Here is a 50,454-nt window from a genome sequence, read left to right as displayed (position 1 = left end):
TAGCAGGCATTCACTTTGTCTGAATATCATTATGTTATATTATACCACTATGCGTTTTAAATGCACAACAGCTTACCCTTTTTTTTTAGTACCCGTCTTAGTCGGTCGGGACTTAATTTAATAGAGCGCTCTTTTTCTAATTTATCAGCTAATTGAAAACTGTTATATGTACGTGGTTCTTTTTTTAAGCATTCTGACAAAAACTCTATATCTTCTTCTTTCCATTTGGCTTTTACCCCTCTACCTGGTTTTTCCCAAAGGCTTTCTATACCAAATTCTTCCCATTTATGTAAGACTGCTCTCACTGTTTGTGAAGCCCAGTTAAAGTGAGTAGCTATTTTCTCAACATACCAGTCATTTGCGTTTAACCTGATTACTTCTGCTCGATCTTTGACTTTCTGTGGTACTTTCGCCGTTCTCAGATTAAATAGGGTTTTGTCTTGCTTTTGAGTCAGAAATACTCTTAATCGAGCGCCCATATATTAATTATCTCACTAAAGCTATACCTTTCTTTATGTATCTTAACATAGTTTTGTTTTTTTTCGCCGACCTACTTACTTATTAATTACTTCCGCCACGGCGATTGCGTAACTTTCGTCCAGCAGCCAGCATAGCGCCTCCCGCCATCAAACCCCCCACAGTCATCGGTTCGGGAACCGGTTCAGGTTGAACCGTCCCCACAGAACCGCCTTGAATAAATACAGCAGAATCTAACTTGCCATCGCCCACATCTTTAATGCGGATACTGAGAACATTCGTCTGATTTTGCTTGAGCAAACCCTCAAAACCTAAAACTTTAGTAAAACCGTCCAGCTTAACGATGTTAGCAGCAATACCTGTCAAACTTGGGTTGTTAATATAGTCGGGGTGATCTTTAGAGCGATTATATGGATCTGGAACAAGATTATTAATCGTAACTCTTTTTCCGTCGCTCAATTTTGCCAAATTAGTGCCGTTCAACAGCAGTTCAAAATCGTCATTATATTTAGAACCGCCGAACTCAGGAAACTCCTCAGAAGCAAATACATATTGAAAGAACAATTTTTCAACCGTACTATTAGCAAAAAAGCTGAGGTTTAGCTGAGTCAGATCCCCTTGTTCACCCTTAGCACCAAAATCCGTGCTTAAATCGCTGTCCTGTGTCGTGAAGTTATCTTTCCGATTCTGACCCGGTATATCGGTGACTTTACCAGTGCTCAGAACAACACCTGATGTCAAACCGAAGGGGTCATTAGTGAAAGTACCAAAAGCAGCCGAATTACCCGTAATTGAAACAGAGAAATTACTCAACCCGGCTGTATTAGTCCCCAATAAATTATTTTTTAAAGTCTCAGTGTTATTAGTTGCCCCTACCGAAAATGCCATTGCTGGCGCTGCCAACAAACTCATAGCAGTAGTTAATGTAGCTGTTAAGCCAGCAATTTTGTGAGTAATTATCATAAATTTTTCCTGGAAGATACAAACCTGATCCAATGCCCAACTTCATTTTTACATTATATAAGTATCAATGTCTAGGGCCTTTACAATAACTTTACACATAAGTGTATATACGTTTTTTGGGGCTAATTTTTTGGGTAGTTCTTGGCAATTATTCAGCCTCTAAACTTCAGCGCAAAAATACGGATGCAAAAATACACTTACACAGACTAATAATTTCAGGAGTTACGCACTGGAGACCCAAAAAACCGGGTTTTGATACCGTTGGCGCTCTCCAAAATGACTAATGGCTAATAGCTAATGACTAATAGCTAATGACTAATAGCTAATGACTTATGAAAGATGACTTCGCCCAAAAAAACCATAGGAGCCCCCGATTCCTGTCGTAGAGAGATCAAAATTTTTGATCCGAGTTCAACATTCCAGATTCATCTGTGGAGTAAATCTAAAATCGTCGAGTCGCCAAAGTCTCGCCCCGCTCTAAAATCTCTAATCGACTGACTGTTGACTAAAACCCCCTTGCTTCTCCTTCGCCACGCCGATCGGCAGCCCCTTCCAACCAACCGTCTGCAGTCCGGACGATCGCATTGGCATTGCCCCAGCCGTCACCTTCAACAATCTGGTGTCCCCGCCGCCGCAACTCCGAAAGCGTTGCAGCCTCAAAACCTCCCCGTTCCACCCTCAGCCGATCGGGTTGCCACTGGTGGTGTATCCGAGGTGCAGACACAGCATCGCCGACATTCATGTCGTGAACCAATACGTTCAGTACAATTTGCAACACCGTGGTAATAATCGTGCTGCCTCCGGGAGCCCCTGCAGCGAGGCGAAATTTGCCATTTTCTGTCACGATGACCGGCGTCATGCTCGATAAAGGAGTTTTGCCCGGGGCGATCGAATTTGCCTCCCCGCCCACCAAACCAAACAAATTCGGCACTCCCGGCGCCGCTGCAAAATCATCCATCTCGTTGTTGAGCAAAATTCCCGTACCCGCGGCCACGACTCCAGCCCCAAAACCGCCATTCACCGTAAATGTCAAGCTTACTACATTGCGCTCTTTGTCAACTACCGTAAGGTGCGTAGTTTCCGGAGACTCCCACAGGAGACGGTTCAAAGTTTCAGTGTCAACAGCCTTTACCTCGCTGGAGGGTCGGGCTTTTGACATTTGGATTTGCGATCGTCTCAATTTGGCATAATTCCTGCTAGTCAGAGCTTTGACCGGTACACTCACAAAATCCGGGTCGCCCAAATACTCAGCCCGATCGGCATAAGCAATCCTCATGCTCTCCGCCAGTAAGTGCAAAGTATCTGGACTTTGCCTTCCCAAACTCTTGAGCTCCGTATCTCCCAGAATATTTAAGATTTGCAACAAATGAACGCCGCCGGAAGAAGGAGGCGACATCGCGCAAATTTCATAAGTGCGAAAGTTGCCACAAACCGGATTCCGCCAAATCGGCGTATAGTTTTTCAAATCTTCCAGAGTGATAATACCGCCGTTTTTAGCCATGTCGGCGGCGATCGCCCGCGCAATGTCCCCGGTATAAAAACTCTGCGGATTTTGCGCAATCTGCCGCAAAGTCCGCGCCAAATCCCGCTGTACCAAAAGCTCACCCGGCTGGTATAAAATGCCACCGCGAGTAAAAACCTCCAGCGCCGCCCGGTTTTTTTTGAGCACATCCTGTCGTCGCCCGGTAGCCGTCGTAAACCGCGAACTTACCGGAAAGCCTTTTTCAGCCAGGGCGATCGCTGGCGCCACCACCTGGGCCCAAGGCAACTTACCATACTCGCGGTGCACCGTATAAAGTCCAGCAACAGTACCCGGAATACCCGCCGCCAAATGCCCGTCCAGACTTGCCCTTTGGCGCACCTTGCCTTGCTTGTCGAGGTACATATCCCGCGCCGCCCGTTTCGGAGCTCGTTCCCGGAAATCCAGCGCTTGCGCAGTCCCCGTTTCCGCCCGCCGCAGCAGTAAAAAACCCCCGCCACCGATACCCGCCGAAAAAGGCTCCACCACCGAAATCGCCAAAGCCGCAGCAGCCGCCGCATCCACTGCATTGCCGCCCTGTTGCAGCAGGGCCAGCCCTGCAGCGCTCGCCAGAGGGTGAGCCGAAACTGCCATCCCCTGTTGGCTGCGCTGCTGCTGCAAGGTTGGCTGTAGCTGTTGCTGGCAGCTACCCAACACCAAGACAGTTAGGCAAGAAGTATAAATTCGCACTTTGCTCAAGAAATTTGGCAACATTTTTTACGCGTGAGGCGAGGATTTTTTATAGTATACTTTTAGGAGCATCTTCCCTAAAACCTAGCGGTACTAAGTTCAATCGCAGATAAATTACCTGTTATGGCAGACGGGAAAACGATTTGACCCTGGGAGGCGATCGGGGTACAAGAGGAAGAGACAAATCAGGGACAGACGGTGGCAATTTAATAATTAAACAAGTTTGCAAAAGCAGTTTTTTTGATAGAATACCGATTTCAAAAAAGCTGATAAACTCAGAAAAAGGGTGTGGCTGATTTAAGGTAGGAAAAACTAAAGATGCCAATCATATAAACCCTGGTTCACAAAGCTTCTGAATTTTCCAATTATTTTTGTTCCCTAGGCTGATTAAGCAACAGCAAAACAATCAGTATTTTAGGTGATGGCTAGGGTAAGGCAACACATAGAGTAATTCCAAATGAGTCGTATTTTTTTACCCCACCCCAACTTTACCAAGGGAGGCAGTAAGAAATTCACAAATGATTTACGATTGCTGGAACAGACTTAGTTATAGCTTTTTTTGGGAATTTTTTCGACTTTCGGTTAATCAGTAAACCATGTTTTACTGACTCTTGATATAGAAATTTATCAAATAATTGTAATTAGGTTTGGAGGAAAATTTCAAATTCCTCATTCCCAGTTTTGGCGCAATAAAAAAATTATGATTAGCGATTAACCGGAATCGAACTGAGTCATAACTGCAATTTTTTAGTAGCTATATAGTTATCAAACCAATAATTTTGGGTGAGGTCGGGTTTTTCTTGGTAAGTCCTATTAAAGCAAAAAAATGCGATCGAATTTAGGACAGCTCCAGTCCCCGGACAAAACCCTCAATCCATCGCAGCCGTCGCCTTTGTGTCTGAAAAATTGCCCGCCAATTAATAGTCTGCACTCCGCCTGCTAAGGGCTGTCCCCTCCTTATGGTAGATAACACTCACGTTGGTAAACCTGTTATATTGGCAGTATGTAGGCAAGTTTTCTGACTACAGGTACTTGCACGTAAATGAGTCAGAGTGTAGGCTTCGATACTATACTTCGGTGAACAACTACCAAACCACACCTTAATGCAAGTTATGAATAGCCAAAAAATAAGTGTAATCATTCCTGCATTCAATGCTGCCGACACTCTGGCCGAGACAGTTGCCTCCGTACTCAATGGTACCCACAAAAATTTAGAAGTTTTAATTGTTGATGACTGCTCTACTGACACTACTGACAAAGTTGCTGCTAAGCTGGTCGAGCAAGATTCGAGAATTCAATACTTCAGGAATCCTCAAAATTACGGGGTTTCTAAGTCGAGAAATTTAATGATATATCGCGCCACAGGCGAGTATGTAGCGTTTATCGACAGCGACGATACCTGGGAACCCAATAAGTTAGAAGTTTGTTTAAAGATGCTCGCAGACAATCCCGAAGTCAAAGCTGTGGCTCACGCTTTGCGATATTTAGACAAGCGCGGCAACAAGTTGAGTTACATTCCCACCTATCCTACAACTAAAGCAGAAATGCAGGCGATTAAGGAGACAGGCGAAAGTCCGTGGGTTTTCCCGTCTTCTGTTGTAGTCTATCGCTCTATTCTACTCCAAGAAGGCGGCTTTGCAGAAGATTGGCAGGTAGGAGAAGATACAGAGTTATTTACTAAACTTGCTCAAAAGTATGGCTTGCTAGCGGCGACAGAACCTTTGGGAAATTATCGAATTAGAGGGAACTCTCTCACAGATAAACACTGGCTGAAGAAGCGCATAGCTTCTGATTGTGTCAAGGAAAACCAACTGCGGCGCTTGCGGGGAGAAAAAGAGTTATCACTCCAGGAGTACGAAGAGTTATGTTTTAAGAATTTGCCGCTTTTGCAAAGGCTTAACAAATTTCGAGAAGTTTTGGCACTGCACTACATGAGAAAGGTGGGACAAAGTTGGTTAAATCGGGAGGTTTTGCCGACTATTGTTTACGGCGTGGCTACCACAGTGCTCAATCCTCAAGCTACTGTGCACAAGTGGAAATGGATGAAAACTCACGAAAAGTTGAGTCATCAAACGGCAGAAGGTATTGGTCATTGTGCAGAATTAAACTCCCAGCGATCGTCTGAAATCGGGGGTTGATCCTAAAGGATGTTATAGTTGTATAGCCTTTCTCAGTAACATGAGGTGCACGCTTGATAAGGGGGCATAGAGCATAGAGCATAAAGCATAGGGTATACCTCACCAAGATTGAGAACTGCTATATGCGGGTTTAGTCAAGAAATTAGGTGCTGCCAATAAAGCCAAATCAAAGCCGATCGCCTAGGGGCTGATTAATACGCGATGTTGGGGTCTTGATCCGTATTTGACTGCGAATATTCTGTCGGGTCAATTACCCGCAATACCAGCTACAGCGGCTTGCAGCCGTGCAGTGGCAGACAATATAAAAATTTTTGCGAGATCGGATGTCAGTCTTGATTTATTCTGCCACTAGCTTCAAGCCTATACAAGGCACTAATAGCAGCGATCGCCAGCCGTGCTATTTGCCATCACAACAGTTAGAATAAATAATGTATAAGTAAAAAGGAAAGTTTTTGGAATTAAAAAATGGGTAGCAAACCCCTTTTTGATGCAAAAAATAAAAGCAAAAATTTATAAAACATTCTGCCTTTTACCTTCAGAGGACGATCGCCTTTTTATTTGGAATTAGATTGAATTTATGGACTGGCAAGAAATTTCTGGCAACTGGGTATTAATTCCGTCAAGACCGATCGCGATCGTACATTTTCTCGGTGGTGCATTTGTGGCGACAGCACCGCAACTCACCTATCGCTGGCTGTTAGAGGCTTTGGGGAATCAAGGATATGTTGTAGTAGCAACGCCGTTTGTCAATACTTTGGATCATATTGCGATCGCCCGCGATGTCCTCAACAAATTTGAAAATGCCCTCGATCGCCTGCGCGCCACTAAATTGCTCAAATCTTCCTATCTCCCCATTTACGGTATGGGACACAGCATGGGATGCAAACTCCACCTCCTGATTGGTTCGGTGTTTGACATAGAAAGGGCAGGCAATATTCTGATTTCTTTCAACAATTATGCGGCATCCGAAGCAATCCCGATCGTCGAGCAAATTTCCCCTGTCTTTAACGTCGAGTTTACCCCTTCCCCGCAAGAGACTAATCGCCTCGTCCAAGATAGCTATCAAATTCGGCGCAATCTTTTAGTCAAATTTAACGGCGACAACATCGACCAAACCCTGCTTTTGACCAAACTGCTAAAAGCACGATTTCCCGACATGATTACCGTTCAGACTCTAGCAGGCAACCACCAAACGCCCTTGGGGCAAGATGTTAGCTGGCCTGTGGGTCAAATTTTTACACCTTTCGACGCGATCGGGCAGTGGGTCAAACAAGAAGTGTATCGAGAATTAAATGAATTAAAACGGACAATTCTGCTGTGGCTTAATCCTCTGTCGCGCGTTTAAAATCCGATCAACCCATTAATCAGAAATTTCCTCTACCACTTCCAAAATATCATCTTCATTGTTCGGCCTTGAGACAGGAGTATAATTTTTGACCATCGACAAACAGTTTCGTCCATCAGCCATTCTCTCGTAACTAATACTGTCTGCGATGTCTTTGATCAATTTTAGGCCCCGCCCGCCCGGAGAGTGAATATCGACTTTTTCCGCAATATCTTTGATTTTTTTCTCTAAATCAAACGGATCGCCCGAGTCCCAAATTTTAATCTCTAAAGAGTCAGCGAACACAGCCACCTGAATGTCAACAGGCAAATCCGCTGGTTTGCCCTTGTGGGCGTGACGCACCGCATTCGTAAAGCCCTCAGCCAAAGCCAACTGACACCTTATCCACACACTTGTAGGAATTCGCGAGTCGTACAATTGTGCAAACCACGACAAAACCCAGCTTAATCCATTCAGACCTGTATTGACTTGAATATCCGCTTTTTTTAGCATCGGCAACTTTTCGGAACCCTTACCCTTTAATTCAATCACGCTCACCACAGAAGTTCTTCATCGGCCGGTGGGCAAAATACAACGAGACAAAATACAACCCGATAAAATAAAACGAGACAAAGTATAACGACGGCAAAATTGAATGGTAGTTTGAGGATACTAGCTTTGGTGGGCCGTGGATAAATGTCTAATCCACTAATCGGTTGGTCACTATACCATAAATAGCATTTTTATGTCAACCAGAGCCTGTGGCAAATAAAAGTCTATAAAAATTTATATTCTGAGTATAAACTGAGTGAAGTTCGATCGCGCCAAATTTCTATCAAATTTTAACGTAAATTGGACTCAACGACCTGTCCTCAAAAGCAATTATCTCGAAAGCGATGTCAATCAACTATACTCAATCTCAGACAAGGGCGCTGACAGGATATATTTTAAATGACCCCCAGACCTTGAAAAACTTGTAGTACCTAAGTGCCCATGTTTCAAATTCTGGTTATTGACGATGATACGGCTGTTCAAGAACTACTGAGAAGAACCCTGAAAAAACAGGGTTACGAAGTAACAGTAGCAAGCAATGGCGAAGACGGTGTAGCCCAGGCGCAAAAATTGCGTCCGGCCTTGATAATTTGCGATTGGATCATGCCGCGCTTGACCGGCATCGATGTCTGCCGTCGAGTTAAGGCAGATCCGGATCTGTCAACTACACAATTCTTTTTGTTGACTTCTTTGGGTTCGATCGCCGATCGAGTCAAAGGCCTCGACGCCGGTGCAGACGATTTTATCTCGAAGCCGATTGAACTCAACGAATTGCAGGCGAGAGTACGCGCCGGATTGCGGCTGCACCAACTCAGCCGAGATTTGAAAATAGCCAAGCAAAGTCTGGAAGCAGAGTTAGCCGAGGCCGCCGAGTACGTGCAATCGTTGCTGCCAGATCCGATGACGGAACCTTTCAGCATTGAGGCAAAATTCATTCCCTCCCGGCAGTTGGGTGGAGATTGCTTCGACTACAACTGGCTAGATGCCGATTATTTGGCGATTTACTTGCTCGACGTAGCCGGTCACGGTTTGCGGGCGGCGCTGCCTTCTGTGGCGGTGCTGAATTTGCTGCGATCGCGCACGCTCCCCAACATAGACTATTACAAACCCAGCGACGTTTTGCGGGCCCTCAACACCACCTTCCAGATGAGCTACCAAAATGACAAGTATTTCACCATCTGGTACGGCGTTTACAACCGCATTTCTCGCCAGCTAGTTTATGCTAGCGCCGGCCATCCACCAGCCGTGTTGATTTCCCAGTCCCCTGCGAGCACCGCTAAAATCCAGCGATTAAAAACCCCCGGAATGCCGGTCGGGATGTTCCCTGACGCCCCCTATGTCGATAATTGCTGCGATGTAGAGGATTTGAGCACTCTCTACATCTTTAGCGACGGGGTATACGAGATCCACCAACCTGACGGCAATATCTGGGGGCTTGACCCTTTCGTAGACCTGTTAGCAGCTTACAACGGTGCAAGTGCCGACCAGTTAGAGCTGGTTTTGAACTACATTCAAAAGTTGAACGCTAAAGCAGTTTTTGATGATGATTGGTCTTTACTCAAGGTAAACTTTGGCTAGCTGACTTCTTGCAGTGCATCTGTGACCAAATAGCACAAAGGCAGCAGCCCAAAGATTTAGTTAGTTGAGAGAATTTTGCTATTAAAAGCATCGCGGGTCTGAAATATCTCGAAAACTCGATCCATGCTGGTGAGTTCAAATAAGATGCGGATTTGCTCGTTGATAGAACAGACAACTAATTGACTCCCAGCGGCCCGGACTGTTTTGAGCGCCAAGACTAAAGCGCCCAAACCAGAACTATCCATAAATGTCACATCAGTGAAGTCTATCAATACCACATCGGCTCCCGCTTCCACTAGGTCGCTAATCTCTTGGCGGAATTGACTTGCCTTGGTGCCGTCTAAAATGCCAGAGGGCTGAATAATTTTAACTACAGGACTCATATTTTGCGGTGGGAATGTCAGAATTTCTAGCCAGACTAGGCTAGTATAGCTGCGAGATGGACTCCGATCCAAATAAGAGAGGGGGAAAGCGCCAAAGCCTGAAAGCGGGAGAATAGTTTTGAGTGCAAAAGATGCTCCTCGTCGCGGATCGTAACGCCGATCTCAGTCGCAGCGCTTCGCCGGGAGTGAATTTTGAGATAGGGACAATCTTGGTTCTGCCCAAGGCCTTCTGGTATTAATTAAACTCGGCTAACTTTGGCGCGGTAGAGCAGTTTGTCGCCTTGTCTGTACCCTGTGTAGCGGACTTTGACGGGTTCTCCGGGTTCGGCTGTTCCTTCCATGAGCTGGTGCTGTTGGGGGTTGTAGGGAATCTGGGCTCCGACTGGGGCGATCGACTCCACTCCCCAATGCTCCAATAACTGCTCGACAGGCCGCAGCAAGGGCAGTAGTTTCTGAGCCCGCAAGTTGTGATTTTCCTGAGCTTTGCTCGCAGCAGTCGGCCACTGCAACATCCAAGATTCTAAAATTTGCACGCTAGATAGCTGGAATTCCTGCATCAAAGATTCTCGCTGCTGTTCGATCGAAGCTTGCAGGCGCTGATATTCTTGTTCTAGGGCTGTCGGTGGTGCCGGTTCTAACTCTACATAGTTTGGGGTCAAGGTTGCCAGCAGTTCGGTTAAGGAAATTTGCAAAGCTTGACTAATTTTGAGCAGGATGTCGGCTCTGGTTTGCAAAGCTAAACCGCGACGCAGGCGACTTAGCTGGATCTCGGAAACTCCTGCTTTTTGGCTGAGTTCTCGATCGCTCGAAAGCCCCGCCTGTTCCATCAGGCGTTGCATTTGAGGAGCATAATCTGGAATATTGGCAGTCACGAAAAACTCATCCAAATTAATAAATGGACATATTCTCGATCGTAAACTGTCACGAGCCTTAAGGAAATACATCTGTGGGGCGGGCTCGGACACCCACCCCACAACTGTTTTTGTGGCTATTTGACGGCAACTTTTTCGGCGGCGGCTGTTGCAGTTGTCGCAGAACCTTGCAAATGCGCTTCTAGGAACCACAAACGCTTGTCAATTGTCCGCGAAATTTCGGTGTACAGATCCGCTGTATCGGCATCGCCGAGTTCGCCTGCTTTATCTATGGCGACTCGCAGGTGTTGGGCGTAGGGTGCGTAGCGATCGGCTAAAGCCGTCACGTATTCTTTCCCATCTAAAATGTCGAAAGGAAACTCTGGCAGGATGGAATCTGCGGCGGCTGTGCGGGCTGTTCCTACAGCCAAACCGCCCAAAGCTGTGACCCGTTCGGCAACCAAATCGATGTATTCTTCGAGTTCTGTTGCCATTTCGTCAAATAGCAAGTGCAACTGGTAGAAGTCCATGCCTTTGACGTTCCAGTGAGCTTGCTTGACTTGAGTTTTTAAGTCCAGAGTCGTTGCCAGCGTGGCGTTGAGCAACCCCACTACTTGAGAGCGGGTGGCGGCTGACATATCGATCCGGGTGGGGTAAAGATGTTGTTTGTGATTGTTGGTAGTCATAGGTTTTTAGCTTGTTATTAGTGATTGTCGATCGAATATCTTAGAAAGGTTTGGGCGATTGAATGTTTGCCTGCGTGGTGAATTTCTCTTGAGAGGCTCAGGCTAGGTGCATCTGCAACACCGCACGGGGAGCTCGGCGTACATTACAGCGGATAGTTTCTAAACCGAGACGCTGGCAAGCTTCGTACCGGTGGCAGCCGGAAAATCCGTAATACTGACCATCTACTTCTAGCACGTCGATGGGTTCGTTTAAACCTACCTCGCGGATCGATTCCATGAGGGCGGCGACTTTGGTTTGGTCGTTGACTCGCGGCAGGGGGCGGCGAATCTGGTTGAGGGGAATTTCTTCTATCCTCATGGCGGCTCTCTTTTTTACTTATAGCTAAATCATACTCGTTATGACTTCGTTTTGTCAATAAATATGAGGACTTACGCAAAAACCTTGTTTTTGCTGGGAATATGGGGGTTAGAAAATCGCAACTACTGCTATCTGGTCGGGAAATCCCATACAAATAGCTATGAATTGGCAACACTTAGCACAGGCAGGATTTTTCATGCCTTTCGATAGATCGATCGACCTCAACGTTCTAGGTACAGTGGGAGAAAATATAAATTGTGGCTTGAAATTATGGCATCCTCCCAACCCCTCAAAGGCATTGAATTGATCGACTGCGCCAAAGCTAACGCCCAACAAGGAATCGCCACAGCCGCGAAGCTTTGCGGCTACGGAGGCGACCTCAACACCTTCGAGCGGGAACTGAAAAAGGCTTGCCAAGACATCGGCGTCGAAGTCAAGGAGTTAAGCGACTTGATTACGAATCAGCAGATGATGAAACAAGGAATGGGTATTGAAGTCGCTCCAGATACTCCCTCAGAACTCTAGCCTCAATCTCCACCGCACCAGTTTGAGAGCTAAGATTGCCCTGATACGAGTATTTTGAGTCTGCTAGCTGAGGCAGGCTAGAATGTTTTGCATGGGAGCTTCCGACTTTTGGCAGGAGTCGTGTTTTCTCCCGCGAAGAGGGTGCTTTCTGGAGGGTGCACAGATTGTTAGGAGGACTGTCGTGTCAGATCAGCAAGACCGAATAATGCGTTTGTTTATAGAGGAGGCTAAGGAGCACCTCGATACTCTAGAAAATGGTTTAGTGGATTTAAAGTCCACAATGAAAGACCCCGAAAGCGTCCAAGAGATGTTTCGAGCCGCCCATTCCGTGAAAGGAGGGGCGGCTATGCTTGGCTTAGATAGTATTAAAACAACCGCTCACCGTTTGGAAGATTGTTTTAAGGTGCTCAAGGACGGGCCCGTCAAGCAGGTTGACCAAACGGCAGAATCCCTATTTTTAAAGGGAGTTGATACGCTTAAGGACTTGCTGGGGCGACTGGAGGGGCCTTTCGGCTTGAGGAATGAAGAGGGAGAAAAACTCGTGCAGCAGGTGATGCCTGTTTTTGCTCAACTCGAAACTCACCTCGATAAATTGGCGTCAGGGAAAGTGCAGGCGGTTGCTGCTGGGTCTGGTATCCCCGCTGCTTCAACAGCGGGCGCTGTGCCGCCAAATTTTGCTGTTGAAGTGATGACTTTACTCAAAGAAATGTTGCAGGTGTTCAAGCAGAAAGAATCGGCTGCTAGTCGCTCTGAGTTGACGGCTGTGTGCGTTCGCCTCTATAAATTGGGAGGTAAAGTAGAGACTTGGCAAAATTTAGTAAAAACAGCTAGATCTGCGATCGTTAATCCCAAAAACTCTTATAAAGTCTTAGCTCCGTTGATTATCAAAGAACTCAAGGAAGCTGGCGATTTAGTACAAGTGGGGAAAGTCAAGACGATCGTTCCGAGTAAAAATTTGCTACTTTTGGCAGCAAGCCCAAAACCAGCCGCCCCAGTCGCCCCAGCCGCCCCAGCCGCCCCAGCCGCCCCAGCCGCAGCGTCGAAGCAAGTCGCACTTCCGGCTGAACCGAAGGCGGTAGTCAAGCTTTTGCTCAAAACTTTCAACAAAAAGCAACTCTCGGAAATCGCCAAGTTACTGGTTAACGCCATCAAATCCTCGAACTAGGAGGTGTGGCAGTAGAAGATAGAATCAAAGCAATATTTGTGAGGCGGATAATTTTCTGGGGGTGCTGGCAGCCGCTCGTTGAGCAGCAACTCGAAAAAATTCACTCATTCGAGATTTTTGCCCTCTACCTTCTACTGTTGGGCAAGCCTGCGTTAGAATTAGTGGATATGTAGGCGTGCAATATTGTACCAGAATTAAAAATCGAGCAGGCTTTATAAGGCGGTAGCTGTGAAACCAATTAGTTCATTAGAAGATGCTTTAAACCGCTGTCAGGCGATGGGAATGCGCTTGAGCCGCCAGCGTCGATTTATTCTAGAACTTTTGTGGGAGGCAAAAGAACACCTCTCGGCTCGCGAAATTTACGATCGCCTCAACAAACAAGCGCATTCGATCGGGCATACTTCTGTTTATCAAAATCTAGAAGCTTTGTCGAGAGCAGGGATTATTGAGTGCATAGAACGTTCGGAGGGACGCTTGTACGGCAATGTCAGCGACTCTCACTCTCACGTCAATTGTCTTGATACGGCTCAGATTCTCGACGTTCATGTGGAACTGCCGATCGAATTGATCGAACAAATCCAACAGCAAACTGGTGTCAGAATTGTAGACTACCGGATAGATTTCTACGGATATCGCTCTGCCGAGTCCGCCACGGAAGCATCGAGTGTCAGCGATACGCCAAAGGCTTCGTAACGGATAAAGCAGCGGCTGTTGGAAGCAAAACTGATATTTGTACTGGGTGGATCGGTGGTATAAAATGATTTAAGTATTTAGCTGGGTTCGATCGGTTTTTTTGCCGTCGCCAGCCGGAATTTGGTACAGTCGAAAAAAAATGAAAACAGAAAAATGAAACTCGATCGACAAGTTGGGCGATCGGGAATAAAATTTACGACTAAACCAAAAAATCATTTCTACCCGGTACACCTAAAAGTGTAGACCAAATCCGGCTGTAATGCCCCTTTATTTTTAATCGGCTTGGAGGAGACGAAATTTAGTGTAGTTGCGGTTTCAACCGCTGAGTCTGATAATGGAATTTCTGACCCGGATTTAATATTAGACCTTAGTTTAATCGCTCCCCCAATCCATCTGTGGAGTCAAATCTAAAATCTAAAATCTAAAATCTAAAATCTAAAATTGCTCGACTGACGGGGCTTTATACTGTTTTTTCTGCTAAACGGCCCCGGGATCTGTCAATAACTGTTAGATAACTGGTATGATTTACGTGCTTCGGGAGCCTAAAATACTCGGAAGCAACCAGTGGGGCCAGACACAAACCTCACTATAAAACGCCGTAGAGGGAAAGATTGCCAGTACCTTGAAGGAAGTTCTCGATCTCCTTAACAGGAGTCAGAAGCCGACATCACAATCTATGATTTGATGTGGGAGTGTCACGTGAAGAGTGCGCATTACAGGACAAGCTGAAGTAATGGCGAGACGACAATCTGACCAATTCCACACACCACCGCAATACAACCCATCCCTCAAACCGACGGCACAGTTCAGTGCAGAGGCGACAGGCGATGCGAGTTCCTCAGTAACGGCGCTGCCGACCGAGGGGAAAAGAACTTTTTGGCAGTGGCAGCTAATCTGGCTGAGTCTCCTGGTGGGATTTGGAGTAACGGGGGCCGCTGCATTTCTGTGGTTACTGACGATGCCGCCGCCGCCCAATTGCCAGCAACTGTCGCCGCTGGCGGCGGACGGAGAGCGACTTTACTGCGCTCAGCAAGCCGCTAAGTCGGGCAAGCTAGAACAGCTAGAATCGGCAATGGCACTGGTGCAGGCTTGGCCGAAAGAACATCCGCTATACTCGCAAGGTCAACATTTGATAGGGGAATGGTCGAAAGCCATTCTGGGATTTGCCAGGGCAAAAATTGAGAGGGGCGATTTGAAAGGCGCTCTGGAGATTGTGGCGAAAATTCCGAAAACCAGTCCGTCTTACCCAGAGGTACAGGAGGCTGTGACTGCTTGGGAAAAAAATTGGCAGGAGGGCCAAAAACTCTACGATACAGCCCTAGCAGCTTTGAAAAGTGAGGATTTAAGGAAGGCTTGGGATTATGCTCAAGCTTTGTTCAAGCTGGAAAATGTTTTCTGGAGTCAAAAGCGGTACAACGAGCTGATCCAGCAGATTTCTTTGGAAAGAAACGGCTGGCAGCGCTTGGAAGAGGCTAGAGATTTGGCGAAGGACGAGACTCCGCAAAAGTTCGCTGAGGCGATCGTCCTGGCTCGCAAAATAGACTCGCAGCTTTTTGCCCGCGCTAAAGCTGAGAAGGAAATTGAGGGCTGGAGCCGGACTTTGCTGGCAATGGCTACTAAGCGGTTGGGGGCGAAAGACCTGCCGGGGGCGATCGAGGCTGCTTCTGTTGTGCCACAGGATTCGCTACTGTTTGCGGAAGCTCAAGATTTGATGCAGTTGGGTAGAGCTCAGGCAGTGACGTGGAACCAGTCGATATCAACTCCGCTGCCACAACACATTTTTAGCTTGCTTGAAGGGCAGGGGGCTGCTAGCAAAATAGCTCCAGGTCGCCCTCTGTACAAGCAAGCTCAAGTTCAAATTGAAAATTTGCAGGTGCAGTTTCAAGATTTGCTGCGGCTGCAAGTGGCGAGTACGATCGCTAGTGTCGGTCAGATAGGAACGTTTGGACTCGCGATCGAGCAAGCGCAAACCATTGGACTTAAGCAGCCACGGCGCGTTCACGCTCAAACTTTGGTGGCTGCTTGGCGTCGGGAAATTCAGCGGATCGAAGACCAATCTTTTCTGACTTTGGCGAAGCAGTTGGCAGAACCGCAGACGGTTGAAGGACTCAAGGGCGGTATGGCTCAGTTAGCCCTGGTTGCTCAAAACCGCCCCCGCAGGATAGAAGCGCAAACTCTCTTGGCTCAGTGGACGAAACGTATAGAAGTTATTCAAGATCAGCCTTTTTTGGATGAAGCGATCGCCCTGGCGAAGCAAGGAAAACTTAGTGCTGCTATTGAAAAAGCTTCGGCAATTAAGAGCGGTAGGACTTTGTACGCGAAAGCTCAGGATAATGTCTATCAGTGGGTGAGTGAACTGCAAGTTGCTCAAGATAGACCGATTCTTGATCGAGCTTCGGCATTGGCATCTCAAGGCAGTCTAGGAGCGGCGATCGATACGGCTTCCCAAATCGGTTACGGTAGGGCGCTGTATTCAGAGGCAGCAGGTGCGATCGGGCGCTGGAGTGCTGAACTCAGAGCCAACAGTGCGCCGCCGGAACCCGCTCGCGAGTACGCGCCGGAACCCGCTCGCGAGTATGCGCCAGCTCCGCGACAGGAGGAGTACGCGCCAGCTCCGCGACAGGAGGAGTACGCGCCAGAACCAGAGCCTTACTATCCGCCTGCGAGAGAAGAGGCCCCGGCTCCGGAACCTTACTATCCGCCTGCGAGAGAAGAGGCCCCGGCTCCGGAAGCTTACTATCCGCCTGCTAGAGAGCCGGAACCGGAACCTTACTATCCGCCCGCGCCAGAGCCGGAACCTTACTATCCGCCCGCGAGAGAAGAGGCCCCGGCTCCGGCTCCGGAACCTGCTCCTCCCGCTCCGGCTCCGGAACCCGCGCCGCCCTCGATTCCTGAATCGGCTGGGCCTCCTGATGCTAATTTGCTCCCGGAGTAATTGGGTTTTCGCACGATCGCTCTCTAAAATCTCAAATCTAAAATCAAGTGAGTAATTTCCAAGTGCTGACGATCGAGGGCGACCCCATTTTCCGGCTGGGGCTGCGAGTAGCTTGCGAGCAGTATCCAGACTTGCAAGTTGTTGCAGAGATTTCAACCGCAACCGAGGCTTTGCGGGTTCTCGAATCTCGCTCGATCGACTCGGTAGCAGCCAAGAAGCCCGCAGATTTGGTAATTTTGGCTGTTGAGACTTTAAATTTGCGATCGGGCCAAACAGAGGCGCTGGCCTTTTGTCGCGAACTCAAAAGTTTGTACCCCAACCTCCCCCTGTTGCTGCTAGGCGGGCCGCTCACACCAGAGCTGTTGGCTCAGGTACAGGCGACGGGTGCGAATGGCTATTGTCCTAAAGGTAGAGATATTTCCTTGACAATCGAAGCTATTCGCGCGGTGGCATCTGGTCGCACTTATTGGGCGACGGATGCGACAACGAACTCGGAAATAGAACTAAATGCAGCGGTGGTTCAAACAGTAGAAAACTCCGCAGTAATTGCCGATAACAATGCAGATAATTCGACAGTTGATACGCCAGTACACAAAAAAATGCTGGCTTATTTTTGTCAGTCTGGACTACGGGAAATAGATGCAACTTTGGCGGTTGTTCAAGCTGATTTGCAAGAGATTAAAGCGGCAAATCCGACAGATTTGCCCTCTATTTTAGATGGGGTTGTTCTCAGCGGGCGCCGCAGAGAATTGCTGGCAGCTCGCTGGATTGTCAGTCAGTTCTTATTGGAAGGAAAAGGGGAGAAGGCAGAAGGCAGAAGGCAGAAGGCAGAAGGCATAAAGCAGAGGATAGAAGACCGAAAGCAGAAAGAGGAAATGAGAGGCGAGAATTTGTTAAATAATTCTCAATCGCAATTAGCGAATTCCCAAGTTTCGGCTGAATCTTTGGTGGTTGCAACTAATTGGCAAGGTAGCTTGTTTGACTCGGCGGCAGCTAAATTGCAGTTTGATTTGGTGAATTTGACTGGCTTGCCTTTGGAAATCGATATTTTGCGATCGACCAAAAAGCGTGAATTGATGACTTCCATCCTGCATAAGTTAAAGGATTTGCTGGAAGAATTGCGCTTTTCGCAAGTGCAGCAAACTCAATTGTCGCAAAAAATGCCTGCTATTTTACGGGATTTGTGGGAGGCGACAATCATAGATTTTTTTGGCAGATACTATACACTGCCAACGGTAGAAAATCTGGTTTTTGATGGGAGTCAAACAAGCTTGAAACTGGGAGAAAGTCAAGAGGGAAGCGCTGCTTATCTCTTGGCAGGTAGCGGCGTAGAAGTTGTGCCGATACTGCTGGCAGATGCTGATGTAGTTGCAGCAGAAATCCTTGATAAAATACCGATGACAGTTGATTTTTTTGCACATTTGCTATTTGAAGTTCCTCTAACTGTTGACAATATTTCTTGTGTTGCTGGCAGCCCGGCAGCAATGCAGCGAGCTGAAGCTTTGTTGGAAAATTTGGCAATTCAAGTTGCTAGCGGAGTGGTACAGCCTCTACTAAATAATTTGGCAAATATTGAAGAAATTAAGCAAATTTTTTACGATGGTAAGTTGATTTCGACGCGAGAAATTGAGCGGTTTCGGAATGAGTTGTCGTGGAGATATAGCTGGGATAGATATTTTGTGGAACCGAAAGCTATTTTTGAAAGCAGGTTTTGGCTGTTTATTTTGGGCGATTCTGGAATTAAAAAAATTTCTATTTATGCTCCAAGAAATCTGGAGTTAGTACAGCTTTCTGGCTGGCAGTTAGCCTTAACTTTGGTGCTGGAAACCAGGGATGCGATCGCACCTAGAGTTCGCGCGGTTATTTCGTTGTTGGGTGCTGGCGTTGTTTATGTTTTGACTCAGGTTATAGGGCGAGGAATTGGTTTGATTGGGCGGGGAATTATCCAGGGGATTGGTAATTCTTTGCAAGATAGCAAGTTTGGGAAAAATGGGTAATTAGTCATTAGTCATTAGTCATTATTTCGTAGTCATTAGTGAGCTAAAATATTTATAGGTGGTGGTATGATAACTAAATGGTAGACAGTTGACAATCAAGCAATTGGGTACTCGCCTCCCGGATTCATCTGTGGGATTAATCTAAAAATTAAAATGGGTTGACTTTTTATGAGTATTATGATATCGATAGATGCCGATCGCATAAACAGTTTAGATTTGTCTCCGGTGCGGAGTGTGATTGAAAAGTGGCTGGCCGAAGGAGCGATCGCCCAAAACGAACAACAGCTACAATTTGAAATTGAGTATCCGCGCGAAGAGTTAGATCCGCGAGAAATTTCGGAAATTCCCGAAGTGCGGCTGTGGTTTATTCGCTTGGATGCTTGTTATCCTTGGCTGCCATTTTTGCTGGATTGGAAAGCGGGAGAATTGGCGCGCTATGCCGCGATGTTGGTGCCGCACCAGTTCCACCGCACCCAAGGTATTCAGTACAATCCTGAAGCTTTGGAAATGTTTTTGATGAACAAAATTTTTGTGTTGACTGATTGGTTGAATGAGCAGGGAATTCCCAGTAAATCGAAGTTGATGGCGATGTCGCAGATGTTTGGTTATGATTTGGAGGATGCTTTTTTTGATGTGATTTTGCCCCACAAATAAGCATCTCGCTCAAATTAACATAGTCCTAATTAGGTAGGCGACTCTATACCGAAAGACTAAGTAGAAAGGTAGAAATTCGGTTTCTTCCCTTGTGGGGCGGGTTTTCCAGTCCGCCTCCGCTGCTATAAGTTCCATCCACAACAGCTTAATAAAACTTAACAGCAACCGCCATCAGACTTTAATACCATTCTTAAACCAGCGCGCCTCAAAAAATTGTTGCTGGACTTCACAATTTTCTCAGAATTGAGAGTTAGTTTAAATAGACAACGATCGCCCGATTCAATCGATCGAGGAAATTTACCATGAAAACAGATTACCTCATCGTCGGCAGTGGTTTATCAGCACTGGTTTTCGGAGCTTTGATGGCAAACTCCGGCAAAACCGTACACATCCTCGAAGCTCACGAGCACCCCGGAGGCTTTGGTCACACCTTTACGATGGCCAAAAAATACACCTTTAATGCCCAATTCCACTACGTTTGGGACTGCGGCGAAGGACATACAGTCAATCGAGTTCTCAAAAAACTCGGTCTCGATCGAGATGTCACCTTTGAACGGTACGATCCGAATGGCTACGACCACATGAGAATGCCGGGGTATGAGCTGGATATTCCCTCCGAACCAGAGGAACTGATCCGCCGATTGTCGGCCCTGTTTCCCGAAGCGGGCGAGAGAATTCGCAAATTCGTCAACGAAGTCGAGAAAACCGGCGAAGGACTAAGAAAACTCGCTCCTCCCGTCAAACCAATTGAATTGCTCAAAAACTTCGGTGACGTATTCTGTGCCGTCCAACATCTCAATAGTACACTTCAGGACGTTTTCGACAAGTTCCAACTCCCGCAAGCCGCCCAAACCCTATTAGCCCTGCAATGGCCTGACTTTTTGCTGCCCCCAAATCAGCTTTCTTTCTATGCTTGGATTGCCTTGTTTAGAGGCTATCAAGAAGGTGCATTTTACCCGACGCAGCATTTTGAATCTGTCATCAATTCTTTAGTTAATGTCATTGAATCCAACGGGGGAAAAGTTCTACTAAACCATGAAGTCACTAATTTTAGGGTGACAAACAGAACAGTAACTGGTGTTGAAGCGATGGATTTGACCACCCATCAAACCCATGAATTCACGGGCAACACGGTGATTTGCAACCTTGACCCGAAAAGAGCAGCCAAAATGATTGGAGAGGAACTGTTCTCTAAAACAGTGCGGCGGAAACTCAACTATGAGTATTCTGCATCTAACTACATGGTGTACTGCGTTGTCAAAGATATTGATCTCCGAGACTATGGATTTGGCAAGTGGAATACGTTTCATTCTGAGCACTTGGATCTGAATGAAGCCTTTGCTCAAATGTACGATCGAAATGATTTTTCTCGTCCGAGCTTTGCAATTACAACGCCAACTTTACTGACGGAAGCGCGGCGGGATTGTCCAGAAGATTGTCAAATTGTCGAATTTCTGACTGTTGCTAATTACAGCTATTTTAAACAACTTTGGGAGACAGATCGCAAAGCTTACAGACAGAAGAAACAAGAGATTCTGGACTCGATTTTAGATGTTGTGGAAAAACACTATGTTCCGAATTTCCGCAAACACATGGTCTTTCATATTACCGGAAGTCCGACGACTAACGAGCGCTTCTGTTGGTGTCCAAACGGTAATTCCTACGGTTCCACCCTGACGCCGCGCAACATGGGAGTCGATCGACTAAATCATGAAACATCCCTCAACAATTTCTATTTCTGCAACGCCTCTTCGGGCTATCCCGGCTTTGCACCGACATTTTGGACGGGGGCGCTGCTTTATCAAAGTTTATCCGGCGATGCGATTTTAGGCTAGGAGGAATTGGTTACTCGGCGATTGAAATCGCTACTACAGAAACGAAGTCTGCCTCCGCAGACTAAAAAATAAAAAGGGCATCACATCCAACCTGGCAACGAGAGAAAGCTAGAAAAAGGTTCTTGTCCCCCCCCTTATTAAGGGGGGTTAGGGGGGATCGGATCGTTTCTTCAACACCTCTTAAGCATTCGATGATTAATGTTCCATTCTATCAAGTAGGAGTGAACTATGAGAATTGCAATTGTTGGGGGCGGAGCCAGTGGTATGGCAGCAGCCTACTGGCTCGATAAACAGGGGCATCACGTTACTGTGTTGGAAAGTCAGCCGATTTTAGGCGGACACATTAGGACGCTGAACAAAAATGTTGTACCCAATCAATCTGAGTGCAATGAAATATTAGAAAATGGGGTGCTAGAATTTCCGACTGTGTTTTACAATTTCGTGGCTTTTATGCAGGATCTCGGCGTTGAATTAGAACCCGTGCAGATTGGTTCAGCGTTGTTTTTTAAAGATGGCACTCACTTTTTGTCTGCGGTCTCTATCCGAAAGAATTTCACCGGAATCCAACGTCTGAGCGAGTATTTGCGGCTTGATAGTCTCTACGCTCGTTCGGCGGGGTTTATTTTAAAAATGCGGTTTGCTAAACAGCACGATTTCTACGATGTGCCGCTTTCGGAGTCTTTGAAAAGCTCGTGCGTCCGCAATTATTGGCTGAAGTTGCTGACGATGTATAGCTACTCGATACCGTTTGAATTACTCGACAATTTTCCGGCGGAATTAGCGATGCCTGTTTTGCGCGAATATGCCTCGGTCAACTGGGTGAGGATTAAAGGCGGGGTGTATTCTTACATTGAAAAGATTTTGGAGCGATTTAAGGGCGATATACGGCTAAATGTGGAGATTGCCAATATTTTTAGAAGTGCGGATGCTGTAAAAATCGTGCTTTCTGATGGGGAAATCCAGGAATTTGATAAGGTCGTTTTTGCGATGCCACCCGATCAAGTTATGAGGCTATTGTCTGATCCGACGGAGGCGGAAACGAAGCGGTTTTCGGCGTGGAAAGCCAATTATGCAACCACTGTACTGCATTCGGATACATCGATGTACGATCGCTACGGTATCCGCAAGTTATCAGAATTTGATTTTTTCGAGACGGAGAAGGGATGGGGATATAATGCGAGCTTGAATCAGCTTTGCGGCATCTCCTCGCCACGAGAGTACAGTTTAGCTTTTCAACTGCAGGAGTCGATCGCCCAAAAGCACATTATTCACATTCAGAAACATCACACGCCGCTGTACACTGTGGAGTCTTTTCGATATCGAGATGAAGTTATCGAGACTAATGGCGAGAACCACACTTATCATGCGGGAGCTTATTTGGGGGATGGTTTGCACGAAGGAGCCATTACCTCTGCTTTGCGAGTCGCGAAATTAATCGGGTGAACTCAATTGTGATGCTACAAACTCTCGCAAATATCAGTAAATTTCTTGCCGGTGCAACACTCTCACAAAAGTAATGATGTCTGCATCAAAAGTTAAACCCATGCGAGAGTCGTCCACTCGGATGCGAAATTAATTTTTGACCTTGCCTAAGCTGCGACACCACGTGCTGCAGTTAAGTAGACATCATTGCTCATAGATGGGGGCATGGTTGATCCGGCTAACTGAGTACCCTCAAAGTTGGCTCCCGTGAACGTTGCCCCGCTCAAGTCGGCTTCGCTCAAGTCTGCATAGCACAGCCTAGCCCAATCGAGGTTTGCCTGCACCAAAGAAACTCCCACCAGATTTGCCCTGGTTAAATCTGCTCCCATCAACTTGACGCCCCGCAACTGAGCCCCGCTGAGATTGGCAGCTAACAAGTTAGAGCCTTCCAGGTTTACCCCGTTTAGTTTGGCTTCGCTCATGTTGACGCCATTGAGATCCGTCCTGCTCAGGTCAATGCCATTGATGTAAGCTTTCCTGAGATAGATGCCTGTTAGTTGAGCGCCAAAAAGCTTTGCACCGCTGAGTTTTGCCCCTCCGCAGTTGGCCCAGTTGAGGTTAGCTCCCGTGAGGTTAGCGCCCCGCAGATTGATGAATTGCAGGTCGGCTGTACACAAATTGGCGTTCCAGAGGATGGCGCTCCGCAGGTTGCTACCGATGAGTTGGGCGCCACTCAACTTTGCCCTGGGCAGTTTTGCTTTGACGAGGAAAGCTCCGCTGAGATTGGCTTTTGTAAGCTCTGCGTCTGCTAGTCTGGCTTGGCCCATTTTGGCAAAACTCAGATTTGCCCTGTAAAGGTTTGCGTCGTTGAGTTCTGCTTTGGTGAGATGCGCCCGACTCAGGTTAGCTCCCGACAGGTTAGCCCTCGAAAGGTTGACGCCGACCAACATAGCTCCGCTGAGGTTTGCTCCGCTGAGGTTTGCGTCAGCAAAGTCTCTGTTTCCATTTTCGTATTCTTTGAGCAGCTCGGTTACTTCCATACTGGTCACATTCCTAATAGCGGAAATTTATTTAGAAATAAACACTCTTTATAAGTATTTTATCTCAAATGGAGCGGACGCGATCGCACTTTCAAGAAAGCTGACAATTAACTTTATATTTATACATATACTTTGTGCTTTTTCCAGATTCCCGACCGTTTTGAGGTCATAGTCTGAAACCCTTGATTTATCGTGGGTCTCTAGTGTGCTTCGGCAAGCGTTGCGATCGTACTGAGGAATGAGAATTAAATAACTTCCACTCTTGAAAGTGGGATGGGCGTCCCGCCCGTCCAAAAAGGACGGGCGGGACGCCCATCCCACAATAACAATTAAAATTGTAAGTTATTTAATTCGCGATCCTGAGATCGGTGAAACCGTTATTCTCAATAGGTAAGCCATCAAACACTGTCCTAATTATTAATCAATAGTAAAATAATATTCTTGTTGTCCACTGTGACTAACAGCTTTTTTAAACGGAGACTGCAAATTTCTTAGTTGTGTTTGCTTCAGGTGTCGCGAAGGCTGGCATGGTCATATCTCCATATTTTTATCTCCTGTCATTTTTGAGGAAAATTAGATCTAAAACAACAGCTTAATCAGCGAGAAATTTTCTCGGTTGTCTCGCAGGAGTTATACGATCGTGCTTTTCAATATTTCCTTGAGTCTATCGGGGTGAAAAGTAATTTCAGACATTGTACTTATGAGGAATTTATCGATATGCCTAACGGTAGAGGGTATTCGTTCAAAACTTAGCGGATAATATATTGCAGATTTTACAAAACTAACAGCGAGTATTATCTGTAAAGTATCACCCTCTCTACTGGCAGTTAGGCAAATGTGTCAATCTATGTTATGCTGAGTCAAAATGGAGGAATAATCATGTCAAAAGAAAGAAAAAGCAATAAAGAAGTCAAAAAGCCAAAGAAACAACCTGATGGTGTTGCTAAGCCGAAGGATGACAAAAAAAATTATGGTAGCACCGAGGGCCGCAAGTAGAGATAGCTGCCACTCTCTCAACTGTGATTAATTTTGTTCAATTGTCATTACTATCGATTTTTAACAGATTCAAATATCCTATTTTGGGATTATCCGAAAACAGGTTTATTATATCTAGGGTATATGCAGTCCTAAACCCAAAGTATAATGAAATCTGTTTTTAGCGATGAATATGAAACCTTCCGTTGCTGTATGATTGCGGCTCGTAAAGAAGCGCAACTAACTCAGGAGTCTGTTGCTAAATCTCTTAAAAAGCCCCAGTCTTTCGTAGCCAAATATGAAAACGGTGAACGACGGTTAGATGTAATTGAGTTTCTGTTAGTTGCTCATGTAATTGGTGTAGATCCTTGCGATATTATTAGGAAAATTTCACAAAAAATATCTAAAGCATCTTGTGAGAGCGAGATATGAATACCCAAGATGTAATCAGACTTGCCTCCCAATATCTAGATCGCTTATCGGGTAACACTTTCGACGTTTTAGATGTATCTAAACCTGTTACCGTAGATGCAGCGGTGAACCTGTCTAAAGTTATCTCAAAGCTTTCGCCCTTAGTCGGAAATTTAATCGAATTTAACACCGTTGAATTCTTGAATCAACAAAATGAGTTCGCTGAATTTGGAAAGTGGCATAGGCAAGATCCTGGCTTTCCAGATACTATTTTCCTCGGCATAGTTCAACCAACGCCAGGATTAGAAATCAAAGCGTGGTTCCCACTAGCAACAGAGATAACAGCACGTTTCAAAGATAGTCAGAATCACTTTAGGTTCGATCAGACCTACGTTGCTATCCTGGCATGGCTACCCGATAAAATCATCTATGGCAAGCCTCGCATTCTTGATGTGTGCGTTGTCTCTGGTTTATCGGTAGCTGTAGCGAGAGATACCCACTATCACAATCCGCCGGATTATCTTGTTTTAGAGCCGGAAGATACAACTCAAAGAACAGCAAATTTGCAACAAACAAACACCAGTGGATATAAATTCCAAGGCTCTGCGGAGGAGTTTTTAGAAGCTCAGAAAATAGTTGATTCATGGGGTCCTCAAGGAAAAGTCTACAAACCAACTAGAGAGTATCAGCGCCTTCTGCGGGAGCTACGGATACGCTATGAATATAGACTAGATACAAATTTTGCAAAGATGGACAGAATTGTACATCCAGGCATTGAGGAATTTAAGCGACGTGTCTACAATACTGAAGTTTCCGGTATGACCGTTGGTCGGTGGAATAAGCTTTTATCAAGTCGCCTAGAAGGCAGCATCAAGAAATCCCTACAAGATTATCTACAGATTAGAGAAGAGAGTATTGATGAAATTATTGATTAAATCTCTGTACACCATAGTAGAAATAGTCGGGGTCTATCTCGCAAGAAAAGGCTTTTCTTTTGAGTTTCCGTGCTGACAAAGCTGCACTGAAAAGTCCGCCAAAAGGTTCCCATATAACATCGTTTTCATCGCTCGATGCCTCAACAATAAGGTTCATCAGATCCAGAGGTTTTTGGTTGAGATGTAATGCTTTTCCAGAGAGAGTTTTAACTCTCTCATCACCCCGTAAAGCTTGACGCTCCCAAACGTTTGTAAAACCGTGAGGGCATCTAAATTTCGATCGCATATTGCTCCATTCTTGTCCCGTTAAAGGCTGATTGCCATCCAGCGAAAAGTATGGTTTTCCTTGAGGACTACCATACTCATTTGCATAGTTCACTAGCCTTTCAAACATCTCGGTCGGAGGGAAATACCACAAATGCCCTTGATCGAAGTATTTCCTGGTTGCTGCATCCACTACCCCGCAAGCATCGTTGGCTCGTCGTAACGGCAATCCTGAGCGTTTCCATTCTCGTAATAACCATGCTTTTAAGGTAAGTTCATTAACTGTTACTTCTCTGACGTATTGAACGCAGACTTCTGTAACGACGGGGAACCTGCGAATTTTTTGTGTGTTAACATTCCCTGCGATATGACCTTTTCCCTTGTTCCAAATATTGGAATTTACATAGCGCCAACCATATTTTTCTAGAAGTGGATGCACAATAGCCCAACCAATCTCTGAATTCCAAAACCAGAGTGTTGTACAGGGTATGGCTGCTTTTGACCAGGCCTCGATATGAGGTTTATACCAATTAGGTAAATCAATGTGATCTGAGGTATCTCCTTCAAACCCAAGAATACCGTAAGCTCCATCGGAAACTATGACAGTAGGTTGCTCCCAATTGTCATAGTGCTGGAGACTATCGCCAAGATATAAAGTAACGTATTCGTCACTCCATGCAGAAAAGTTAAAATTGGTATTGAGATTAGCTACTTTGCCACGACCAACAGTGCTGCTCGCTTTGCGTTTTAAGATGCTGGGAGAATTCGCTTCTGCGTTAGGACTCATTTGTTGACTTACGTGACTGTAAAAATTACGTACAAATATTTTATCCTATTTTGGGATATTGAGGCTAAGTGATACCAAAGTTAACCTACCTACTTCCGCTTTGTTGACAAAAAATATACTTCGATCGCCCAAATCCATCAAATCCCATCACAGCGATATCTCAGTCACTGCAATATTACCCTCAAAACACACGTCAACATCAGTCCCCGCCGCCCGATCGCGCGAGCCATACTCTCCGGCATAATAAAAGTATTCTCCCTCCATCCGGTAAACCACGGGCAACGGCTGCGTCGAAGGCTGGCAAAACACAATTTCCGGTTCCGCACTTCCCGGCGCTAAATGCGGCAAATTCACATTCCAGAAACACCCCGACTTTGGTTCTCGGTTCAGCAAATGGGCCAACACCCGCGATGTCCAACGAGTAGCGACATCCCAGTCTATTTCGAGCGGCCTTTTAATCCGGTGGGAAATTGCGATTCCCGGAATACCGTGCATGGCTGCTTCGCGCACAGCCGCAACCGTACCGGAAATATACACGTCAACCCCTAAATTGCCGCCCGCGTTAATACCCGAAAGCACCAAATCCGGCTTCGCACAAACGTGATGGAGGGCGATGCGGACGCAATCGGCCGGTGTTCCCCCTACAGCATATTCCACGGACGATCGCCGATCGACATGAATCGGACTGTGAGCCGTCACTTGATGCCCGCAGCCCGACAATTGCCCCTGCGGAGCCACCATAATTGTTTTGCCTTGTACAGCCTGCAAAAGTGCTTGAATGCCCGGAGCATCGATGCCGTCGTCGTTGGTTAAAATTATCGTCATTAAAAATGTGTCGGTTTTATAGAACCGATTTGAGAGCGCAGAGGCTGGCAACCTTCTGGTAGTTCTAGCATAAATTGGTTGTTGGTTAGTGGCGATCGTCAGTATGAGCATTGCCACACATTTATATCATGGCATTAATTGAACAGTTGCCCCAGAAATGTGGCGCGCCAGATTTTAGCCCAGTCGCACGTTGATATGACAGCTAAAGCGACTTGTTACGCTTGCCCCAGTGCAGCATTCATGACATCAGTGTCGATGCAAACATCTAATCACATATTTTTTTTCCTCGGCTCTCCCCGATGCTCGGTGTTAAAAGTAGCAGATGATACTAAGTATCTGAGACTGAACGTTGAAACCCTCGATCGTGCTAAATTATTAGCTTGCGTTATCACCATAAGTACGAGAGAGCCGATAATAAGTTAATGTCGATTCCAATTGGGCTTTGACGCAGGGGATGGGAGAATAGATATGAAATCCTTATCAAAGATAGTATCTAAGTTACAGTCCTCATTTCCCATTCATAAATCAAATACTTATCTACACTGTTACCATTATTACATTTTAACTCAGGAGAGCCACATGAACGAACCCACTAAAAGCAATACCAAAGCAGGCTGTCCCCCAGTTCCCGAATCGCTTGTCAAAGCTAAACGGGATGAACTCACCGACATCAAACTAAATATTACCAAGATGGGTGAGAAAGACTTACCAGATGACTTACAGGGTCATGTCTTTATCATTGCACCAGTCGGAACCATTGAATCAGGAGGTCTTCCCTTTATAAATGGAGACTCATTCTTAAGCGGCGACGGTATGATTTACCGATTCGACTTCCAGCAAAAGAGTGAAGTTTTATTAACTACACGGATTATCAGGCCACCAGATTACTATGCGGATAAAGCAAGCCAACCTGGTGAAAAATATGCCAAGTATCAATTCCGCAATCATGGCATCATCAGGTTTTCTTGGTGTCTTGGCTCTCGCAATGATTTAAGTATTGCCTTCCTGCCAATGAAATTTGCTGAGGACTCCCAAGAACGCCTGCTAGTGGCCTATGATGCGGGTCGTCATTACGAAATTGATACGGCAACTCTTGAAGTGGCAACTCCTGTAGGCTGGAACAAAGAGTGGCGAGGAGAAATTGAGCTAAATTTTCCATTGCAGTGCCTGAATTTTCCCTTTTCACCCGTGCTTAGCACTGCTCACCCCGTATTTGACGTTCGCAAAAGCGAAATGTTCACGGTCAATTATGGGATGTCATTAAAAACTTTTCTCGGCATCGTAACTAATACGGCAAATAAACTAAAGAAACAAGTAAAGAAAGTTTTTCCACCAGCGAGACCATATCTGGAAAAATTCAAGCTTCCAGAAGATTTCATCTATCTAATGCGCTGGGATGGTAAAGGAGAACTAGAGCGATGGCAGCTAGTCTTGCCTGATGGTTCGCCTGTCAAAATTAAGCAAAGCATTCACCAAATTGGATTCTCTCAAAATTACGTGGTAATTGTAGATACCTCTTTCAGAACAGGGATAGAGCAGATAATTAACAACCCTTTTCCGAAAAACAAAAGATTAGAAGAATGGTTGCGAAAAAAACTGGATGTCATGGAGTTAGCAACAACTCCTGTCTATCTCATACCTCGCGATCGCTTAACCAAAGGCCAAAAATCTGGAGTTAGCGATCGCAACCAAGATGTGCCAACAGTGACTGTGCAAAAAGTAGAAATTCCCCTAGAGATAACCCATTTTCTCGTAGATTACGACAATCCCGAACAACTAATTACCCTTCATGCAGCACATACTTGTGCCTGGGATGTGTCTGAATGGATACGTGCCTATGATGACTCTCCTTTTGACCCTAAGTTACCTCGCCCACAGGGGATGGAACAGAGCGAGATGGACATCAGTCGCGTCGGACGCTACGTCATTAACGGAGAAACTGGAGAAATCGTTGAACAGAAGGTTATTCCAGAGAAATTTATCCCTGAAGCAGAAGAGTGCAGGTGCACTTGGGGAGTAGCACTTTATGCTTATCTTGACCGACTTCCTTCTGCTCTCTATCCCACGATGCCGCCAGGAAAGCTTGATAATATTTACTGGATCTCTTTGGGACTCTGGAAGGATCTAGTCAGTAAGTTTATGGTTGATTTCTTCAAAGACTATCCGTCCAGAGAAGTGCCACTAGAGGAATTGCTCAGAATTGCCCAAGAAGAAGGCAGACCAAGTAGCTTGTTCCGGATGGATACTTCTTCAACTGAATCGATGAAGATTGCCGATTCCTATGAATTTCCTCCTGGTTGTATCGGTCTTTCGCCCCAGTTTATACCGCGCGGTGATGGTAACAGTTCAACGGATGGTTACATTACCTGCACTGTTTGGTTGAACAATACCTACGAGATCTGGATTTTCGAGGCTTGGGATCTCAAGCAGGGTCCTCAGTGGAAACTGAGCGATTCCTCTCTGAACTTTGGGTTAACTTTGCACACGACGTGGTTGCCAAGTATTGGACGCCGCCAAGCTAGCTACAACGTGCCTGTGAGGGAGGATTATCAGGAATTAGTGGCTCAGAAGCGATCGCAGGAGATTCAGGATCTGTTTGATGAAAAGGTGTACCCTCACTTTGAGAAAGAATTAAAATCGATCTGAGAGCAACGATAATATATTTAACAAGGTTAGAGGTCAAAGCTACTGTAAACTAGGTCATCCTGACCTCTAGTCTTTTTATATTTAAACAAAAAAAGTAAAAATATGATTATTCTCCCCGGCTACACAATTGTAGAGATAATTTATGAAGGAGACAGAACAGTTGTTTGCCGAGGAATCAGAGAGCGCGATCGCCAGTCAGTTATTCTCAAGATAATTAAAAATGAATATCCGAACATTGAAGAGATTACTTGCCTAAGACAAGAATACAGCATTCCCCAAAAATTAGACATCCCCGGAATTGTCAAGCCATACAATCTGGTTAGCTATCAGAATAGCTTTGCTTTAGTATTAGAAGATTTTGGCGGTCGAGCTATTAACAAATTATTGAGATTTAAAAACATTAAATTACAAGATTTTTTAATTTTGGCGATTTCTTTAGCAGAAACGATCGGTCAAATCCATAAAGTAGGGATTATACATAAAGATATTAAACCTAGCAATATCATCATCAACCCCGAAACGAGGGAAGTCAAAATAACTGACTTTAGCATCGCGATCGCCTTACCCAAAGAACAGCAAACTATTGTCAATCCCAACTTGCTGGAAGGGACTCTCGCTTATATGTCACCCGAACAAACAGGGAGAATGAATCGAGCAATTGACTACCGCACCGACTTCTACTCTTTGGGAGTGACTTTCTATGAAATGCTGACCAACCAGTTGCCATTTACTACCACCGATCCGATGGAGTTGGTTTACTGTCATATTGCCAAACAACCAGTCCCACCTAAAGAGGTAGCAGAAATTCCTCAAGCGGTTTCAGATATTGTGATGAAACTGTTAGCAAAAAATGCGGAAGACCGATATCAAAGTGCGGCGGGATTAAAATTTGACCTGGAAACTTGTTTGCAGCAATTGCAGACAACTGGAAAGATTGAAAATTTTCCCATCGGTCAACGCGATCGCGGCAACCAATTACTCATTCCCCAGAAGCTTTATGGTAGAGAAACCGAAGTCCAAATTCTTCTAGATGCCTTTGGACGAGTCAGCCTCGGTGTCACCGAGATGATGTTAGTTTCCGGTTATTCCGGGATTGGTAAAACTTCAATCATCAATGAAGTTCATAAACCAATTGTAGCAGCTAGGGGATATTTTATTGCGGGTAAGTTTGACCAGTTTAAGCGCAATATTCCCTATGCGGCGTTAATCCAAGCATTTCAAGAATTAGTTCGTCAGCTATTAACCGAAAGTTCCGAAGTGATTGCGGTTTGGAAAGAAAATTTATTAAAAGCGCTAGATAATAACGGTAAAGTTATTATTGATGTTATCCCCGAAGTAGAACTAATTATCGGTAAACAGCCTGAAGTTCCTCAACTGGGTTCATCGGAATCCCAAAACAGATTTAATCGGGTATTTCAACAATTTATTCGCGTTTTTTGTCAACCAGAACACCCGCTAGTCATATTCCTAGACGATTTACAGTGGGCAGATTCGGCATCTCTAAAGTTAATCCAACTCTTAGTAACTGACCCAGATAGCAAATATTTGTTAACGATTGGAGCTTATCGAGATAACGAAGTCAGTCCCGTTCATCCTTTAATTCAGACAATAGAAAAAATTCAAGAAACTGAAACGGTGGTGAATAATATCACCATTCAGGCGCTGGCTTGGGATAGCGTCAACCAATTAATCGCCGACACTCTCGATGCCAGCGTAAATTCAGACGAAATAAAAGTTTTTTCTGAATTACTTTTTAATAAAACCCAAGGAAATCCCTTTTTCTTAACGCAGCTACTCAAAACCCTGTACTCGGAAAATCTGCTGGTTTATCAAGTAGATACAGACGGCTGGGAGTGGGATATTCAACAAATCCAAGCAATTGGTATCGCAGATTTCAATATTGTTGAACTGGTTGCTCGCAATATTCGCAAACTCCCAGAAACAACCCAGAAATCATTAAAATTAGCGGCTTGTATCGGCAACCAATTTAATTTAGAAGTTTTATCAATTGTCAATGAAGAATCAAACTTAGTGACGGCGGCTCATTTGTGGGAGGCAATGCAAGCGGGTTTGATTCTGCCGCTGTCTGAAAATTACAAAATTCCTCTAGTGTTTGCCCAGGAAGAGTTGGCATCTATACGCGATATCAAAGTTGACTACAGATTTTTGCACGACCGCGTGCAACAAGCAGCCTATTCTTTGATTCCAGAGTCAGAGAAAAAAGCCACTCACCTGAAAATTGGTCAACTGCTTCTGAATAATACAACAGAGCAAGAGCGAAAAGATAATATTTTTGCTCTGGTTAACCAACTGAATTTTGGCACAGATTTGCTAACTAATCAGTCAGAAAAAGATGAGTTGGCCCAATTAAACCTGGTTGCTGGACAGAAAGCAAAGGCAGCTACTGCATATGAAGCCGCTGTTAATTATTTGAATGTAGGTATAGAACTCCTGAGTCAAGATAGCTGGGAAAGTAGATACGATCTGACATTTAATTTTTATCTGGAAGCGGCGGAAGCCGAATATCTTAATGCTAATTTAGAACGAGCAGTAATTTTGTGCGATCGCGCTCTCCAAAAAGCCAAAACCATCCTCGAACAAGTCCAGTTATACGAACTAAAAATTAAGCTTGAACTCGCTAAAAACCAGATTCAATCTGCTTTAGATACCGGACTGCAAGTTCTCCAAATCCTGGGAGTGACCCTGAGTCAATCACCCCCGCAAGAACTCAACATTGAGGAGTTAGCAAACCTATCTGAAATGACCGATCCCTACAAGCTGGCGGCTATGCAGATTTTAACTCTCATATGGCCTCCTGCTTGTTTTGGAGATGCCAAGCTATCTCTACCAATTCTGTATACTATGATCGATCTTTCCAGTCAATATGGAAATTCTAAACCAGCTATTTATGCCTACTGTAACTATGGTGGAATCGTAACTTGGCAAATTCCAGACATAGATTTTGGTTATCAGCTCGGTCAACTAGCTTTGAATGTATTAGATAAGCTGAATGCCAAAGAGTTTCGCTGTAAAGCATTGCTCACATATTGCATTACTATCCAACATTGGAAGCAACATACTAGGAATACTATAGAACCCTTGCGTCAGGCAATTCAAGACGGTCTAGAAGTTGGCGATATAGAATTTGCTTGTCATACGGCTGATTTTTACTGCGCCCACTTGTTTTTTGTTGGTGAACATCTTGAGTTTGTGGCTGAGAGGTTGGAGCAATATATTGATTTTGTCAATAGGTTTAAACAAGAATACCAGTTAAACTTGTTGAAAATATTTGGTCAAGCTGTATCTAATATTAGGGAAGGGGCTGAAAATAAATGCGAATTAATGGGCAATACTTTTAACGAAAAAGAAAGTTTGCAACTATTTATACAAGAAAATAATGTAATATATTTGTTGTACATATATTTTTTAAAATCTCGTTTGTGCTATCTTTTTAAAGATTACTCTGGCTGTTTAGAAAATGCTGAATTAGCAGCCAAATATTCACATTTTGTTCGGAACATAATTCTGTTTACAGAACATATTTTTTACTATTCGCTTGCTTTAGTTGCTCAGTATGCAAACACGCAAGATCGTGAAGATAATGAGAACAATATTAAACAGAAACAATATCTAAAACAAGTAGAAGAAAATCAAAAAAAAATGAAATATTGGGCGTTACATTGCCCAGCTAATTACCAACATAAGTATGATTTAGTAGAAGCAGAAAAAGCCCGCGTATTGGGGCAATCTTTCTCAGCAATGGAATATTACGACCGGGCGATAGATGGAGCCAAGGAAAATGGATACGTCCAGCACGAAGCACTCGCCAATGAACTAGCAGCAGAATTCTATTTAGCATTAGGTCGTCAGAAAGTAGCGCGTACCTACATGATAGACGCTTACTATGCTTACATCCGCTGGGGAGCAAAGGCAAAAGTTAAAGATTTAGAAGAGCGCTATCCTGAATTACTCGCACCTATCGTCGGTAGGAAAAACAGCCTTCCGAGTGGAGGAGACGAAACGATTGTTCAGAGCAGAACCACTATCACTTCTACCACCAGTTCAGGTGCTCGACAAGCTCTGGATTTATCAACAATTATCAAAGCCTCCCAAGCGCTCTCAGGGGAAGTTAATTTAGATAAGTTACTCTCGAATTTGATGCAAGTCTTGCTGGAAAACGCCGGAGCAGAAAAATTTTATTTCATCATACCTGACCCAGCAGGTAAGTGGAAAATCGAAGCTCAATGTACGGGTGAACGATGTGAATTAATATCCAAGTCAGCGACTGAAAATCAAGTGATTCCTATCTCGCTGGTTAATTATGTACAACGCACGCAAGAAACTCTTGCGATCGATGATGCAACCACTGAAACCAGGTTTGCCTCTGACCCCTATATTATTCAGCAGCGACCTAAATCTATCTTGTGTAGCCCCCTGATTAATCAAGGTAAGTTGGTAGGCATCTTATACCTAGAAAATAATTTAACAGCGGGGGCTTTTACGCGCGATCGCTTAGAAGTCCTCAACATCATTTCCGCCCAAGCTGCGATCTCCATCGAAAATGCCCGTCTCTATCAAACTTTAGAAGAAAAAGTGCAACAACGCACCGCCCAACTCGCCCAAGCAAACCAGGAAATTAGCAGCCTCAATAACAAACTTAAAGCCGAAAACATCCGCCTCAGTGCTGAGTTAGAAGTCACGAAACGACTGCAACAAATGATCTTGCCCAAACAATCAGAACTGGATAAAATCAAAGGATTAGAAATAGCTGGATATATGCAACCTGCCGATGAAGTTGGTGGCGACTACTACGACGTGCTAGCCCAAAATGATCAGGTAAAAATTAGCATCGGCGATGTTACGGGACATGGTTTAGAAAGTGGCGTATTAATGATTATGGCGCAAACCGCCGTCCGCACTCTCCAACAAATGAACGAAACCGATCCGGTGAAGTTTCTTGATGTGTTAAACCGCACCCTTTATGCCAATATCGAGCGCATCGACTCGTCTAAAAACATGACATTGACTTTGTTAGATTATCAAGATAGTAACCTTACCCTCAGCGGTCAACATGAAGAAATAATTGTAGTCCGTACTGATGGTAACATCGAACGGATCGATACAACGGAACTCGGCTTTCCTCTGGGATTAGAGGAAGATATTGCTGATTTTGTTTCCCAAGTTCAAGTGCATCTTAATCCAGGGGATGTAGTAGTGCTTTACACAGATGGAATTACCGAAGCTGTAAATATAAATAAAGTGTATTACGGCATAGAAAGATTGTGCCAAGTGACCAAAGAAAATCGCCACAAAACGGCTGAAGAAATTCGACAAGCAGTAATTGATCATCTGCGGCAACATATTGACAAACATAAAGTTTTTGACGACATTACGTTGGTAGTTATAAAACAGAAATAACGCAAGTTGGTAATTGGTAATTGGTAAATTGTTTGAGAGTCCGACGATCGAAACCGACTTCACGCCCAACAATTTTGGAAATGGTGCGCGGACTCAGGAAAGTGCGATCGAAAGCTGAGCGCCACTTCTGTGCTAAAATCCAAAATTCCTCAAACACATCAACCAACTTGTGGTAAAGTTTTGTGTCGATCGCCGGTTAGCGGAGCCCTCCAAGAGGATCGGTCAAATATCAACACAAGTTCAGTTAAACGCGCTCACAGCAATGTTTTTGCCAATTTTCCCCCTAGCTCAAACCATCCCCCCACCTCCCGCCCAACAACAACTGATCATCGACCCAGAAGCCCCCGTACCCGAAAACGAACTGGATTTGCCGCCACAGCCAAGCAGCAGCCCGCTGAAAACAGTGACAATGCCGCAGCAAGTGCGCGTACTACCGGGACAACTCGACAACATCCCCGTTTTCAACAGCAACAGCCCCGAAGTTGTGCAAACCGAAGGCATTTTGCTCTCCACATTTCCACAGGAAGGAAAACAACTACCTTATGCACACTTAAACTTTCCCTTCAAAGGCCGATTTGACATCTTTGCCCACCACATCGCCAAAGCTAAAAATCGCGACCAAACTCGCACCTTATTTCAAGGAATAATTGTCCACAATCCCAACTCCGAACCTGTTACTTTAAATGTCTTGCAAGGAGCGACCTATTTAACTCGGCCGGATGCCTTGTTTGTCGATTTGCCGTCGTATTTAGAAAATCGATTCGGCACTGTGTTTGCGGGGCCTGGAAGCCGCATCACGAGCGATGTGCTGCGGGGATACAGACAAGCCATTTTGCCGGCTGCGATCGAGATTCCGGCCAATCAGAGCCGAATGCTGATGAATTTGCCGATACCCGTGGGGAATGTCACGCCTTCTTCCAATGGTCGATCGACCTTGATGCGAATGTCGAGCAGCAATGCGGTTTATGTAGCATCATTAGCAATGTTTGCTCCTCAAAGTCAAGGAGGAGTCGAGCAAGATCCGACTTTAGAACAGTGGGAAAATATTTTAAATACCAAAGGTTTAGCGGGGCCAAGAGATTTAGCACCAACTCCCAGAGGCGAAAATCCGGTGCAAAAAATTTATGGCCGCGTGGCGGGAGTAGCTGAAGGTTCCCAGTGGGAAGCTAAAATTACGGACAATTCGAGAACCGATTATTTAACTATTCCCAAGCGCGGCGAGTCATTTTCTTATGCTTTGAGCACTACTGATACGGGTACTTTTGGCACTGGTCAAGTTCAAAGCGCTAAAATGTTAGCTCGCTATCCCGATACTGCTTACTTTGCTCACGGTAATTACGGGATTCAATACAACTTAACTTTTCCCCTTTACAACAAATCTCGTGAGTCTCAATCTGTTAGCATTAAAATGCAAACACCGATCAAAGCAAATACAGAAGCGGGGGGATTGATGTTTTATGACCCTCCTGAAAATCGGATATTTTTCCGAGGTACGGTGCGGGTGATGTTTAAGGATGATACGGGCAAGACTTTGACGCGCTACATTCACATCGTGCAGCGCAGGGGACAGCAGGGGGAACCTTTGGTGAATGTGAATATGAAGCCGGGGGAACGCCGTTTGGTGCAGGTGGATTTCTTGTATCCGCCGGATGCGACGCCGCCGCAAGTTTTGACTGTGCGATCGAGTAATTAATTGGTGGTTATACCAATTTAATATGAAGCTGCACAGAACATAGAGCCAGTAGGTTGAATCTTACTGGCAACAATGATAAAGTTTAGACAACTGTTGAATAAGGAGAATAGTTATGTCTGTTCAGATGCAAAGACGGCTATTTACAGTACAAGAATATCACCTAATGGGTGAGGCTGGCATTTTGAGCGAAGATGACCGAGTAGAATTGATAGAAGGAGAAATTGTTCAAATGGCTGCAATTGGTACTCGTCATGCAAGTTGTGTAAAGCGCCTGATCGCTGTGTTCTCCGATTTGGAGAGAAGACGTGCGATTATAGGCGCCCAAGACCCGATCCAGTTAACTGAACGCACCGAACCTCAACCGGATATTGTATTGCTGCAACCTCGCGCTGACTACTATGCTACTGCACATCCAGTACCATCTGAAGTTTTGTTGTTAGTTGAGGTTTCTGATAGCACTGTTGATTTCGATCGCGATGTGAAAGTACCTAACTATGCTCGTGCTGGTATTCAAGAAGTATGGTTGTGGGATCTTGAGATTAATTGTTTAGAAGTTTACCGTTTTCCGACGGCAAATGGCTATACTTCAATGCAAAAGTTTGAGCGGGGAGAAATGGTGGCGCCGCTAGCTTTTACTGAGTTTGAAGTAAGCGTTGATTTTATTTTGGGTTAGAGCGATATAAAAGTAGATTGAATATTATAAACTCTTAGCTGATTGACAGTCAACTGTCAACAGTTAACTGTTGACAGTTAACTGTTGACAGTCAACTGGTTAAAGGGTCAAAGATTGAGGATTTGTCTCAATTAATTTCGCTAAATCTTGCAAGAAAGATGCAGCGTCAGCACCGTAAATAATCCGGTGATCGCAAGTAATATTCACCTGCATTTGGCGCTTCACTCCCATCAAACCATCCTCGTTTGCTACTACTTGCGGCCGCGAAGAACCGATCGCCAAAATCGAGCCTTGATTCGGGGGCAAAATCGCGTCAAACTTGTCTACACCAAACATTCCCAAATTGGAAAGAGTGAAAGTTCCCGTGCTGTACTCATCAGGCTTCAACTGCTTGGTGCGGGCGCGATCGACTAAATCCTTCCAAGTGCGCGAGAGCGAATAAATATCGAGGCGATCGGCATTTTGCAACACCGGCGTAATCAAACCACCGCCGTCCATCGCCACAGCTACCGCCACATTAATATCAGCGCGGTATTGAATCCCGGACTCCACATAAGAAGCATTCAGCAGAGGATGTTTTTGTAAAGTTACTGCTACAGCCTTCGCCAGCATAGCCGTCATCGTGACGCCCTTCGACTTAATTTGTTTGTAGAGTTTGTCGAGATTATCAGTAGTAATTGTGTAACCGACGCGGAAAGACGGCACGCTCAAACTTGCTTCCATATTCCGCACTACCGCATTTTGCAGCGCGTTCATCGGTACTTTTTGGCCCGAAAGTGCGATCGCCGGGACTGGTGCGGGTGCGGGTTTGGCTGCTGCGGGGGCGGGTGCTGCGGGTGCCGGTGCGGGTGCTGCGGGGACTGTTACCGCTTGCTGAACCGGTGCGGGTTGGGCTTTGCCGGCTGCTGCTTCCACATCCTCTGCGACAATGCGACCGTTGGGCCCGCTGCCTTTGATAGAATTCAAATCTACTTTAAACTCTTTGGCTAATTTGCGAGCGCGGGGAGAAACGACGCTGCGGCCGTTTTGGCGACTAACATTTTGTTGCAAACCTGCTGACGATGTAGCTGCGCTGACAGGAGCGGGGCTGGGAGCCGGGGCGGCGGTTGGGGCGGTGGCTCCTTGCTGCTGAGCTGTGGCGATTTCGGCTTCTGTTTCTGCTACGAGGGCGATTGCTGCGCCCACCGGAGCAACTTCGCCCGCAGGTACGATAATTATTGCTAAATAGCCTTCGTAGAAAGACTCGACATCCATGTCGGCTTTGTCGGATTCAACCACTACCACCGTTTCGCCTTTTTCTACTTTGTCTCCGGCTGATTTGACCCAGGAAACAATTTTGCCCTCTGTCATGGTAGAACTCAGGGCTGGCATGAAAACTTCGCGAATCATCTGTAAAAAGTCCTTTTGTGTTGGTAATAGGTAATCGGTATTTGGCAATTGAGCATTGGCGATCGGCCACTGGCAATACTTATTATTATGCCAGTGTCTCGCATTCTTGATGTGTGACTGTTGACTCAAAATCAATTGCCAATTACCGATCGCCAATTACCACTTACCAATTTCTAAATATCACCTCGAATTTCTTCGACTATGCCGTCGCGGAGGAGAATTTCTACTTGCATTTTTTGAATCAAGTTTTCTCCGAGCCCGACAGTGAATGTGCCGTCAATTTGACCTTGACTCACTTCTTGTTCCAGGTCTAGCACCTGCACTTGCTGAAGCTGTTGCAGGTTTTGGTTTTTCTGTTCTAGCAGTTCGCTTTTTCTTTGATTCACCTGCACTTGAATGTTTTCTATTTGCTGCATTACTTGCGGGCCTGGGGGCTGCAGATTTTGCTTTTGGATTTCTGAAATCATCCGCTGCCCTTGCATTTCTAACTGTTGTAGCTGAGAGTCTATTTGGTTGATTTGGGCTTGGAGTTGCTGTTGAGCTTCTTCTTTCCAGCGGGGAGTAACGACGACTTTAACGTTAATCGATCGTTTCAAGAGTAATTGTGGTTCCATAAAGTTGTTGCTTGTCAATTAGGAATTAGGCATTAGTCATTAGTTGCTAAATATGAACTAATGGCCCAGGACTGAGGACTCGGACTCGGGACTCGGGTGTTGGGATAATTTTTTCTTTTCCATTCCCCAAGTCCTGCGAATATTTCAAAACATCCCGTCAATCATATCGCGGTAGTGTTGCGTCACAACCGGGCGCTTAATTTTCAGGGTCTGGGTCAACATTCCATTTTCGATCGAAAATGGCTCCTGAATCAACCTGAACGGGCCGATGCGATCGTCCGCGCGGTATCCAGGGCGATTTTGCACCTCTCGGTTCAATTCTTTGCGGAATAAATCTTGAATTGTCTTGCTATTCCAGTCAATTTCGTGTAATGGGGGAGTCTGAGTTTCTGCCCATTTCTGCACAGCTTCTGCATTGGGGACAATTAAGGCGCCGACGGATCTCTGGTCTTGACCTACTAGCATAATTTGGTCGATGTAGGGGCTGCGGACGCAGGCGTCTTCTATGGGCTGGGGTTCGATGTTTTCGCCGTTGCTGAGGACGATCGTATCTTTGGCCCGCCCGGTCAAGATTAAGTCATTTCCCGGTGTCAGCCAGCCCAAATCCCCGGTATCGAACCAGCCTTCGGAGTCTATGGCCTTGGCAGTCGCTTGGGGATTGAGATAATAACCTGCCATGATTTGCGGCCCCCGCGCCAATACCAAGCCGCGCTGGCCTGTGGGCAGTTGCTGTCGGGTTTCGGGGTCTACGATTTTAATTTCCGTATGGGCGATCGGCTGTCCTGCGGAACCTTTAAGATTGTGCCAAGGGCGGCGCACAGTTAAAACCGGCGAAGTTTCGGTTAAACCGTATCCCACCAACAAGCCGATATTCGCTATTTCAAAAAAATTGTCTAAATGCGTTGCCAAAGAACCGCCGCCGCTAATTGCCCATTTTAAGCGTCCTCCCGTAGCTTCCCTGACTTTTTTGTAAACCAATTTTTCCGCGAGGGCGTGTACGGGCGACAACAGAATGCTTTTGGTGCGGGCGATTAGTTTTTCGGAAGCAGAAGCCGGTTTCAAACTAAGAGTTAATCCTTGGAAAATGCGGCGCGCCTCGATGTATTGCTGGCTGGAAGATAACAGGAAATTCACCAATTTTTGTTTATTAGGTGGTTGTTCCCGAAACTGCTTTTGTACGGCCTCATAAATCGATTCCCAGATGCGCGGAACGCTGACCATGTACTGGGGTTTGTAAGTTTTAAAGTCTTGTTTGAAATAGCGAATATTGGTGTAAATTTGCGTGCATCCTTGGGAAAGCAGGAAGTATTCGACGCTGCGTTCGTAGGCGTGCCAACTGGGCAGAATGCTGAGGGCGCCCTCGCCGGCTTCGGGCTGGAGAATTGTGCCCAAGGTGTTGAGTTGGTGCAGCAGATTGCCGTGAGTCAGCATGACGCCTTTGGGTTTGCCGGTGGTGCCGCTGGTGTAGAGGAGGGTGGCGAGGGTTTGAGGCTTGTGGTTGGTGGGTTTGAGGGGACGGTTGGCCCCTGTGGTCATGACTTGGGAAAATTTGACTGTGTTTAGGGTTTGGCTGGTTTCCGGTTCTTCGTCGGAAAGAAGGACGACGAGTTGGACGGGCAAATCGGGGAGGCGGTGTTGCAGTTTTTTGAGTAATGCCAGGTTTTCGACTACCAAGGCGGTGCTGCCGCTGTCTTGGATGATGTACAAAAGTTCTTCGGGGTCGGCGGTGGCGCCTCGAACCGCGTTGGCTGCCCCGGCCATCATGATACCTTGGTCGGCTATCAGCCAGCGGGGGCTGTTGTCGGCGAAGAGGGCGACGCGGGGAGGGACTGCTTCTTCGGGATTTGGTTCGATGCCGAGGGCTTGGAGGCCAGCGGCGAATTGCTGGATTTGCTGGTAGAGGTCGGTGTAGGTGAGTTTGATTTCTGGCTGGGTGTGGGGGTCGTGGAGGGCGACGGTTTGACCGAATTTTTGTTTGACGATCGCCCAAAATTCGGGTATCGATTGGATGGAACTGTAATCGATCAGGCGGCTGAGGTTAGCGCGATCGCGATCGGTCATTTGAGATGATGTGTAAGATGCTGGGCCGTTCATAGGGTATTTTCCTGAGTTTAGGGAGATAAAATTATTGGCTATAAGTTTAATATCACAGTTATTTTATAACTATGTGGCAGTGTCGTGACAGTTTACCAACCTGCCATTGTCTATTTAGAAAATTAGGGATACAAAATGATGAAAATTATAGTTGCACAGAAACATATGAATTTACCAAGGTTGATAGTAGTTGCTTTGAGTGCGATGGTAGCATTATCTGGAAATGTACTTGGAGCGAAGGCCGAAGAAACGCGATCGGAAAACAGAACATTTGCGGATTGGTGTCGCCAAAAAGCTGATTTGAGTTCTGAAACTAAACATACTGTTGAAGTGCTGTTGGAGAAAGCAGGGACTACTGAGTGTGAGGCGGCCGATCGGAAACTTTCTAGTCTCACGGAGCTCTCCCTCAGCCACAATCAGATCGGCGACATCAAACCGCTAGCATCCTTGAGTAACCTGACAGAGCTCAGCCTCGAAAGAAATCAAATCAGCGACATCAAACCGCTAGCATCCTTGACTAACCTGACTTGGCTCAACCTCATCAGCAATGAGATCGGCGACATCAAACCGCTAGCATCCTTGACTAAGCTGACACAGCTCGACCTCAGCTACAATCCGATCGGCGACATCAAACCGCTAGCATCCTTGACTAACCTGACTAATCTCAGCCTCGTAAGAAATCAAATCAGCGACATCAAAACGCTAGCATCCTTGACTAACCTGACACAGCTCGACCTCAGCGACAATCAAATCAGCGACATCAAACCGCTAGCATCCTTGACTAACCTGAAGAAGCTCGACCTCACCTCCAATCAAATCAGCGACATCCAACCGCTAAAATCTTTGACTAAACTTGAGTCGCTCGGCCTCAGCGACAATAAAATTAGCGACATCAAACCGCTAGCATCCTTGACTAACCTGACTGATCTCTCCCTCGGCGGAAATCCGATCGCTCCCAAGACTTGCCCTCTTTCGCCAGAGTCTATCTGTATGTGGGGACCACCACTATTTGAAGCACCGCCACAATTCTCACCACCACCACTGCCACCGCCACCGCCACAATTCTCACCACCACCACTGCCTGAACTACAACTGGGAAACAGCAGGCGAACATTTGCGGATTGGTGCCGCCAAAAAGCTGATTTGAGTCCAGAAACCAAACATACTGTTGACGTGTTGTTGAAGGAAGCAGAGACTAATGATTGCGATGCGGCCGATCGGAAACTTTCTAGTCTCGCGACGCTCAACCTCGGCGGCAATGCGATCGGCGATATCGAACCGCTAGCATCCTTGACTAACCTGACTGATCTCTCCCTCAACGACAATCAGATCGGCGACATCAAACCGCTAGCATCCTTGACTAACCTGACGCAGCTCAGCCTCAGCTTCAATCAGATCGGCGATATCAAACCGCTAGCATCCTTGACTAACCTGAGGCAGCTCAGCCTCCACAACAATCAGATCGGCGACATCAAACCGCTAGCATCCTTGACTAACCTGACTGATCTCGACCTCACCCTCAATCAGATCGGCGACATCAAACCGCTAGCATCCTTGACTAACCTGACGCAGCTCAGCCTCAGCTTCAATCAGCTCGGCGATATCAAACCGCTAGCATCATTGACTAACCTGACTTCGCTGTGGCTCATCAACAATCAAATCAGCGACATCAAACCACTAGCATCCTTGACTAACCTGAAGGATCTCTTCCTCAGCGGAAATCAGATCGGCGACATCAAACCGCTAGCATCCTTGACTAACCTGACGCATCTCGGCCTCATCAACAATCAAATCGGCGATATCAAACCGCTAGCATCCTTGACTAACCTGAAGGAGCTCTACCTCATCGACAATCAGATCGGCGATATCAAACCGCTATCATCCTTGACTAACCTGACTGTGCTCTTCCTCAGCGGAAATCCGATCGCTCCCAAAACTTGCCCTCTTTCGCGAGAGTCTATCTGTCAGTGGTAACCACCAACTCAATGATAAAACTTTAAAGTTACGAAAATTAGAGAGATCAGATGATGACACTTAACTAGGTACTTATAATTATGAATTAGATCGCTTTTTTAAGCGCGATAGATCGTTCCATCCCACAGTTCGGAAATAGGATGCAATTTGCCTTCTTTAATTTGCTGGAGGGAGTTACGGAGGCTGGCTAGGACGAGTTCGGCAGGCTCGTCATCGGTATCTGCTGGCTGGGTGACGATATGGCGACTGATTAATAGTTGGTAGAAGTCGTCCACAGATATTACAGCAAGTTGAGCAGCTCGATCGAGACTGAGGCTGTGCTGCTGATAAAGTACGATCGCGAGTTCGAGTCGCACATCGGCTTCAGTCAGGGGGAGATTGTCGGGAAGGTCGATCGTAATTTGCATGATTTATAGTACCTTTTAATTTCAATTGTCTCTGAAGTGGGATCGTTACAGATTCATTAAACTTTGATTCATTGGCTGTATTCTTCAAGATTAAAACGAGTAGATATGTCAGCACTTTAACATAGCTGGGTGCTTAGGGCACACCTTACCCCCACAATAAAATTGAACTATGAGTGGAACAGGCATCTTGCCTGTTCATGAAACTCGTGCAAGATCTCAGATTTAAGCCACCTTGCGCGGTGCATCAACCATCGGCGCAGTGCCAAACAAATGTCTGAGATAACTGCGACTGAGCTCGCGGTTCCAGCGCCGCAAACGCACCATCACTCGCGTGAATGTAAAAGTCAATTCCAACACCAAAGAAAGCTGTTTCAGACTGAGTGAAGTATTAAACACATCATTGCCGTGCGTGCGTTCAATCTGATGATGTTTCAGCAAAGCAATCAGGTTTTTGGTAGAGCCTTTCAGTTGATTGAAATAACTCTGGGAGAATGCCCAGCGGCTGAAACCCCAAAACTTAGCCAAATGATTGATCTCATCCTGTAAAGGCTGGGAAATTGCCTGTTGCAACGCTCCTGTTGAGTGTACCATCAACCATAAATAGACAGAAGTAGCTCCCCACTCGGTACTCAGGCGACTAATCACGTGTTTATAGGTATCTTGCCAAGCGTCGCCTGTGGATTGACAGCCCTTCACAGAGTTCGGTTTAACTTGCAGTTTTTCACCTGTAAGTTGCTGGTAAATTTTCCTAAATGTCGGGCAATGTTGGCGTTCTTCTTTTTCCCAGACACCTATCTCTAGAATGTTGCCATTGGCATCAAAAATTCCTCCCATAAACCGCGCCATTTGCGGGTAAATATGTTGTAAGTAGCACCAACTTTCTCTACCGTAACTGCGGATGGGAGCTTCAATTTCTGCCGCACTTGCCAAAATTTGTAAAAATATTTCTGGCTTGACACCAATAATTTGGTCGCGATTGATTCCTTGCCAATCTATGGGTTCCCAAGGGCGGGGATGCGGGGTGGAAAATTGCTGGGGGAGAGCGGAAAGTCGATCGCTCAAAACTTCCAATGACATATAATGGTCGATGAGGGAGTTAATCCTCGCTCGACTTTGCAAGTAGCGAGGGCTTTGATACTGATTCCCAGCCAAATCAATTGTATACACCTTACCAGTAGCTTTCATTGTTTCTGCCTGTTCGTAACTTTTACAGCTATTGTGCAAAAGGCATTTGGGAAGTCGCAATGAGTAACGTGCAGGCTGCTCAATTACTAGCACTGGCGTTGATTGAGCAGAACTTAGGTGAAACGGCATGAAGTAGGGTGAACTAAATAACAGATGATACGGCTAAGATGTGCCAAAGAGTAGCCTTCCTCCCATAAATAGTCTCTACTATTGAAAATACAAAGACTTGCCACTGCCCGTCGGCATGATAATCATCATATCCCGTTTTTGTAAAGCAGCTTCGACAATTTCCTGCTCCCCCGGGATCAAAGAGTCATAGCAAAAAAAATGTTTGAGAACTTGTTCCAGGGACAGCGGCACAGAAGATGTTGGCGGATTAGACGCTGATATTTCCAGTAGTTGGTTGTTGGATTTTACGCTATTCCATGCTTTTGGAGAACAAATACACTGAGTGCGATCGCACAAAATTCGTTACGCAGAGAAACCGATACTTTTAATCAGGGTTTAGACGGATAGTGATGGGTATCGATAGTGATGGGTTTGGCCCATCACAGAAGTCACCCCCAAATGGAAAGCCGTTATCAACAGCAGAATTTTCCACTTTACTTTAATTCGTTACATACCCAGATTAGATGGTGAATTAATTGCTTAAATGGCTGCTACAAACTAACAGCAATCAATATTTCTTTACAATGTTCGGAATCTGGACTTCACAAACAAGCATCAAAAATTGATGGTTTTTGAATCCTGAATGTCAATTTCTGTGTATATATACGTATGCCAGGCTCAACATTTGCCTGCCCCAGCTTCACACAATCTTCACAAATATCCGTATAATTACGGTAAGTTTATAAAGATTTGGTAAAGATTGCCCTTAAAGGTAGCCCAAATCACGGTTCTGTAAGTTAAACTGAGAGCCAGCCAAAACCACACTTACGTAATCACCACACAATCCTGAAAAAACGCAATTTTATATATCCTAAAGGCGTTGAAGGGATGCCGTAACTAAGGGGTGTTAGTCGGACATATCGACCAACAGTTTTTAAGCCAACTAAATTGCAACTAAACCAATAAAAATTGCTCATAACCGGGTTAGTTGTCATTCAAAAAATTTGTTTCAAATTTTTGACAGGGTGAGTTATGAAAAAAAAATTAGGGGTTAAAAATCACATTTTTAAAACCCCAGAAGCCTTGGAAAATTTCCCGGCTATTCAGAAAATTTTCGAGGAAGTCGGTGCAGAACCGACATTAGTGGCGAAATTAAATACAGCGTGTGAAATTTGCGAGTTTCAGCTCGGAGATGAAATCACTCAATATCAAACATCAGATAGCAACAATTTTCTTGAAAAAGAACAGAGCGATCGCAATTTTTATTTAGTTTGCGAGGGAAGAGTCAGACTGCTAGCGGTAGAAGCGTCTCAACAGCAGGAAATTTCGGCGGTGGTACTGGAAGTCGGAGCAATATTTGGGACAGATAACCGATTTATTGAAAGCGGACTGCCTTACAGGGCAATTGCGGCTGGCACTTGCCAAATCGGTCGAATTGCGGCCACCACAATGCAGCTTATTTTAGAAGAATTCCCGCAACTGCAACAGCACTTGCAGCAAGAATTTCAAGAGCGACACCGGTTAATATTTTTCAAGACACAAACTGATTTGCGATCGCGCCCTCCCCACCAACAACAGCTTCTGTGGCCGCACTTACTTCCTTACATAGAAGAAAGTCGAGTTCCCGCAGGAGTTTCCCTCGCTGAACATTGCCAAAACTCCAACAATAATTTTTGGCTCCGCAGCGGTCAAATTCAAGGTCAAGCAGCGCCAATTATCGGCAGGAACTGGGAATATTCAGACATAAAGAGCGACTGGATAGCGGTAACAGATCTGCTAATTTACCAGCTTAGCAGCGAACAGTGGGAAATCGCCAAAGCGCGAATTAGTTCCGAAAGCAATTCCCGCCCTAAAATCATCCGCAAACCTCCCATTTTAAGCTTAGTAACGTCGCCCCAGGATGCCAGATCTACCTCACAAACCGAGCCATCAAAATTAACCGCAGTTGCTCAGCAAAAACCCGCAGCCGGAATCATCAGCTTTCCCAAACCAAAGCAGCGGCGCTGGTTGAGCAGCAGACACCCATTCATTCAACAACAGAGTGCAGCAGACTGTGGAGCTACTTGCTTAGCGATGATTAGCGAATATTGGGGTAAAAAATTCAGCCTAAATTACTTGCGCGAATTGGCAGAAATCGGCCGCAGCGGCGCGTCGCTCAAGAGTCTGGCAAAAGCAGCGGAAAGGATGGGATTTCAAACCCGTCCCGTGCGAGCTTCTTTAACTCCCCTGCGAAATCAAAATCCCTGGATTGCTCACTGGCAAGGCAATCACTACGTGGCAGTTTACCGCTTTAAAAATCAACAGGTTTTAGTGGCTGATCCGGCTGCGGGCAAGCGGTGGATGAGCATTAAAAGTTTTACCGAAAATTGGACTGGGTACGCCCTAATTTTAGACCCGACAGCGGAACTCTACCGCAATCACGCTGCCGAACATCAAGGCATTAAAATTAAAGATTTTGTTGGCATAGTCTGGCCATACCGCGCTGCGATCGCCCAAATTCTGCTCCTCTCTTTGTTGCTCCAAGTATTTGGTTTAGTTACTCCCCTATTTACCCAGGTAATTCTCGACCAAGTGGTTGTCAGCAAAAGCATAGTAACTCTGCACGTTTTTGCGCTCGGACTGCTGTTATTTAGTGTTTGGCGAACGCTGTTGGGTGCAACGAGACAGTATTTGCTGGATTATTTGTCGAACCGCATTGACCTGACTTTAATTAGTGGCTTTATCAGTCATACTCTCAGTTTGCCAATCAAGTTTTTTGAATCTCGTCAGGTGGGCGATATCTTGACGCGGGTTCAGGAAAATCAAAAAATTCAGGCATTTTTGACTCGCCAAGCTATTACGGCTTGGTTGGATGCTTTGATGGCTGTAGTTTACATCGGACTGATGGTTTACTATAACTGGCGTCTGGCTTTGTTGGTGCTGGCTTTGATTCCACCGATCGTGATTTTGACTTTAGTGGCAACTCCATTTCTGCGAAAAGTGTCGCGGGAGATTTTTACCGAAAGTGCCAAGCAAAATTCATCTTTGGTGGAAATGATTACTGGGGTAGCGACGGTTAAGGCAACTGCTGCTGAGCGAGAAATGCGCTGGCGCTGGGAAGATCAATTAACCTGCATGATTAATGCTAAATTTCGCGGGCAGAAGTTGGCTAATTCTTTGCAGGTGATCGGGGGTGGGATTAATACTTTGGGGAGCACGGCTTTGCTTTGGTACGGGGCAATGCTGGTGATTCAAGATGAGTTGACGATCGGTCAATTTGTTGCTTTTAATATGATGATTGGGAGCGTGATTTCTCCTGTGCTGTCTGTAGTAGGACTTTGGGATGAGTTTCAAGAAGTGCTCGTTTCGATCGAGCGTTTGGATGATGTATTCTCTGCCCAACCTGAAGAAAGCCCTTACAAGCCAATGCTGGTGCTGCCTCGCATTCAGGGAAACGTCAAGTTTGACAATGTTTCTTTCCGTTATGCTCAGGATGAGGAACGCAATACGCTGCAAAATCTTTCCTTTGAGGTGCAAGCTGGAGAAACTGTGGCAATTGTTGGCCGCAGCGGTTCCGGTAAGAGCACTTTGGTAAAGTTGCTGCAAGGTTTCTATTATCCAGAAAAGGGGCGGCTGACAATTGACGGCCACGATATTCGGCACATTTCTTTGCAGTCGCTGCGAGTTCAGTTGGGTGTTGTTCCTCAAGATTGTTTCTTGTTTTCGGGAACGATTTTGGAAAATATTACGCTGTATAAAAACGGAAATGATGCGGATTCTGCAAGCTTGGAACAGGCGATAGAAGTGGCGAAGCTAGCAGAAGCTCACGCTTTTATTCAAGATATGCCGCTGGGTTATCAAACTCCTGTGGGGGAAAGGGGAACGAGTTTGTCTGGGGGCCAGCGACAACGAATTGCGATCGCCCGCGCTCTTTTGGGCGATCCCCGAATTTTGGTTTTGGACGAAGCAACTTCTTCGCTGGATACCGAATCTGAGCGCAGGTTTCAGCAAAATCTCGCCCGCATTAGTCGCGATCGCACTGCGTTTATTATCGCTCATCGTTTGTCTACGGTGCGTCATGCCGATCGCATTTTGGTTCTAGACAAAGGCATTTTAGCCGAACAAGGCAACCACGACGAATTGATGGCTGAACGCGGACTTTACTATCACCTCGCTCAGCAACAACTCGATATTTAAGTCATTAGTCATTAGTCATTAGTCATTAGTCATTAGTCATTAGTCATTAGTCATTAGTCATTAGTCATTAGTCATTAGTCATTAGTCATTAGTCA

Annotated in this window: 37 protein-coding genes; 20 read left to right on the top strand and 17 right to left on the bottom strand. The window is 45.7% G+C overall.

Annotated elements, in window-relative coordinates; all coding sequences use genetic code 11:
• Positions 1-56 precede the first annotated feature (56 nt).
• The 3 genes from Q5691_RS17080 to ggt all read right to left on the bottom strand — a co-directional run bounded on the left by Q5691_RS17080 (position 57) and on the right by ggt (position 3,673).
• Entirely contained in the window at positions 57-479 is a 423-nt protein-coding gene (locus Q5691_RS17080) for a helix-turn-helix domain-containing protein (protein WP_333216323.1), read from the bottom strand.
• Positions 480-561: 82 nt separating this feature from the next.
• Positions 562-1,440, bottom strand: coding sequence for a choice-of-anchor L family PEP-CTERM protein (locus Q5691_RS17075; protein WP_333216325.1), 879 nt, complete (start codon positions 1,438-1,440; stop codon positions 562-564).
• A gap of 505 nt (positions 1,441-1,945) precedes the next feature.
• Positions 1,946-3,673 (bottom strand): gamma-glutamyltransferase, encoded by a 1,728-nt coding sequence (ggt, locus tag Q5691_RS17070; protein ID WP_333345801.1) that lies wholly within the window; start codon positions 3,671-3,673, stop codon positions 1,946-1,948.
• Positions 3,674-4,761: 1,088 nt separating this feature from the next.
• Here ggt and Q5691_RS17065 point away from each other — a divergent pair.
• Both Q5691_RS17065 and Q5691_RS17060 read left to right on the top strand, forming a co-directional pair.
• Positions 4,762-5,787 (top strand): glycosyltransferase family 2 protein, encoded by a 1,026-nt coding sequence (locus tag Q5691_RS17065; RefSeq protein ID WP_333216329.1) that lies wholly within the window; start codon positions 4,762-4,764, stop codon positions 5,785-5,787.
• Between the two features lie 577 nt (positions 5,788-6,364).
• Positions 6,365-7,132: a DUF1350 family protein gene (locus Q5691_RS17060; protein WP_333331553.1), complete on the top strand. Its 768-nt coding sequence runs from the start codon at positions 6,365-6,367 to the stop codon at positions 7,130-7,132.
• A gap of 15 nt (positions 7,133-7,147) precedes the next feature.
• On the opposite strand, the gene Q5691_RS17055 is transcribed toward Q5691_RS17060, so the two are convergent.
• Positions 7,148-7,672 carry an ATP-binding protein gene (locus Q5691_RS17055; RefSeq protein WP_333345798.1) on the bottom strand — a complete coding sequence of 175 codons (525 nt, stop codon included), beginning with the start codon at positions 7,670-7,672 and terminating at the stop codon, positions 7,148-7,150.
• A 432-nt stretch (positions 7,673-8,104) separates the two neighbouring features.
• On the opposite strand from Q5691_RS17055, the gene Q5691_RS17050 reads away from it, so the two are divergent.
• Positions 8,105-9,241, top strand: coding sequence for a PP2C family protein-serine/threonine phosphatase (locus tag Q5691_RS17050; protein WP_006632014.1), 1,137 nt, complete (start codon positions 8,105-8,107; stop codon positions 9,239-9,241).
• A gap of 56 nt (positions 9,242-9,297) precedes the next feature.
• Here the strand turns inward: Q5691_RS17050 and Q5691_RS17045 are convergent, their stop codons facing one another.
• The 4 genes from Q5691_RS17045 to Q5691_RS17030 all read right to left on the bottom strand — a co-directional run bounded on the left by Q5691_RS17045 (position 9,298) and on the right by Q5691_RS17030 (position 11,519).
• Positions 9,298-9,624, bottom strand: a complete 327-nt coding sequence (locus Q5691_RS17045; RefSeq protein ID WP_041623653.1) for an STAS domain-containing protein — start codon at positions 9,622-9,624, stop codon at positions 9,298-9,300.
• A gap of 239 nt (positions 9,625-9,863) precedes the next feature.
• Positions 9,864-10,568, bottom strand: a complete 705-nt coding sequence (locus Q5691_RS17040; protein WP_333311447.1) for a helix-turn-helix domain-containing protein — start codon at positions 10,566-10,568, stop codon at positions 9,864-9,866.
• 44 nt (positions 10,569-10,612) lie between these two features.
• Positions 10,613-11,161 carry a DNA starvation/stationary phase protection protein Dps gene (gene dps / locus Q5691_RS17035; RefSeq protein ID WP_333311448.1) on the bottom strand — a complete coding sequence of 183 codons (549 nt, stop codon included), beginning with the start codon at positions 11,159-11,161 and terminating at the stop codon, positions 10,613-10,615.
• A gap of 97 nt (positions 11,162-11,258) precedes the next feature.
• Positions 11,259-11,519 carry a sulfiredoxin gene (locus Q5691_RS17030; protein WP_333076422.1) on the bottom strand — a complete coding sequence of 87 codons (261 nt, stop codon included), beginning with the start codon at positions 11,517-11,519 and terminating at the stop codon, positions 11,259-11,261.
• A 270-nt stretch (positions 11,520-11,789) separates the two neighbouring features.
• On the opposite strand from Q5691_RS17030, the gene Q5691_RS17025 reads away from it, so the two are divergent.
• The 9 genes from Q5691_RS17025 to Q5691_RS16985 all read left to right on the top strand — a co-directional run bounded on the left by Q5691_RS17025 (position 11,790) and on the right by Q5691_RS16985 (position 22,766).
• Positions 11,790-12,044 carry a hypothetical protein gene (locus Q5691_RS17025; protein ID WP_333216341.1) on the top strand — a complete coding sequence of 85 codons (255 nt, stop codon included), beginning with the start codon at positions 11,790-11,792 and terminating at the stop codon, positions 12,042-12,044.
• An 82-nt stretch (positions 12,045-12,126) separates the two neighbouring features.
• Complete coding sequence (locus tag Q5691_RS17020) at positions 12,127-13,209, top strand: Hpt domain-containing protein (protein ID WP_333216343.1); 1,083 nt, start codon at positions 12,127-12,129, stop codon at positions 13,207-13,209.
• Positions 13,210-13,214: 5 nt separating this feature from the next.
• Complete coding sequence (locus tag Q5691_RS17015; protein ID WP_333216345.1) at positions 13,215-13,382, top strand: hypothetical protein; 168 nt, start codon at positions 13,215-13,217, stop codon at positions 13,380-13,382.
• A gap of 55 nt (positions 13,383-13,437) precedes the next feature.
• Positions 13,438-13,902, top strand: a complete 465-nt coding sequence (locus Q5691_RS17010; protein WP_333216347.1) for a Fur family transcriptional regulator — start codon at positions 13,438-13,440, stop codon at positions 13,900-13,902.
• A 733-nt stretch (positions 13,903-14,635) separates the two neighbouring features.
• A complete protein-coding gene (locus Q5691_RS17005; protein WP_333345795.1) occupies positions 14,636-16,837 on the top strand; it encodes a hypothetical protein in 2,202 nt (733 codons plus the stop codon).
• A gap of 47 nt (positions 16,838-16,884) precedes the next feature.
• Positions 16,885-18,834: a DUF3685 domain-containing protein gene (locus Q5691_RS17000; RefSeq protein WP_333345792.1), complete on the top strand. Its 1,950-nt coding sequence runs from the start codon at positions 16,885-16,887 to the stop codon at positions 18,832-18,834.
• Positions 18,835-19,002: 168 nt separating this feature from the next.
• Entirely contained in the window at positions 19,003-19,488 is a 486-nt protein-coding gene (locus Q5691_RS16995; RefSeq protein ID WP_333216626.1) for a CRR6 family NdhI maturation factor, read from the top strand.
• A 302-nt stretch (positions 19,489-19,790) separates the two neighbouring features.
• A complete protein-coding gene (locus tag Q5691_RS16990) occupies positions 19,791-21,323 on the top strand; it encodes an NAD(P)/FAD-dependent oxidoreductase (RefSeq protein WP_333311450.1) in 1,533 nt (510 codons plus the stop codon).
• A gap of 228 nt (positions 21,324-21,551) precedes the next feature.
• Positions 21,552-22,766: an FAD-dependent oxidoreductase gene (locus Q5691_RS16985; protein ID WP_333216622.1), complete on the top strand. Its 1,215-nt coding sequence runs from the start codon at positions 21,552-21,554 to the stop codon at positions 22,764-22,766.
• A gap of 146 nt (positions 22,767-22,912) precedes the next feature.
• On the opposite strand, the gene Q5691_RS16980 is transcribed toward Q5691_RS16985, so the two are convergent.
• Positions 22,913-23,785 (bottom strand): pentapeptide repeat-containing protein, encoded by an 873-nt coding sequence (locus tag Q5691_RS16980; RefSeq protein WP_333216620.1) that lies wholly within the window; start codon positions 23,783-23,785, stop codon positions 22,913-22,915.
• Positions 23,786-24,928: 1,143 nt separating this feature from the next.
• On the opposite strand from Q5691_RS16980, the gene Q5691_RS16975 reads away from it, so the two are divergent.
• Complete coding sequence (locus Q5691_RS16975; protein ID WP_333311451.1) at positions 24,929-25,192, top strand: helix-turn-helix transcriptional regulator; 264 nt, start codon at positions 24,929-24,931, stop codon at positions 25,190-25,192.
• On the top strand, positions 25,189-26,106 hold the full coding sequence (locus Q5691_RS16970; RefSeq protein ID WP_333212866.1) for a hypothetical protein: 918 nt from the start codon (positions 25,189-25,191) through the stop codon (positions 26,104-26,106). Before Q5691_RS16975 ends, Q5691_RS16970 begins: the two co-directional genes overlap by 4 nt.
• On the opposite strand, the gene Q5691_RS16965 is transcribed toward Q5691_RS16970, so the two are convergent.
• Both Q5691_RS16965 and surE read right to left on the bottom strand, forming a co-directional pair.
• Entirely contained in the window at positions 26,096-27,157 is a 1,062-nt protein-coding gene (locus Q5691_RS16965) for a DNA methyltransferase (RefSeq protein ID WP_333212864.1), read from the bottom strand. The genes Q5691_RS16970 and Q5691_RS16965 overlap by 11 nt on opposite strands.
• 147 nt (positions 27,158-27,304) lie before the next feature.
• A complete protein-coding gene (gene surE / locus Q5691_RS16960; protein WP_333345807.1) occupies positions 27,305-27,982 on the bottom strand; it encodes a 5'/3'-nucleotidase SurE in 678 nt (225 codons plus the stop codon).
• Positions 27,983-28,561: 579 nt separating this feature from the next.
• Between surE and Q5691_RS16955 the strand changes: the two genes are divergently transcribed.
• From Q5691_RS16955 to Q5691_RS16940, 4 genes are all read left to right on the top strand, one after another.
• Entirely contained in the window at positions 28,562-30,628 is a 2,067-nt protein-coding gene (locus Q5691_RS16955; RefSeq protein ID WP_333345789.1) for a carotenoid oxygenase family protein, read from the top strand.
• A gap of 102 nt (positions 30,629-30,730) precedes the next feature.
• Positions 30,731-36,046, top strand: coding sequence for an AAA family ATPase (locus Q5691_RS16950; protein ID WP_333345786.1), 5,316 nt, complete (start codon positions 30,731-30,733; stop codon positions 36,044-36,046).
• 262 nt (positions 36,047-36,308) lie between these two features.
• Positions 36,309-37,739 (top strand): DUF3370 domain-containing protein, encoded by a 1,431-nt coding sequence (locus tag Q5691_RS16945; RefSeq protein ID WP_333345783.1) that lies wholly within the window; start codon positions 36,309-36,311, stop codon positions 37,737-37,739.
• Between the two features lie 112 nt (positions 37,740-37,851).
• Positions 37,852-38,412 carry a Uma2 family endonuclease gene (locus tag Q5691_RS16940; RefSeq protein WP_333212857.1) on the top strand — a complete coding sequence of 187 codons (561 nt, stop codon included), beginning with the start codon at positions 37,852-37,854 and terminating at the stop codon, positions 38,410-38,412.
• Between the two features lie 99 nt (positions 38,413-38,511).
• On the opposite strand, the gene Q5691_RS16935 is transcribed toward Q5691_RS16940, so the two are convergent.
• The 3 genes from Q5691_RS16935 to Q5691_RS16925 form a co-directional block, all read right to left on the bottom strand.
• On the bottom strand, positions 38,512-39,801 hold the full coding sequence (locus Q5691_RS16935; protein ID WP_333345804.1) for a dihydrolipoamide acetyltransferase family protein: 1,290 nt from the start codon (positions 39,799-39,801) through the stop codon (positions 38,512-38,514).
• A gap of 173 nt (positions 39,802-39,974) precedes the next feature.
• A complete protein-coding gene (locus tag Q5691_RS16930; protein WP_015179467.1) occupies positions 39,975-40,415 on the bottom strand; it encodes a YlqD family protein in 441 nt (146 codons plus the stop codon).
• Between the two features lie 144 nt (positions 40,416-40,559).
• Complete coding sequence (locus Q5691_RS16925; protein WP_333345780.1) at positions 40,560-42,509, bottom strand: long-chain fatty acid--CoA ligase; 1,950 nt, start codon at positions 42,507-42,509, stop codon at positions 40,560-40,562.
• A 135-nt stretch (positions 42,510-42,644) separates the two neighbouring features.
• Between Q5691_RS16925 and Q5691_RS16920 the strand changes: the two genes are divergently transcribed.
• Complete coding sequence (locus Q5691_RS16920) at positions 42,645-44,483, top strand: leucine-rich repeat protein (protein WP_333345777.1); 1,839 nt, start codon at positions 42,645-42,647, stop codon at positions 44,481-44,483.
• Between the two features lie 98 nt (positions 44,484-44,581).
• Here Q5691_RS16920 and Q5691_RS16915 read toward each other — a convergent pair whose 3' ends face one another.
• The 3 genes from Q5691_RS16915 to Q5691_RS16905 form a co-directional block, all read right to left on the bottom strand.
• Entirely contained in the window at positions 44,582-44,890 is a 309-nt protein-coding gene (locus tag Q5691_RS16915; RefSeq protein WP_333345773.1) for a UPF0175 family protein, read from the bottom strand.
• A 222-nt stretch (positions 44,891-45,112) separates the two neighbouring features.
• Complete coding sequence (locus tag Q5691_RS16910; RefSeq protein WP_333345770.1) at positions 45,113-46,075, bottom strand: hypothetical protein; 963 nt, start codon at positions 46,073-46,075, stop codon at positions 45,113-45,115.
• Between the two features lie 207 nt (positions 46,076-46,282).
• Positions 46,283-46,540 carry a hypothetical protein gene (locus Q5691_RS16905; RefSeq protein WP_445305833.1) on the bottom strand — a complete coding sequence of 86 codons (258 nt, stop codon included), beginning with the start codon at positions 46,538-46,540 and terminating at the stop codon, positions 46,283-46,285.
• A 675-nt stretch (positions 46,541-47,215) separates the two neighbouring features.
• Between Q5691_RS16905 and Q5691_RS16900 the strand changes: the two genes are divergently transcribed.
• Positions 47,216-50,359, top strand: coding sequence for a peptidase domain-containing ABC transporter (locus Q5691_RS16900; protein ID WP_333345768.1), 3,144 nt, complete (start codon positions 47,216-47,218; stop codon positions 50,357-50,359).
• Positions 50,360-50,454 lie beyond the last annotated feature (95 nt).

The sequence above is a fragment of the Microcoleus sp. w1-18aA5 genome, assembly GCF_036701705.1.
Classification (GTDB): Bacteria; Cyanobacteriota; Cyanobacteriia; order Cyanobacteriales; family Microcoleaceae; genus Microcoleus.
Note: the sequence above shows the minus strand (reverse complement) of the source record. Positions and strands in the feature narration are given on the sequence as shown.

Excerpts from the sequence above, each read along its gene's own strand:
- Q5691_RS17080 (WP_333216323.1), bottom strand. The coding sequence starts at position 479 with ATGGGCGCTCGATTAAGAGTATTTCTGACTCAAAAGCAAGACAAAACC.
- Q5691_RS17075 (WP_333216325.1), bottom strand. The coding sequence starts at position 1,440 with ATGATAATTACTCACAAAATTGCTGGCTTAACAGCTACATTAACTACT.
- ggt (WP_333345801.1), bottom strand. The coding sequence starts at position 3,673 with ATGTTGCCAAATTTCTTGAGCAAAGTGCGAATTTATACTTCTTGCCTA.
- Q5691_RS17065 (WP_333216329.1), top strand. The coding sequence starts at position 4,762 with ATGAATAGCCAAAAAATAAGTGTAATCATTCCTGCATTCAATGCTGCC.
- Q5691_RS17060 (WP_333331553.1), top strand. The coding sequence starts at position 6,365 with ATGGACTGGCAAGAAATTTCTGGCAACTGGGTATTAATTCCGTCAAGA.
- Q5691_RS17050 (WP_006632014.1), top strand. The coding sequence starts at position 8,105 with ATGTTTCAAATTCTGGTTATTGACGATGATACGGCTGTTCAAGAACTA.
- Q5691_RS17045 (WP_041623653.1), bottom strand. The coding sequence starts at position 9,624 with ATGAGTCCTGTAGTTAAAATTATTCAGCCCTCTGGCATTTTAGACGGC.
- Q5691_RS17040 (WP_333311447.1), bottom strand. The coding sequence starts at position 10,568 with ATGTATTTCCTTAAGGCTCGTGACAGTTTACGATCGAGAATATGTCCA.
- dps (WP_333311448.1), bottom strand. The coding sequence starts at position 11,161 with ATGACTACCAACAATCACAAACAACATCTTTACCCCACCCGGATCGAT.
- Q5691_RS17030 (WP_333076422.1), bottom strand. The coding sequence starts at position 11,519 with ATGAGGATAGAAGAAATTCCCCTCAACCAGATTCGCCGCCCCCTGCCG.
- Q5691_RS17025 (WP_333216341.1), top strand. The coding sequence starts at position 11,790 with ATGGCATCCTCCCAACCCCTCAAAGGCATTGAATTGATCGACTGCGCC.
- Q5691_RS17020 (WP_333216343.1), top strand. The coding sequence starts at position 12,127 with ATGTTTTGCATGGGAGCTTCCGACTTTTGGCAGGAGTCGTGTTTTCTC.
- Q5691_RS17005 (WP_333345795.1), top strand. The coding sequence starts at position 14,636 with ATGGCGAGACGACAATCTGACCAATTCCACACACCACCGCAATACAAC.
- Q5691_RS16995 (WP_333216626.1), top strand. The coding sequence starts at position 19,003 with ATGAGTATTATGATATCGATAGATGCCGATCGCATAAACAGTTTAGAT.
- Q5691_RS16990 (WP_333311450.1), top strand. The coding sequence starts at position 19,791 with ATGAAAACAGATTACCTCATCGTCGGCAGTGGTTTATCAGCACTGGTT.
- Q5691_RS16985 (WP_333216622.1), top strand. The coding sequence starts at position 21,552 with ATGAGAATTGCAATTGTTGGGGGCGGAGCCAGTGGTATGGCAGCAGCC.
- Q5691_RS16980 (WP_333216620.1), bottom strand. The coding sequence starts at position 23,785 with ATGGAAGTAACCGAGCTGCTCAAAGAATACGAAAATGGAAACAGAGAC.
- Q5691_RS16975 (WP_333311451.1), top strand. The coding sequence starts at position 24,929 with ATGAAATCTGTTTTTAGCGATGAATATGAAACCTTCCGTTGCTGTATG.
- Q5691_RS16970 (WP_333212866.1), top strand. The coding sequence starts at position 25,189 with ATGAATACCCAAGATGTAATCAGACTTGCCTCCCAATATCTAGATCGC.
- Q5691_RS16965 (WP_333212864.1), bottom strand. The coding sequence starts at position 27,157 with ATGAGTCCTAACGCAGAAGCGAATTCTCCCAGCATCTTAAAACGCAAA.
- surE (WP_333345807.1), bottom strand. The coding sequence starts at position 27,982 with ATGACGATAATTTTAACCAACGACGACGGCATCGATGCTCCGGGCATT.
- Q5691_RS16955 (WP_333345789.1), top strand. The coding sequence starts at position 28,562 with ATGAACGAACCCACTAAAAGCAATACCAAAGCAGGCTGTCCCCCAGTT.
- Q5691_RS16950 (WP_333345786.1), top strand. The coding sequence starts at position 30,731 with ATGATTATTCTCCCCGGCTACACAATTGTAGAGATAATTTATGAAGGA.
- Q5691_RS16945 (WP_333345783.1), top strand. The coding sequence starts at position 36,309 with ATGTTTTTGCCAATTTTCCCCCTAGCTCAAACCATCCCCCCACCTCCC.
- Q5691_RS16940 (WP_333212857.1), top strand. The coding sequence starts at position 37,852 with ATGTCTGTTCAGATGCAAAGACGGCTATTTACAGTACAAGAATATCAC.
- Q5691_RS16935 (WP_333345804.1), bottom strand. The coding sequence starts at position 39,801 with ATGATTCGCGAAGTTTTCATGCCAGCCCTGAGTTCTACCATGACAGAG.
- Q5691_RS16930 (WP_015179467.1), bottom strand. The coding sequence starts at position 40,415 with ATGGAACCACAATTACTCTTGAAACGATCGATTAACGTTAAAGTCGTC.
- Q5691_RS16925 (WP_333345780.1), bottom strand. The coding sequence starts at position 42,509 with ATGAACGGCCCAGCATCTTACACATCATCTCAAATGACCGATCGCGAT.
- Q5691_RS16920 (WP_333345777.1), top strand. The coding sequence starts at position 42,645 with ATGATGAAAATTATAGTTGCACAGAAACATATGAATTTACCAAGGTTG.
- Q5691_RS16915 (WP_333345773.1), bottom strand. The coding sequence starts at position 44,890 with ATGCAAATTACGATCGACCTTCCCGACAATCTCCCCCTGACTGAAGCC.
- Q5691_RS16910 (WP_333345770.1), bottom strand. The coding sequence starts at position 46,075 with ATGAAAGCTACTGGTAAGGTGTATACAATTGATTTGGCTGGGAATCAG.
- Q5691_RS16900 (WP_333345768.1), top strand. The coding sequence starts at position 47,216 with ATGAAAAAAAAATTAGGGGTTAAAAATCACATTTTTAAAACCCCAGAA.